Source organism: Achromobacter sp. LC458, from assembly GCF_001005835.2.
Taxonomy (GTDB): domain Bacteria; phylum Pseudomonadota; class Gammaproteobacteria; order Burkholderiales; family Burkholderiaceae_B; genus Achromobacter; species Achromobacter spanius_B.
The window spans coordinates 57,672-113,968 of sequence record NZ_LBHW02000007.1 but is presented as its reverse complement, the minus strand read 5'-3'; the positions used below and the strand labels follow the sequence as shown (position 1 = coordinate 113,968).

The 56,297-nt window shown below is 66.2% G+C and carries 52 protein-coding genes and 1 other annotated feature (2 of these 53 cut by a window edge); of the genes, 30 read left to right on the top strand and 22 right to left on the bottom strand.

The window, feature by feature from the left end; translation table 11 throughout:
* A protein-coding gene (locus YH64_RS08310; protein WP_046807604.1) for a DUF748 domain-containing protein crosses the window boundary here: on the top strand, positions 1-998 show its 3' portion. Its footprint begins 94 nt before the window's first position; 998 of the gene's 1,092 nt are visible here — the last part of the coding sequence; its start codon lies off the left edge, out of view; it ends in the stop codon at positions 996-998.
* A gap of 9 nt (positions 999-1,007) precedes the next feature.
* Here the strand turns inward: YH64_RS08310 and YH64_RS08305 are convergent, their stop codons facing one another.
* From YH64_RS08305 to YH64_RS08290, 4 genes are all read right to left on the bottom strand, one after another.
* Positions 1,008-2,471 (bottom strand): SulP family inorganic anion transporter, encoded by a 1,464-nt coding sequence (locus YH64_RS08305; RefSeq protein ID WP_104145527.1) that lies wholly within the window; start codon positions 2,469-2,471, stop codon positions 1,008-1,010.
* A gap of 92 nt (positions 2,472-2,563) precedes the next feature.
* Positions 2,564-2,616, bottom strand: a sequence feature (sul1 is cis-regulatory element that is thought to sense ions involved in sulfur or methionine metabolism; They are found in Alphaproteobacteria).
* 282 nt (positions 2,617-2,898) lie between these two features.
* Complete coding sequence (locus YH64_RS08300; protein WP_143215292.1) at positions 2,899-3,828, bottom strand: c-type cytochrome; 930 nt, start codon at positions 3,826-3,828, stop codon at positions 2,899-2,901.
* Between the two features lie 2 nt (positions 3,829-3,830).
* Positions 3,831-5,597 carry a GMC family oxidoreductase gene (locus YH64_RS08295; RefSeq protein ID WP_104145525.1) on the bottom strand — a complete coding sequence of 589 codons (1,767 nt, stop codon included), beginning with the start codon at positions 5,595-5,597 and terminating at the stop codon, positions 3,831-3,833.
* Positions 5,590-6,384 carry a gluconate 2-dehydrogenase subunit 3 family protein gene (locus YH64_RS08290; protein WP_046805650.1) on the bottom strand — a complete coding sequence of 265 codons (795 nt, stop codon included), beginning with the start codon at positions 6,382-6,384 and terminating at the stop codon, positions 5,590-5,592. Before YH64_RS08290 ends, YH64_RS08295 begins: the two co-directional genes overlap by 8 nt.
* Before the next feature lie 115 nt (positions 6,385-6,499).
* On the opposite strand from YH64_RS08290, the gene YH64_RS08285 reads away from it, so the two are divergent.
* Both YH64_RS08285 and YH64_RS08280 read left to right on the top strand, forming a co-directional pair.
* On the top strand, positions 6,500-6,925 hold the full coding sequence (locus YH64_RS08285) for a hypothetical protein (RefSeq protein ID WP_046805651.1): 426 nt from the start codon (positions 6,500-6,502) through the stop codon (positions 6,923-6,925).
* Positions 6,926-7,401: 476 nt separating this feature from the next.
* Positions 7,402-8,967, top strand: coding sequence for a TerC family protein (locus YH64_RS08280; protein WP_046805652.1), 1,566 nt, complete (start codon positions 7,402-7,404; stop codon positions 8,965-8,967).
* Positions 8,968-9,037: 70 nt separating this feature from the next.
* Here YH64_RS08280 and YH64_RS08275 read toward each other — a convergent pair whose 3' ends face one another.
* The 3 genes from YH64_RS08275 to YH64_RS08265 form a co-directional block, all read right to left on the bottom strand.
* Positions 9,038-9,448 (bottom strand): hypothetical protein, encoded by a 411-nt coding sequence (locus YH64_RS08275; protein WP_046805653.1) that lies wholly within the window; start codon positions 9,446-9,448, stop codon positions 9,038-9,040.
* A gap of 253 nt (positions 9,449-9,701) precedes the next feature.
* Positions 9,702-10,319, bottom strand: a complete 618-nt coding sequence (locus tag YH64_RS08270) for an FMN-dependent NADH-azoreductase (RefSeq protein WP_046805654.1) — start codon at positions 10,317-10,319, stop codon at positions 9,702-9,704.
* Complete coding sequence (locus YH64_RS08265; protein WP_046805655.1) at positions 10,316-10,762, bottom strand: GNAT family N-acetyltransferase; 447 nt, start codon at positions 10,760-10,762, stop codon at positions 10,316-10,318. Before YH64_RS08265 ends, YH64_RS08270 begins: the two co-directional genes overlap by 4 nt.
* A 109-nt stretch (positions 10,763-10,871) precedes the next feature.
* Between YH64_RS08265 and YH64_RS08260 the strand changes: the two genes are divergently transcribed.
* The gene (locus tag YH64_RS08260; protein ID WP_120157480.1) at positions 10,872-12,293 is read left to right on the top strand and encodes a PLP-dependent aminotransferase family protein; all 1,422 of its coding nucleotides are present in this window, start codon (positions 10,872-10,874) and stop codon (positions 12,291-12,293) included.
* A gap of 63 nt (positions 12,294-12,356) precedes the next feature.
* Here the strand turns inward: YH64_RS08260 and YH64_RS08255 are convergent, their stop codons facing one another.
* A complete protein-coding gene (locus tag YH64_RS08255; protein WP_046805656.1) occupies positions 12,357-12,836 on the bottom strand; it encodes a carboxymuconolactone decarboxylase family protein in 480 nt (159 codons plus the stop codon).
* Between the two features lie 208 nt (positions 12,837-13,044).
* On the opposite strand from YH64_RS08255, the gene chrA reads away from it, so the two are divergent.
* Positions 13,045-14,301 (top strand): chromate efflux transporter, encoded by a 1,257-nt coding sequence (gene chrA, locus YH64_RS08250; protein ID WP_046805657.1) that lies wholly within the window; start codon positions 13,045-13,047, stop codon positions 14,299-14,301.
* 2 nt (positions 14,302-14,303) lie between these two features.
* Here chrA and YH64_RS08245 read toward each other — a convergent pair whose 3' ends face one another.
* Entirely contained in the window at positions 14,304-15,098 is a 795-nt protein-coding gene (locus tag YH64_RS08245; protein ID WP_046805658.1) for an enoyl-CoA hydratase, read from the bottom strand.
* Positions 15,099-15,153: 55 nt separating this feature from the next.
* Positions 15,154-16,350, bottom strand: coding sequence for a multidrug effflux MFS transporter (locus tag YH64_RS08240; RefSeq protein WP_046805659.1), 1,197 nt, complete (start codon positions 16,348-16,350; stop codon positions 15,154-15,156).
* Between the two features lie 246 nt (positions 16,351-16,596).
* Between YH64_RS08240 and YH64_RS08235 the strand changes: the two genes are divergently transcribed.
* Complete coding sequence (locus YH64_RS08235; protein WP_046805660.1) at positions 16,597-16,953, top strand: SelT/SelW/SelH family protein; 357 nt, start codon at positions 16,597-16,599, stop codon at positions 16,951-16,953.
* A gap of 49 nt (positions 16,954-17,002) precedes the next feature.
* Here YH64_RS08235 and YH64_RS08230 read toward each other — a convergent pair whose 3' ends face one another.
* Complete coding sequence (locus YH64_RS08230) at positions 17,003-18,199, bottom strand: MFS transporter (protein WP_143215291.1); 1,197 nt, start codon at positions 18,197-18,199, stop codon at positions 17,003-17,005.
* Between the two features lie 121 nt (positions 18,200-18,320).
* On the opposite strand from YH64_RS08230, the gene YH64_RS08225 reads away from it, so the two are divergent.
* Positions 18,321-18,806 carry a MarR family winged helix-turn-helix transcriptional regulator gene (locus tag YH64_RS08225; protein ID WP_046805662.1) on the top strand — a complete coding sequence of 162 codons (486 nt, stop codon included), beginning with the start codon at positions 18,321-18,323 and terminating at the stop codon, positions 18,804-18,806.
* A 120-nt stretch (positions 18,807-18,926) separates the two neighbouring features.
* Here YH64_RS08225 and YH64_RS08220 read toward each other — a convergent pair whose 3' ends face one another.
* Positions 18,927-19,406 (bottom strand): nuclear transport factor 2 family protein, encoded by a 480-nt coding sequence (locus YH64_RS08220; RefSeq protein ID WP_046805663.1) that lies wholly within the window; start codon positions 19,404-19,406, stop codon positions 18,927-18,929.
* Positions 19,403-20,011, bottom strand: a complete 609-nt coding sequence (locus YH64_RS08215) for a TetR/AcrR family transcriptional regulator (RefSeq protein WP_046805729.1) — start codon at positions 20,009-20,011, stop codon at positions 19,403-19,405. The genes YH64_RS08220 and YH64_RS08215 overlap by 4 nt, the downstream gene beginning before the upstream one ends.
* A 440-nt stretch (positions 20,012-20,451) precedes the next feature.
* On the opposite strand from YH64_RS08215, the gene YH64_RS30100 reads away from it, so the two are divergent.
* Positions 20,452-20,604, top strand: coding sequence for a hypothetical protein (locus tag YH64_RS30100; RefSeq protein WP_162941212.1), 153 nt, complete (start codon positions 20,452-20,454; stop codon positions 20,602-20,604).
* A 280-nt stretch (positions 20,605-20,884) separates the two neighbouring features.
* Positions 20,885-21,547 carry a fused MFS/spermidine synthase gene (locus tag YH64_RS08210; RefSeq protein ID WP_255444215.1) on the top strand — a complete coding sequence of 221 codons (663 nt, stop codon included), beginning with the start codon at positions 20,885-20,887 and terminating at the stop codon, positions 21,545-21,547.
* 103 nt (positions 21,548-21,650) lie between these two features.
* Here the strand turns inward: YH64_RS08210 and YH64_RS08205 are convergent, their stop codons facing one another.
* The 3 genes from YH64_RS08205 to YH64_RS08195 all read right to left on the bottom strand — a co-directional run bounded on the left by YH64_RS08205 (position 21,651) and on the right by YH64_RS08195 (position 25,831).
* Complete coding sequence (locus YH64_RS08205; RefSeq protein ID WP_052946046.1) at positions 21,651-22,682, bottom strand: porin; 1,032 nt, start codon at positions 22,680-22,682, stop codon at positions 21,651-21,653.
* A gap of 394 nt (positions 22,683-23,076) precedes the next feature.
* Positions 23,077-24,627, bottom strand: coding sequence for a sensor domain-containing diguanylate cyclase (locus YH64_RS08200; RefSeq protein ID WP_046805665.1), 1,551 nt, complete (start codon positions 24,625-24,627; stop codon positions 23,077-23,079).
* Positions 24,628-24,751: 124 nt separating this feature from the next.
* Positions 24,752-25,831, bottom strand: coding sequence for a site-specific integrase (locus tag YH64_RS08195; protein WP_046805666.1), 1,080 nt, complete (start codon positions 25,829-25,831; stop codon positions 24,752-24,754).
* 281 nt (positions 25,832-26,112) lie between these two features.
* On the opposite strand from YH64_RS08195, the gene YH64_RS08190 reads away from it, so the two are divergent.
* Positions 26,113-27,168: a DNA-binding protein gene (locus tag YH64_RS08190; RefSeq protein WP_046805667.1), complete on the top strand. Its 1,056-nt coding sequence runs from the start codon at positions 26,113-26,115 to the stop codon at positions 27,166-27,168.
* 56 nt (positions 27,169-27,224) lie between these two features.
* Here YH64_RS08190 and YH64_RS08185 read toward each other — a convergent pair whose 3' ends face one another.
* Positions 27,225-27,422, bottom strand: a complete 198-nt coding sequence (locus YH64_RS08185; protein WP_046805668.1) for a hypothetical protein — start codon at positions 27,420-27,422, stop codon at positions 27,225-27,227.
* A 247-nt stretch (positions 27,423-27,669) separates the two neighbouring features.
* Between YH64_RS08185 and ydiK the strand changes: the two genes are divergently transcribed.
* The 5 genes from ydiK (at position 27,670) to YH64_RS08160 (ending at position 32,703) form a co-directional block, all read left to right on the top strand.
* Positions 27,670-28,815, top strand: coding sequence for an AI-2E family transporter YdiK (gene ydiK, locus YH64_RS08180; RefSeq protein WP_082134532.1), 1,146 nt, complete (start codon positions 27,670-27,672; stop codon positions 28,813-28,815).
* Between the two features lie 146 nt (positions 28,816-28,961).
* A complete protein-coding gene (locus YH64_RS08175; RefSeq protein WP_046805670.1) occupies positions 28,962-29,687 on the top strand; it encodes an RNA pseudouridine synthase in 726 nt (241 codons plus the stop codon).
* Between the two features lie 90 nt (positions 29,688-29,777).
* Positions 29,778-30,902, top strand: a complete 1,125-nt coding sequence (locus YH64_RS08170; RefSeq protein ID WP_370512729.1) for an LD-carboxypeptidase — start codon at positions 29,778-29,780, stop codon at positions 30,900-30,902.
* A gap of 136 nt (positions 30,903-31,038) precedes the next feature.
* The gene (locus YH64_RS08165; RefSeq protein ID WP_046805671.1) at positions 31,039-31,383 is read left to right on the top strand and encodes a helix-turn-helix transcriptional regulator; all 345 of its coding nucleotides are present in this window, start codon (positions 31,039-31,041) and stop codon (positions 31,381-31,383) included.
* Between the two features lie 12 nt (positions 31,384-31,395).
* Positions 31,396-32,703 carry a type II toxin-antitoxin system HipA family toxin gene (locus YH64_RS08160; protein ID WP_143215289.1) on the top strand — a complete coding sequence of 436 codons (1,308 nt, stop codon included), beginning with the start codon at positions 31,396-31,398 and terminating at the stop codon, positions 32,701-32,703.
* Positions 32,704-32,706: 3 nt separating this feature from the next.
* On the opposite strand, the gene YH64_RS08155 is transcribed toward YH64_RS08160, so the two are convergent.
* From YH64_RS08155 to YH64_RS08145, 3 genes are read right to left on the bottom strand one after another with little or no spacing between them, the layout of a single operon-like run.
* Entirely contained in the window at positions 32,707-33,171 is a 465-nt protein-coding gene (locus tag YH64_RS08155; protein WP_046805673.1) for an Rrf2 family transcriptional regulator, read from the bottom strand.
* A gap of 50 nt (positions 33,172-33,221) precedes the next feature.
* Positions 33,222-34,127 carry a cyclopropane-fatty-acyl-phospholipid synthase family protein gene (locus YH64_RS08150; RefSeq protein ID WP_082134533.1) on the bottom strand — a complete coding sequence of 302 codons (906 nt, stop codon included), beginning with the start codon at positions 34,125-34,127 and terminating at the stop codon, positions 33,222-33,224.
* Between the two features lie 59 nt (positions 34,128-34,186).
* Positions 34,187-35,536: an APC family permease gene (locus YH64_RS08145; RefSeq protein WP_046805674.1), complete on the bottom strand. Its 1,350-nt coding sequence runs from the start codon at positions 35,534-35,536 to the stop codon at positions 34,187-34,189.
* Positions 35,537-35,981: 445 nt separating this feature from the next.
* Between YH64_RS08145 and YH64_RS08140 the strand changes: the two genes are divergently transcribed.
* From YH64_RS08140 to YH64_RS08080, 13 genes are all read left to right on the top strand, one after another.
* Positions 35,982-36,986 (top strand): Ku protein, encoded by a 1,005-nt coding sequence (locus tag YH64_RS08140; RefSeq protein ID WP_046805675.1) that lies wholly within the window; start codon positions 35,982-35,984, stop codon positions 36,984-36,986.
* Position 36,987: 1 nt separating this feature from the next.
* Positions 36,988-39,609: a DNA ligase D gene (gene ligD, locus YH64_RS08135; RefSeq protein ID WP_046805676.1), complete on the top strand. Its 2,622-nt coding sequence runs from the start codon at positions 36,988-36,990 to the stop codon at positions 39,607-39,609.
* A complete protein-coding gene (locus YH64_RS08130; RefSeq protein ID WP_052946047.1) occupies positions 39,606-40,655 on the top strand; it encodes an acyl-CoA dehydrogenase in 1,050 nt (349 codons plus the stop codon). Before ligD ends, YH64_RS08130 begins: the two co-directional genes overlap by 4 nt.
* Positions 40,643-41,242 carry a bifunctional 2-polyprenyl-6-hydroxyphenol methylase/3-demethylubiquinol 3-O-methyltransferase UbiG gene (locus YH64_RS08125; protein ID WP_046805677.1) on the top strand — a complete coding sequence of 200 codons (600 nt, stop codon included), beginning with the start codon at positions 40,643-40,645 and terminating at the stop codon, positions 41,240-41,242. Before YH64_RS08130 ends, YH64_RS08125 begins: the two co-directional genes overlap by 13 nt.
* Entirely contained in the window at positions 41,239-41,916 is a 678-nt protein-coding gene (locus YH64_RS08120; protein WP_046805678.1) for a glycosyltransferase family 2 protein, read from the top strand. Before YH64_RS08125 ends, YH64_RS08120 begins: the two co-directional genes overlap by 4 nt.
* Positions 41,917-42,093: 177 nt before the next feature.
* Positions 42,094-43,218, top strand: coding sequence for an mRNA 3'-end processing factor (locus YH64_RS08115; protein WP_046805679.1), 1,125 nt, complete (start codon positions 42,094-42,096; stop codon positions 43,216-43,218).
* Between the two features lie 36 nt (positions 43,219-43,254).
* Positions 43,255-44,865, top strand: a complete 1,611-nt coding sequence (locus YH64_RS08110) for an ATP-dependent DNA ligase (RefSeq protein WP_046805680.1) — start codon at positions 43,255-43,257, stop codon at positions 44,863-44,865.
* Positions 44,862-47,327: a ligase-associated DNA damage response DEXH box helicase gene (locus YH64_RS08105; RefSeq protein ID WP_046805681.1), complete on the top strand. Its 2,466-nt coding sequence runs from the start codon at positions 44,862-44,864 to the stop codon at positions 47,325-47,327. The genes YH64_RS08110 and YH64_RS08105 overlap by 4 nt, the downstream gene beginning before the upstream one ends.
* Positions 47,308-48,018, top strand: coding sequence for a ligase-associated DNA damage response endonuclease PdeM (gene pdeM, locus YH64_RS08100; RefSeq protein WP_046805682.1), 711 nt, complete (start codon positions 47,308-47,310; stop codon positions 48,016-48,018). The genes YH64_RS08105 and pdeM overlap by 20 nt, the downstream gene beginning before the upstream one ends.
* Positions 48,019-48,345: 327 nt before the next feature.
* The gene (locus YH64_RS08095) at positions 48,346-49,188 is read left to right on the top strand and encodes a BON domain-containing protein (RefSeq protein ID WP_046805683.1); all 843 of its coding nucleotides are present in this window, start codon (positions 48,346-48,348) and stop codon (positions 49,186-49,188) included.
* Between the two features lie 12 nt (positions 49,189-49,200).
* The gene (locus YH64_RS08090) at positions 49,201-49,836 is read left to right on the top strand and encodes a UdgX family uracil-DNA binding protein (RefSeq protein WP_046805684.1); all 636 of its coding nucleotides are present in this window, start codon (positions 49,201-49,203) and stop codon (positions 49,834-49,836) included.
* A 162-nt stretch (positions 49,837-49,998) separates the two neighbouring features.
* Entirely contained in the window at positions 49,999-50,256 is a 258-nt protein-coding gene (locus YH64_RS08085) for a DUF1488 family protein (protein WP_046805685.1), read from the top strand.
* A gap of 27 nt (positions 50,257-50,283) precedes the next feature.
* Positions 50,284-51,126 (top strand): symmetrical bis(5'-nucleosyl)-tetraphosphatase, encoded by an 843-nt coding sequence (locus YH64_RS08080; protein ID WP_046805686.1) that lies wholly within the window; start codon positions 50,284-50,286, stop codon positions 51,124-51,126.
* A gap of 25 nt (positions 51,127-51,151) precedes the next feature.
* Here YH64_RS08080 and YH64_RS30475 read toward each other — a convergent pair whose 3' ends face one another.
* Positions 51,152-52,147 (bottom strand): c-type cytochrome, encoded by a 996-nt coding sequence (locus YH64_RS30475; RefSeq protein WP_046805687.1) that lies wholly within the window; start codon positions 52,145-52,147, stop codon positions 51,152-51,154.
* On the bottom strand, positions 52,144-52,566 hold the full coding sequence (locus tag YH64_RS08070) for a cytochrome c family protein (RefSeq protein WP_255444210.1): 423 nt from the start codon (positions 52,564-52,566) through the stop codon (positions 52,144-52,146). The genes YH64_RS30475 and YH64_RS08070 overlap by 4 nt, the downstream gene beginning before the upstream one ends.
* A 462-nt stretch (positions 52,567-53,028) precedes the next feature.
* Between YH64_RS08070 and YH64_RS08065 the strand changes: the two genes are divergently transcribed.
* Together YH64_RS08065 and YH64_RS08060 are read left to right on the top strand one after the other, a co-directional pair.
* Entirely contained in the window at positions 53,029-54,099 is a 1,071-nt protein-coding gene (locus tag YH64_RS08065) for a c-type cytochrome (RefSeq protein ID WP_255444209.1), read from the top strand.
* Positions 54,100-54,155: 56 nt separating this feature from the next.
* On the top strand, positions 54,156-56,297 hold the 5' portion of the coding sequence (locus YH64_RS08060) for a cbb3-type cytochrome c oxidase subunit I (RefSeq protein ID WP_143215298.1). 381 nt of this gene lie beyond the right edge of the window; 2,142 of the gene's 2,523 nt are visible here — the first part of the coding sequence; the start codon lies at positions 54,156-54,158; the stop codon falls past the right edge of the window.

Genomic DNA, 56,297 nt, shown 5'->3' with positions numbered 1-56,297 from the left:
CGTTTGCCGCGACGCGCATGGTCGAGCAGCGCATCTACAGCCTGTTGGGGCCGCGCAGCCAGGTGGGCGACATCAGCGTGGGCTTGCGGCAAGTGGTGTTGACCGACGTGGTGGTGCCGGGTGCGGCCGGCCAGAACAAGGCCAGCGCCACGCGCGTGACGCTGGAACCGGAATGGACGGCCTTTCTGCGCCACGAAGCCGTGTTCCACACCGTGCTGGTTGAAGGCTTTGACTTTGCGGTGGTGCGCAGCGGCGACGATATGCAGATTGCGCCGGCCTTGCAGACCGCATTGCATTCGGGCGAAAGCCGCACGCGCGGACCCATGCCGATCCGCATCGCGGACCTGGTGCTGCGCGACGGGCGCCTGGATTTCCTGGATGCGGTCGTGTCCAAACCGCCGCATCGCATCGCGTTCAAGAACGTTCAGGCGCGCTTGAACCCGATCGCCATCCCGGGCGACGGGTCGCATAGCGACCTGGAATTCAGCGGGGCGGTGCAAGACAACCGCAACGGCGAATCCACCGTGCGCGCGCAAGGTTGGGTGGCCTTGGGCAGCACGGATTCCAACATGAAGGTGGCGGTGCGCAATATGGACATTCGCCATGCCGCGCCCTACTTGTCCGAGAACGGGGCGGGCACGCTGGCCGCCGGCGCGATGGACCTGGACATGACCACCGCCATCGACAAGCGTGACCTGCGCGCGTCCGGCACGGTGGCGCTGCGCGACCTGAAATTCACGGGCGACGGGTCGGTATTTTCCCTGCCGCGCAAGGCCGTGCTGGCCGCCATGAAAGACAAGACGGGCGCGTTGCGGTTTGAATTCGCGCTACGCGGCAGCCTGGACAATCCGAAGTTCTCGGTCACGCGAGGGTTTGCCGCGCAAGTGGCGCGCGGGTTCGGCCGGGCGATCGGCGTGGGCGCGGAAGGCGCCGCCGAAGGCGTAACGGGCGCCGTCAGGGAACTGGGCGACGCCTTGTCGGATCTGCTTAGCCCTTAAGCCAGGCGATCAGTGCGCGCCCGGGGCCGGCGATGCGTATTTGCCGACCATCGTGGCGCTGGCCTCGTTCAGGCCGATCACCTCGACCGTCTTGCCCGCGCGCCGCAATTTGGCCACGGTTTTTTCCAGCGCATCCACGGCTGAGATGTCCCAGAAGTGCGCGCCGCCAAGGTCAATGACGACGGCCGGGGCGTCATCGTTGAAATCGATGGCATCGGCAAACCGGCCCGTCGACGCAAAAAACACCTGGCCCTGGTAGCGATAGACGCGGGCGGCGCGGTCGTCTGCCCGCTGTGACGTCACCGTCAGCAGGCCCTTGACCTTGCCGGCGAAGAACAGCCCGCTCAACACCACGCCGGTCAACACGCCGCGCGCCAGGTCGTGCGTCCATACCACCACCAGAACGGTGGCCAGCATGACCACGGACGATTGCCAGGGATGCGATGTCAGGTTGCGCAGCGAGCGCCAGTTGAACGTACCGATGGACACCATGATCATCACCGCCACCAGCGCCGGCATGGGAATGCGCGCCACCAGCGGGCCCAGCACCACAATCAAAAACAGCAGGAACGTTGCCGCCACAAAGGTGGACAAACGGGTGCGTCCGCCGGAACGCACGTTGATGACCGACTGCCCGATCATCGCGCAGCCGCCCATGCCGCCCAGAAAGCCCGTAACGATGTTGGCCATGCCCTGGCCCTTGCATTCGCGGCGCTTGTCGCTGGACGTGTCGGTCATGTCGTCCACGATCTGGGCGGTCATCATCGATTCCAGCAAGCCCACGGCGGCCATCGTCAGCGAATACGGCAGGATGATGCGCAGCGTGTCCAGCGTGAACGGCACGTCCGGCAGCGCGAACGAGGGCAGGGCGGAAGGCAGCTTGCCCATGTCGCCCACCGTGTTGACGTCCAGCCCCAGATAGATGGACACCGCCGTCATGGCGATGATGGCCACCAGCGGCGAAGGTATCACCTTGGTGAATCGCGGCAGCACATAGATGATTGCCAGGGACGCCGCCACCATCGCATACGCCACCCACGTCACGTGGGTCAGCTGCGGCAGCTGCGCCATGAAGATCAGGATGGCCAGCGCGTTGACGAAGCCGGTGACTACCGAACGCGACACGTACTGCATCAGCAGGTCCAGGCGCAACAGGCCCGCCAGAATCTGCAACACGCCCATCAGCACCGAGGCCGCGAACAGATACGCGATGCCATGGTCGCGCACCAGCGGCACGACCAGCACGGCGATGGCCGCGGTGGCGGCCGAAATCATGGCGGGGCGACCGCCGGCAAAGGCGATGACCAGCGCGATCGAGAACGACGCGTACAAGCCCACGCTGGGATCGACGCCGGCAATGATGGAAAAGCCGATGGCCTCGGGGATCAGTGCCAGGGCAACGAGCACGCCCGCAAGAATATCGGCGCGGGGATTGGACAGCCAATCGCGGCGCAGCGTGGAAAACGAAAACATGGTTCAGCTAGCCTGAAGTCAGCAAGCGGTGGGGCGTCATCGTGCCCAGGGCCGATGCGGCAAGTTCCGGGCACGCACCCAAAGTCGCTTGAAGTTGTCCGGGGGATAGGCGCCCGGCCGAGCCACCCGGCATGCCGGGTCCACCAGGATCGCGGTAACGCGATCGCCGCGTCCATTGCAGACACGGCGGGGGGGATTGTACATGGACGCGCTTGCAGGGCGTTGCGGCGGCCAAAGGGGCCGCCGCCTGCGGCAACGTGCGGCAGCCTGCCGCAACCCGCCGCAACCCGCCGCCACCCGCCGCAACCTGCCGCAACCTGCCGCAACCCGCCGCAACCCGCCGCAACCCGCCGCAACCCGCCGCAACCCGCCGCAACCCGCCGCAACCCGCCGCCACCCCGGCGCCGCGAAAGGCAAACTGCGGCGCTTACCGTTGCTGAGGCGCCGGCCCCGCGTAGTAGGCCGCCAACGCCTGTATCTCGGCGTCGGTCAGGCGTTGCGAAAAGGCGCGCATCACCCCGACGTCATCGTTTTGGCGCGAGCCGCTGCGAAACGCGTTCATCTGGTCGGTGAAGTACTCGCGCGATTGGCCGGCAAGCCTGGGTATCAGCGGCCCTTCGCCCATGCCGCGCAGGCCGTGGCAATTGGCGCAGGCGGGCAAGGCGCGTGCGCCGTCGCCTTGCACGTCCAGCTTGCGGGCGGCGTCACCGCCAAACTCGCCCACGTGCATGGGCGGCCCGGCCAGCGTGCCGTAGTACGCCGCCACCTGGCCGATTTCCTGCTCGGACAACGCGCGCGCCACGGTATTCATCAAGGGCTGTACTCGCGCGCCGCTGCGGAAATCGGCCAGTTGCTTGGCCAGGTATTCGCTGCTTAAGCCCGCCAGGTTGGGAAAGATACCGCCCGACGGCGTGATGCCGGCTTGGCCGTGACAGGCCACGCAGGCTTGCACACCGGCGGCGGGTTTGCCGTTGGCCGCCAATTGCTTGCCGGCCGCCGGGTCGGCATCGCGCAGAAAGGTTTCCCATGCGGGGCGCGATGCGCTGAAGTCCAGCGCGCTGCGTCCTGGCACGGGCGCCGGGGGCTTGGGCGGGGCGGCCGCGGCCGTGGGCGCGGGTGCAGTGCCGGGTGCAGTGCCGGAAGTGGCGCCCGGTGTGGCGCCCGGTGCGCCCGAGGCGGCCGGTGCGGTGGCGGGCGCCTGCGTGGCGGGTGGCGCCGATGCCGTCACGGCCCGGGCCCGGATCAGCCCGTCGCCGCCGGTGCCGATCATCTGGTGGGCCGTGGCAATCAGCGTGACCAGCGGTGGCGCCACGATCAGCAGCACGGCGATAGAGATGCCTTTGCGATGTTCAATCATGATCACACCAGCCGTCCCGGCGAACGCAGGTAGTCCGCCTTGATTTTTTCCACGATCCAGTAGGCGGTGGCGCCCACGGTGCCCGTCGGGTTGTAGCCCGAGTTCTGCGGAAACAACGCCGCGCCGGTCACGAACACATTGGGCACGTCCCAGCTTTGCCCGTAGCGGTTGACCACGCTGGTTTCCGGGTTGTCGCCCATGGCCGCGCCGCCGGTCAGGTGGGTGGACTGGTAGGCGGTGGCCGAGAACGGACGCTTGCGCGGACCGGGTTCGGTGCGCACGATGCCCTTCATGGCCTTCCCGATTTCATCCCCCTTGGCCGTCAGGAATGCCGACATGCGGATGTCGTTGTCCGGAAAATCGTACGTGACGCGCAACAGCGGCAGGCCCCAGGCGTCTTTATAAGTGGGGTCCAGGCTAAGGTAGCCGCCGCGCCAGGGTTGGGCCGAGCCGGTGATGGTGATGGAGGCGGAATGGTTGTAGTAGCGCTTGACGGCCTTCTTCCAGTCGGCGCCCCAGGCCGGCGTGCCCTTGGGCGTGGGGTGGTAGCCGATGGGCGCGCCGCTGACCACCTGGATCTGCAAGTAGCCGCCGCCCACGAACCCGTGCGGTCCGTGGTCGAAATTGTCGGCGCTGAAGTCGTCCATGGTGACGGCCACCGCGCCCGCGCCCATGAAGGGGTTGATGTTGGTGGCTTCGTCAAAAAACAGGTTCACGCCCGACGTGGTCTGGTGCGTGTAGTTGCGGCCGACCACGCCGGTGTCGGTGACCGGGTCGTACGGTTTGCCGATGCCGGACAGCAGCAACAGCCGCACGTTATTGATGCCAAAGGCGCACAGGACCACGATTTCGGCGGGCTGGAACACTTCTTCACCCGCCGCGTCTACATAGGTCACGCCGCGCGCGCGCTTTTTGTCGGGCGTGAGCTCTACGCGCAGCACGTGCGCGCCGGTGCGGATTTCGAAGTTCTCCATCTTCAACGCCACGGGCAGGATGCAGACCTGGGGCGAGGCCTTGGCGAAATGTTCACAGCCGAAGTTTGAGCAGAAGCCGCAATACACGCACGCGCTCATGTGCAGCCCTTCGGAATTGACGTAGGGGCGGGTACAGAGCGCCGAGGGTTGCACGTAGGGGTGATAGCCCAGCCCGCGCGCCGCTTCGCCGAACAAGGCCGGGGCGTAGGGCACTTTCATCGGCGGGTTGGGGTAGGGGCGCGAGCGCCACGGCTCGAACGGGTTACCGCCTTCCTGCTTCTGGCCCTTGATGTTGCCCGCCTGGCCCGACGCACCGATCAGGTAGTCGTAGCGGTCGAAGTACGGTTCCAGCTCGTCGTAGCTGACCGGCCAGTCCTGGCAGGTCAGTTCCTTGTCGAAGATGTTTGCGCCATACCGTTCGGTGTAGTGGCTGCGGATGCGAAAGTCGGTGGGGTCGAAGCGGTAGTACGCGCCCGACCAGTGGTTGCCCGCGCCGCCTAAGTGCGTGCCCGGGTAGGCGAATTGCCAGCGCCGCATCGGCAACGCCTTCTGGTCGGTGTTATTGCGGAACGTGAAGGTTTCTGTGGCCGCGTCCTGGTGCAGTTCGTGGCGGCGCGTGTACTTCAGTTCATCGTGGACGTTGGGGCCCTGGAAGTCCGGCGACGGCCAGCGTGCCTGCCCCCGTTCCAGCACCACCACTTTTTGTTTTGCGGCGGCCAGTTCCTTGCCGATGATCGACCCCGTCCAGCCGCCGCCGATGATGGCGACGTCCACGGGAGGTAATGTTTTAGCCATGCTGGTCTCCCGGTTTCATCGTGTGTCCGCGTGCGTTCGCGATGGATACGGGCTTGCCTGCCCAGATCACGCCGTGGCGTTCGATGTCGTTGGAAAACGAGGCATAGGCGCCGGGGAACCCCACCAGCTTCCACCCGACCATGTCGGCGTTGCCGCCGTAAAGCGGATCGGAAAAAAAGCCTTCAATGGTGGCATCCAGCACGGCCTGGAAAAACACGTCGGAAGGCAGGGGCGAGAAGTCCGCCTTGCCGCCCTGCAAATCATGAAGCCAGGCGTCCTGCCTGGCTTCGTCGAGTTCCGCGTAAGGTTTGCCGTCTTGTTTGCGCGCGGCGGCATCCAGCGCAGCCAGTCCGCGCCGGAACATTTCGGCGGGCGTGAAAGAAAGCTGGTAGCCCTGTTCAGGCGTGCCTTTTTCAAAGGGGCCCTGGCGGTAGAACTGGCTGCCCGCGCCCCAGGCACCGGCCAGTTGTCCGTCAATGAAGAAGGTGACGCCGGCTTCCTTGGCGCCGGGGCCCAGCTCATCGGCGGGGATCAGGCGCGCCGCGATGGCGTCCATCGTTTTCGCTTCCTGTGCGTTGAAAAATTGCAGGGTGCGAGGGGCGGACGGCGAGATGGCCGCCTGGCCATCGGGGTTGCCCGCTGCCGGGGCGGGCGCGGTCGGCGCGCCGACCGCCTTGGCGGCCCAGGCCGCACCGGGCACGCCCACGGCCAAGGCCTTGAGCAAGCCGCGTCGGCCGGCAACCGGCTGATCGTCCGCGGGTAAGTCCTTAGGGGATTGATCGTCCATGCATCACTCCAGTGTCAGGGCAGGCACGCTACTTGCCCATGAGTTCAAAGAGATCCGTACAAAATCGTTATCCGCTGGCGCGTAGTTTGTCACTGTTTTCAACTGGGAGACAACGATGAAAAGCCACAAACTGCTACTGCTGTGCGCCATGTTGGCGACGCTGCCCTGGCAGGCCACCACCGCCCAAACGTCGCAAACCACCCTGGTTGCGCAGGCGGCCCCGCCACCTTCCATGCCCATGCCCACCGCTGACGAAAAGACGGCGCCCGCCAATGCCATCGGCAAGCCGGTGCCGGGCGCGCAATCCGAGGACCAGAAAAAAATGCCGTCGACTGAAGAAACCACCAAGAAGCCCGATCGCGGCGCCAAGGATTCGAATGCCCCGCCCAAGGGCGAACCGGATTCGCGCCAAAAGGCGCCCGCATCCGGCACCCATAGTGGCAAACCGGTGCCCGGCGGCAAGGCGGGCGCGCCCGACAACGCGGGCATGCCGGGGGCCGGCGCCACGTCCGGCTCGGGCGGCGGCGCGGACACGCGCTGAGCAATCTGGCAGGGGGCGCGCACCGCTGCGCGGGCCCCGTCGCGTCTGCCGCTTGCGCGACAGGAGCGCGTGCCGCGGCCTGTGTAGACGCGGCTTGGGCAACGTGCTTCGTTGCGCGCGGGGCGGTTGCGGCCATCTGCGGGAATCCAACTTTCAGGTATCATTCAGCTTCCTGTAAGAACGAGAGTTCGGCGGTGTACGCGATAAAGGTTTGCTCAAGCAGCCTCGCGGACGCGGCCTTTTATGACTGAAGACCCGCCTCCTAGCAGGGCGCCTTGGCGCCCACCTTTTCTTCCTGCCACAAGACCGGCCGCCCGACTGCATCGGCGCGCTCAGCCGGCTTGCATCGCGCGCGCCACGCCGCAAATAGCGTGCCGCGCACCGCCGGGCCGCAACCAATTCCCCTTGATTGACCACGCTTTCCCTACTCAGGGCGGCGCCATCGCGCGCGCCCGCCCGACACTTGCGGATCAACAATGATTTTTGACTGGATGAACGACCCCACCGCCTGGCTTGGCCTGGCGACGCTGGTGGTACTTGAAATTGTTCTGGGCATCGACAACCTGGTCTTCATCGCCATCCTGGCCGACAAGCTGCCGCCCGAGCAGCGCAACCGCGCGCGCCTGATCGGGCTGAGCCTGGCGCTGGTGATGCGGCTGGGCTTGCTGGCCAGCATCGCGTGGGTCGTGACGCTGACCGAGCCGCTGTTCACCGTGCTGGGCAGCGAGATCTCCGGGCGCGACCTGATCCTGATCCTGGGCGGCCTGTTCCTGCTGTTCAAGGGCACGATGGAACTGCATGAACGCGTCGAGGGCAGCGCGGGCCATGAGTCCGGCCAGAAGCCGCAGCACGCCATCTTCTGGCAGGTGATTTTGCAGATCGTGGTGCTGGACGCCGTGTTCTCGCTGGACTCGGTGATTACCGCCGTGGGCATGGTGCAGGAACTGAGCATCATGATGATCGCCGTGGTGGTCGCGATGGCCGTGATGATGGTGGCCAGCCGCCCCTTGATGGCCTTTGTGGGCCGCCACCCGACCGTGGTCATCCTGTGCCTGGGCCTGTTGCTGATGATCGGTTTCAGCCTGGTCGCCGAAGGCCTGAACTTCCACGTGCCGAAGGGCTATCTATACGCGGCGATTGGCTTTTCCATCTTGATCGAGCTGTGCAATCAGTTGGCCCGGCGCAATCGCGTGAAGGGAACCCATGCGCTGGGCCGCCGCCAACGCACGGCGCAAGCGGTTCTGCGCCTGCTGCGCGCCGGCCGTAGCGGCCAGCCCGGCCAGCCCGGTCAGCAGGCCGACGACATGGCGGCGCTGGTGGATGGTGTGGGCGACGAGCCCGCGTTCGCGCCCGAGGAAAGCTCCATGATTGAACGGGTGCTGTCGGTAGGCGCGCACGACGTGCGTTCCATCATGGTGCCGCGCGGCGACATGACCTGGCTGGATGTGGCCGACACGCCCGAGGCGGTGGTGCGCAAATTCGCCACCGGCCATTCGCGTCTGCCGCTATGCGCGGGCGATGCGTCCAATGTGTTGGGCGTGCTGCATTTCAAGGACGTGATGCCGCTGCTGCGCAACCCGGGGCCCATCGACCTGGTGGACCTGGCGCGCGAGCCGCGCTACGTCATGGAAACCACGCCGGTGTTGAAGATTCTTGAAGAGCTGCGCGCCTCGCGCGACCACATGTTGATCGTGGTGGACGAGCACGGCGTGTGCGAAGGCCTGGTCACGCCGATGGACGTCTTGACGGCCGTGGGCGGCGAACTGCCGGAGCACAGCGAAGACCAGCCCGAAGCCTTGCAGCTGTCCGACGGCTCGTGGTTGCTGGAAGGCGGCTTGTCGGTGGGCGAGGCCGCGCGGCTGCTGAACACCCCGGGCCTGGTGGACGAATACCCCGATGCCACCTTGGCCGGATGCCTGCTGCGCGCGGCGGGCCGCTTGCCCGATGCCGGCGACACGATCCGCATGCATGAATGGACCTTCGAAATCACCCGCCGCGACGGCCTGCGCCTGCATCAAGTGCATGCGCGGCCGGACCTGTGAACACCTGTGCCCGCCGTGACGCCCGCAACGCGGACCGCGCGGGTCGGTACGCCGGCGGCCACCGCTGCCGCTAGCTGCACACGCGGCGCCACGGGGCGATGCCGCGTGGCGGGCAGTAGCCGGCGCACGGGGTAGCGATCGACGTGCCGCTTTGGCAGCGCTGTTCGGGCGCCTTGTCGCCGTAGGGCACGGTGCCCTGGCAGTCGCAGCTGGCCAGGCCCGCACCGGAAGGCAGCTTGCGTGGCACGTCGACGGGCGCGGCCGCCGCAACGTCGTCGGCGGCATTGTCATCGGCCTCGACCACGGCGCGCACCTTCGCCGCCGCCATGTTGCAGGCCTTGGCAATGGCCTTGACCGATTTTCCCTCGTCGGACAGAGACAATATTTTCTTGTCGCTGCATGCGGCCTGTGACGGCGGCGACAGTCCTACGAATAGAGCAAGCACGATCAATGCCCGAAACAAGGGCTGGCGCCAGGTCATACGCGTCTCCAGCAGGGAACTTCGGAGGGGCTGCTACGTCTGGCGCCCGATGATCCGATGGCCAAGGCGGGGGGCTTGGACATGGGGCGCCCTGGCGTGCGGCCTAGCGTAGTGCCGGCGTTTCCGCGCTGTCAATGCGACCCGATTAAATAGGCGGACGTGGCCAAAGGGCTTGGTAAACAAGCACTTATGAAGAATCACCACGTTGCGCCCGGTCGTCTGATGCGCCTGATCGGGCAATGGGATGAACGGACTAGGCGGCCATGGGATGCGCGGCGATGGCGGCTTGGGCCGATGCACGCGCGGCCTGCAATGCCGCGTCGCCGCGCGCCGTGCCCTGCACCGAGAAAAACGTCACGTTCTTCAAGCCTATCGTGCCCAGCACATGCGTCAGGTACGGCGTCAGAAAGTCCGGCTGGCGCGCCGCCTCGCCAGAGAATTCTCCCCCCGACGACACCGCCACATACACGGGCCGGTCCGGCAAGTTGCCGATCTTGCCCTCGGGCGTGATGCGAAACGTGCTGCGCACGCGCACCACGTGATCGATCCAGACTTTCAACGCCGCCGACACCGTGAAGTTGTGCATGGGCGTGGCGATGACGATGTGGCTGGCCTGGCGCAACGCGTCGATCAGTTCGCTGGACTGGCGCAACGCGCCCCGTGCCAGCACGTCGTCGGCGGGGTCCACGGGCGAGCTCAACGCGGCGGCGTAATCGTCATCGACGTTGGGCAGGCGGGTAGCGTCGATGTCGATGACGGCGGGCGCGGCATCGCCAGACGCCCTGAGCAGCCGTTCGATGATGTGTTGCGACAAACGGTGGCTTTCCGATGCCCGGCCGCGCGGGCTGCAATGAATGTGAAGAATGCTCATGCGGTGACGGCGTCCAGGTTCTTGGAAAAGTGCAGGGCGGTGCTTAGCAGGCCCTGGCGGAAGTAAAAGCGTTGGGCCAGGGAATTGGCAAGGCCCGTATCCAGCACCAGCTTGGCGCAACCGGCCTGGCGCGCAATGTCGTCCAGGGCGCTCAACAGGCGCGCGCCCCAGCGACCGCCGCGACGCGTGTCGTCCACGATCAGGTCGTCCACGTACACGAAACGTCCGTAGATCAGGTTTTCCTGGAAGCGGTAGCCGGCCAGCGCCACCGCCTGTCCGGCGTCGATACCGGCAAGCAGCCGATAGCCCTGGCCGCGCATGCGGTCGATGCGGGCGACAAAGTCTTCGGCGTGTGCAAGGTGCGGGCGCAACTGGCGCATCAAGGGCAGGCAGGCGCGCAGGTCGGCGTCGGTGTCAATGTGATTCAGGTCGGGGTCGGTCATGGCATGGGTAATCGGCATAGGAGTGTTGGGGGCCATCAAATGTCAGCCGTCATCGTAGAAACCCCATGCCATAATTTGAAGAGCCATAAATTGAACTTTGGACTATGCCATGATCAGCCGCCCCGATGCCTTGCCGCCGCTACGCGCCGGCGATTCCGACCCGCTGTATCGGCAGGTCTATGAGCGGTTTCGCAGCGGCATCGCCGAGGGCACGCTCAAGCCCGGCGACCGCATCCCGTCGGCTCGCGCGCTGGCCAAGGAAATGGGCGTGGCGCGCGGCACCATCGAAGTGGCGTATTCGCTGCTGAGCGCCGAGGGCTACATCCAGGCGCGCGGCCAAGCCGGCACCATCGTCGCGCCTGACTTGCAGCCCCTTGCCGCCGCACCCGCCGCCGTCGCCCCGGTGCAGGCCGCCGACGACGACCACGGCTGGCATCGGCCGGCGCGCATCCTGCCGTTTCAGATGGGCATCCCGGCGCTGGACGCGTTTCCGCGCAAGTTGTGGGCGCGATTGGGCGCGCGCGAACTGCGCAGCCTGCAAGCGCCCGACCTGTCTTATCCGCCCGCCGATGGACTGGCAAGCCTGCGCACGGCGCTTGCCGCCTATCTGCGCGTGGCGCGCGGTATTCATTGCCAGCCGGCCCAGGTGTACATCACGTCCGGCTACAACTTCACGATGCAACTCATCATCCAGGCGCTGCTGACGCCGGGCGATCGTGTGTGGGTGGAAGACCCGGGCTATCCGCCCACGCGGGCGCTGCTGGCGCAGGCGGGCCTGGAGGCGGTGCCGATACCGGTGGACGCGGATGGCCTGATGGTGGCGGAAGGCCTGGCGCGCGCAGACCTGGCCCAGGCCGCGGTGGTGACCCCCGCCCACCAAAGTCCGCTGTCGATGTCTTTGTCGTTGCCCCGGCGGCAAGCGTTGCTGGACTGGGCCGAACGCCGTCAGGCCTGGATTGTGGAAGACGATTACGACGGGGAATACCGCTACGTCAGCCGCCCGCTGCCCGCGCTGAAAAGCCTGGATGCGCAGGGGCGGGTGCTGTATGCGGGGTCGTTCAGCAAGGTGCTGTTTCCCGGGATGCGGCTGGCATATCTGGTGGTGCCCCCGGCGCAGGTGCCGCGCTTTGACCGCATCAGCCGCCTGCTGTCGGGCGGCGCGGCGGCGTTCAACCAAGCCATCTTGACGGCCTTCATCACCGAAGGGCATTTCGGCCGCCACATCCAGCGCATGCGGCGCCTATACAGCGAACGGCGCACGGCTACCGCGCGGGGCCTGAGCGCGGCGCTGGGCTCGCGCATGCGGATCGAACCTCAGCCGGGCGGCATGCATCTGGTGGCGCGCATGGACGCCGGGCAGCGCGATCAGCCGCTGGCCGCCCGCATGTTGGAACAGGGGCTGTACGCGCACCCGCTGTCCAGATGGTCGACGCTGCCGGATCCGCAACCCGGCCTGTTGCTGGGCTTCACCAATATCGTTTCGGAGAGTCAGGCGTACGACTATGGCCTGCAAATCCGCGCGTTGATGTAGTGGGTATAGGCGCCTATTGCAGGCCTTGAGGTCTTTGCAGGTATGCCGGGCGGCGCCCAGCGTTCAGTTGAGCCCAGCCTTGTCCAGCCCGAATGCGGCGTCGGCCGAGCCGGGCACGGTACGAAACGCCACGTTCAAACGGTTCCAGCCGTTGATGGCAACGATACGGAAGGTCAGGTCCGAGATTTCCGATTCGGATAATTGCTCGCGCACGTGGCTGTACACCGGGTCGGGCACGCCATGCGGGGGCAGGGTGGTCAGCGCCTCGGTCCATGCCAGCGCAGCTCGCTCGCGCGCCGAGAACAATGTCGATTCACGCCAGATGGCCACGTGGTGCAGACGCAGTTCGCGTTCGCCATGCAGCTTGGCCTGCTTGACGTGCATGTCCAGGCAAAAGCCGCAGCCATTGATTTGCGACGCGCGGATATCGACCAGATCGCCGAACTCCTCGATGACGGGCACTTTTTTCATTGCCGCGCTGAAGTCCATGTACTTCTTGGACAGCTCCGCGGACACCTGGAAGTAATTCAACCGCTGGCTCATAGGCCTACCTTTTAAGACGCTGTTAGGGAAAGGGAATCAGGAAGCCGTAGGATGCGGTAGATTGGTCCAGCCAGAAAGTGCCATAAATGATGTTTAGTTCTAGGCCATGCGGGCGGCAAGCCTGGCCCTTGAAACACGCGCGCGCCCCGGCTATAAGCTTGATCCAGGGGCGGAAACCCGGCGCCCCGACCGACTTAGAAGCCACCTCATGCCGCACCCCCCATCACACGACGAACACGTCGCAAATAAGCCCGCCACCCATGAACGCGAGGAGGCGGCGCGCGGGTCCTGTCTGGAGGTCTTTCTGGTGTTCCTGCGCCTGGGGCTGACTTCGTTCGGTGGGCCGGTGGCGCACCTGGCTTACTTTCGTACGGAGTTTGTCGACCGCCGCCATTGGCTGGACGATTACGCCTATTCCGACCTGGTCGCCTTGTGCCAATTCCTGCCGGGGCCGGCAAGCAGCCAGGTCGGCATGGCAATCGGCCTGCGCCGCGCGGGCTGGATGGGCATGCTGGCCGCATGGCTGGCGTTCACGCTGCCCACGGCCGTTGCGCTGATCGGCTTTGCGATGGGCCTGGCGCATGTTGGATGGCTGTCGGGGTCAGCCGTCATACACGGCCTGAAGATCGCGGCGGTGGCCATCGTGGCCCAGGCCGTGTGGGGCATGGGCCGCACACTGTGTCCCGATCGCGCGCGCGCCGGCCTGGCCGTGGCCGCCGCCTTGATTACCGTCGTATTGCCCAGCGCCTGGGGCCAGATCGGCGCCATCTTGCTGGGTGTCGTCGTGGGGGTGGCCGTGCTGCAATTGCCGCCCCGGCCCATTCTGGCCAACCCTGCCGACGCCGTGTCGTGCGGCGCCGCCTATGTGGCGCTGACCCTGTTCGTGGCATTGCTGGCGGGCTTGCCGATATGGGCGGCCATGTCGGATTCGCCAGCGGCCGCGCAGCTTGCCGGGTTTTATCGCGCGGGGGCTTTGGTGTTTGGCGGCGGGCACGTGGTGCTGCCGCTGCTGGAATCAACGGCGGTGTCCGGCGGCATGGTTTCCAGCGCCGACTTCCTGGCCGGGTACGGGGCAGCGCAAGCCATGCCCGGGCCGCTGTTCGGTTTCGCTGCTTTTCTGGGCGCATTGTCCACCGGCCCGCTGACGGGCTGGGTCGGCGGCCTGGTGCTGTTGGCCGCCATTTTTCTGCCGGGCGCCTTGCTGGTCGTGGGCGCCTTGCCTTTCTGGGAAAGCCTGCGGCGCCGGCCCGGCGTACGCAACATGCTGGCCGGCGTGAACGCCAGCGTCGTCGGCATATTGCTGGCCGCGCTGTATGACCCAGTGTGGACCAGCGCCATTGTGAACAAGGCCGATTTCGGCCTTGCCTTGCTGCTGTTTGCGTTGCTGGTCTATGCCCGATGGTCCGCCGTGTGGGTGGTGTTGCTGGCGGCGGCGGGCGGTTGGGCGCTGGCCTTTCTGGCCTAAGCCTAAGCCTGCCAGCGTGGCGCGCGCTTTTGCAGGAAGGCGTCGATGCCTTCGGACGCGTCCGCTTCCATCATGTTGCGCGCCATGACGTCGCCCGCGTAATCGTAGGCATCGCCCAAGGCCATCTGGCGCTGCTTGTAGAACATCTGCTTGCCGTAGCGGATGGCGCTGGGGCTCTTGGCCAGGATGTCGGCCGCCAGGGCGTTGACGCGCGCGTCCAGCTCGGCCTCGGGCACGGCGTCGTTGATCAAGCCCCATTCCTTGGCCTGCGCGGCATCGATGAAGCGGGCAGTGACCAGCATTTCAAAGGCGCGCTTGGCCGACACATTGCGGCTGAGCGCCACCGCCGGCGTTGAACAAAACAGACCCACGTTGATGCCGGACACGGCAAATCGCGCCGAGTCGGCCGCCACCGCCAGGTCGCAACTGGCGACCAATTGGCAACCGGCCGCCGTCGCAATGCCTTGCACCTTGGCGATGACGGGCACGGGCGAGGCCTGCAAACCCTGCATGACGCGGCTGCATTGGCGGAACAGCGCACGGTAGTAATCCAGGCTGGGCTGGCTGCGCATCTCGCGCAGATCGTGGCCGGCGCAGAAGGCCCGGCCCGCGGATTCCAGCACCACGCAACGCACGGTGGCGTCGCCCGCCAAGTCGTCGATCTGTTCCTGCAAGGCGGTCAGCAAGCCTTCGGACAAGGCGTTGAATTGCGCGGGGCGGTTCAGGCGCAGCGTCACCACGCCGTCGGTCGACGTGCGCAACAGCAGGGCGTCGTTGTTCTGGGAATCCGGGGCCATGTCGTTTCCAGGAAAGTCGATTCCTGGATACTAGCGCAAGCCCCCGCGCGTCGGTTCAGCCGCGCAGCCGCCGCGCGATAGCGGGAGACAGCAAGAGCAAGGGCAGGACGATGACCGCGCCGATCAGTGCCATCGCCGCTTGCGGCGCCACGCCGGTGTCCAGCAACACGGTGGCCACAATGGCGGACCCGCTCATCTGGAACAAGCCATACACGGCGGCGGCCGTGCCGGCGCGTTCGGCGAAGGGCTCCAGCGCCAGGCTCAAGCCCGACCCCAAGGCCAGCGAGAAGCCCACCGTCAGCACGGCAACCGGCAGCATGAACACCCAGGCTGCTTGCGGTATCCACCACCAGGCGGCGGCATGCATGGCCGATGCCAGCAGCAGCGCCACCATGCCGACCCGCACCATCGTATGGCGCCCAAAGCGCGCAATGAAGGTGGGCGCCAGGAAGAACGCCGCGATGTTGATGGCGGCATTGCCGCCGAACCAGGCCGAGAAGCCCAGCTCGGAATAGCCCAACTGCTGCACCAACACCACGGGCGCCGCCGATACGAACACCAGGATCATTGCCATGCCCGCCATGCCGAACATGGCAAAGTACAGGAAGCGTCCGCTGGACACGATCGGCAGGTACCGGCGCAGGCTGTAGAGCGCGCCGCGCGGGCCGCTGGGCGGCACGCGTGTTTCTTCAAAGCGGCGTGCCAACAGTACCATCAGGCCCAGCGCAAACAGCACCATGAACACAAACGTGCTGCGCCAGCCCGCATGCACCGCCAGCGCGCCGCCCAGCATCGGCGCCAACGCCGGCACGGAGCACAGTGCTCCGTTCAAATAGCTGTAGACGCGCGCGCCCACGGCAGGGCTGAAACGGTCACGCACCGCGGCAAAAGCCACCAGTGAAGCCGAACAGGCTCCCAGGCCCTGGATCACCCGCGCCACATAGAACACATCAAGGGATGTCGCGGCCGCATCCAGCGCCGATCCGGCCAGATACGCCAACGCGCCGCCCAGCGCGACGGGTCGCCTGCCATAGCGGTCGGCCAAGGGCCCGATCAGCATCTGGCCCAGGCCCACCGCGAAGATGAACAGCGTAATGCTGGCCTGCAACGCGCTGACGGGTTCACCAAACCCGGCGGCCATGGCGGGCAGCGAAGGCAGGTAGATATCGATGCCCATCGGCGTGAGCGTGACCAGGCCCATCAACAGGCCGATCAGCCAGCGTTGGCTGGAGGAAGATGCAGCAGACTTCATGGCAAGACTCTGGGCGCATTGCACACCCGGGAAAACCCGACATTATCCATGAATGCCGCATGCAGCAGGGGCGGATGTGGGATGCATGTGGGATGCATGCGCGACGCGTGTAGGGCGCATGTAGGGCGCATGTGGAGCGCATGTGGAGCGCATGTGGAGCGCATGTGGCGCGCGCGTGGGACGTGTTTGGAGACGCACGCAAGTGCATCTGGCGACTTTGCCAGGCCGGGCATAGAATATTTCGCCATGAGCACACCGGCCTTCCGACCCCGCATCGTCATCCTTTACTGCACCCAGTGCCAGTGGCTGCTGCGTGCCGCCTGGATGGCGCAAGAACTGTTGTCCACCTTTTCCACCGATCTGGGCGAAGTGGTATTGCAGCCCGGCACCGGCGGCATATTCCAGATCACCTACAACGGCGACCTGATCTGGGATAGAAAAGGCGATGGCGGTTTCCCAGACGCCAAGATCTTGAAGCAGCGCGTGCGCGACCGCCTGGATCCCACGCGCCCGCTGGGCCATATTGACGGCCCCACCGCGGGCAGGTTGGCAGGCCCTTTGGCCGACCCCTTGGCCGACCCCGCCATCACGCCGGACGACTAGTCCGCCGCACCACGCGCCGCCCGGGATGGGCGGCGCCGCGCTGATATCGTCATGGCTTGCCGTTCCCGTGAGGCGGGCGCAGCCGCGCGGCGATGGCCAACAAGATCAGGCAGATGCCGGCCATCAGCATCCAGGCCGGCCGCAGCCCTGAAAGATGCTGACGGATCACGCCCGCCACGAACGGGAACAGGGCGGCGATCAAGTAGCCCACACCCTGCACAAAAGAGGCCAGCCGACCCGCCTGCGCAGGCGTGGACGCATGGTCCATCGTGACGATCAGCGACAGCGGAAACAGCGCGCCGATGCCCAGCCCGGCCAGCACGGCGGCAGGCCAAGCCAGTAAGACCGGCGCGAAAATCAGCCCCAACAAACCCAGCGTCAGCAAACCGATGGCCGCAAACAGCGCCACCCGGCGGTCGCGTAGCCGGCCGATTGCCGCCGACACCAGCAAGCCGGCCACGATCTCGGCCACCGTCACGGCGCCCAGCAGTTGTCCGGCCGACACCGGCGTCCAGCCCAAGGCCGTGTAATAGGGCGGCAGCCAGGCCAGCACCAGCGTGTAGGCACCGGTGCCCAGGCCGAAGAACACCGCCAGCAACCACCGGTGCGAATGCCCGGAGGCCGGTTGGCCTGCTGCCTTCGTCGCGTTCGTCGCGTTCGTCGCCTTCGTCGCCAACGGAGCGACGGTACCAACTCGGTACACCAGCAGCCAGCACAGCAAAGCCGCCGCCGCGGGCACGGACCAGGCCGCCAATGCCTGAGGCCAGCCCACACGCTCGGCCAGGACGGGCGAAGCCACGCTGGCCACGGCCGCGCCGCCCATGATGGCGGTGGAATACAGGCCCATGATGGCGCTGACGCCGGACCGGAATTGCGCCTTGATGGTGTAGGGCAGCAGCGCCTGCGTGATCGCGATGCCCAGCCCGGCGATAACGCCCGTCAGCAACATCAAGTTGGCGTCATGGGCCCACAGGCGGCATGCGGTGGCCGCCATCACCAGCGCTACGCCGACGGCGATGGCGTGGTGTTCGCGCATCATGCGGCGCAGTGGCGCGACGCTCAAAGCGCCCAGGCCCATCACCAATACGGGCAGCGCCGTCAACAGGCCGGCCGCACTGTCGGATAGCGCAATAGCGGCTTGCAGCCGGTCCAGCAAAGGGGGAACGGACGCCAGGACGGGGCGCAGGTTCAAGCCCACCAGGATGATGGCGGCAACGCGCCAGGCGTTCAAATAAGTCGATGACACAACAGCTCCATGGCCAGCGGCACGCGCGGCGGGAGTTGCCGCAATGCCGTCCGGTAAAGTATCTTGGCGTCAAGATATTTGGATTTTATCTTGACGTCAAGATAAATGGAGAGAGAGAACCGTGGACAGAGCAAGCCGTGCCGTCGAGCAATGGAACCGTGAACGCCCCGAGCTGGACGTATCAACGATGCGTGTGCTGGGGCGTTTGGGCGAATGCGCGTTTGTGATCACGCGCGACCGCATCAACCCGCTATTTGCTGAATTTGGCCTACAGCCGGGTGAATTCGATGTGTTGGCCACCTTGCGCCGTAGTGGCAAGCCGTACGCGCTGACCCCGACGGCGCTTTACGAAGACGCCATGATTTCGTCGGGCAGCATGACCAACCGCATCGATCGCCTGGAGAAGGCGGGCCTGGTGGCCCGCACGCCCAGCCCCAACGACGGCCGCGCCACCTTGGTGATGCTGACGCGCGCCGGCATCAAGCTGATCGACGAGGCGCTGGTGGCCCACCTGAAAAATCAGGCCGACGTGCTGGCGCCGTTGACGCAGGCTGAACAGGAGCAGCTGAGCCGCCTGCTGGGAAAGTTGCTGAAGGCGTATGAGTGATTGCGATGAACGATTGCGATGAACGATTGCGATGAATGATTGCGATGGAGCAGGGCGCGGGCGGGTAGCGGATTGCGCCCGTGGGAAAGGCGCCCGGGTGCCCCGCCGGCAGTGATTTTGTCAGAGCCCCAATTCGGATAAGCCGGGGTGGTCATCCGGACGGCGGCCCAGCGGCCAGCGGAATTTTCGGTCGGCTTCTTTGATCGGCAAGTCGTTGATGCAGGCGTAACGATGCGTCATGAGCCCGTCTTCGCCGAACTGCCAGTTTTCATTGCCGTATGAGCGAAACCAGTTGCCGGAATCGTCATGCCACTCATAGGCGTAACGCACTGCGATGCGGTTGCCGGTGTACGCCCACAGCTCCTTGATCAAGCGGTAGTCCAGTTCTTTCGCCCATTTACGCGCCAGGAAGGCGCGGGCCTCGTCGCGGTTCTTGACGAATTCCGCGCGGTTGCGCCACTGCGTGTCCAGGCTATAGGCCAGCGCCACCTTGTCGGGGTCGCGGCTGTTCCAGCCGTCTTCGGCCAGCCGGACTTTTTGCACGGCGCTCTGGTGCGTGAAAGGCGGCAGCGGCGGGCGGACATTAGGTTGGGATGTCATGGGCGAACCTCTTGTGGGGGGAAAAGGGCGGCGGCGGCGCGTTGCGCAGTGGCGGTCACGGACACGTCGCCCGTGACCAGCGCCACGGCGATAGCGCCGTCGATCAGTACCAGCAGTTGTCGCGCGGCTTCGTCCGGGTCGGCCAGGCCGGCCTGTTGCGCCAGGCCGCGTACATGGTCCAGCAAACGGGCTTTGTGCAGCCGCGACACCTGGCGGATGGGATTGGCCGGATCGCTGATTTCGCCTGCCGCGTTGATGAAGGCGCATCCGCGAAAGCCGTCGGATTCAAACCATTCTTGCAGCGCGTCGAAGAGGGACAACAGCCGGTCGCGCGGCGCGTCGGCCCGCGTGGTGGCGTGAACGAACCACTGCATCCAGCGTTCATCGCGCGCGGCCAGCGCCGCGGCCACCAGCGCGTCCTTATTGGGATAGTGCTTGTACAGCGTCTTGCGCGCCACGCCCGAGGTCTTCACGATGAGATCCATACCGGTGGCATGGATGCCGCCTTGGTAAATCAAATGTTCGGTGGCGCGCAGCAGCCGTTCCTGCGTCTGCGTCATGGGTTCGGGGGCGGTGACAGCGGCGGCGGCGGTCGAAGAGGGCATGTCCAAACTGGAGTTCATTACGGAGAACGATCATTCTGCATAGGATTCAGGAATCGTAGAACGATCATTCTCAGGGGTCAAGCTTTATGGCTTAACCCATTATCTGCTTGCTTTTTCACTGATAAATGTGTTAAGATCTTTTAATTGCCAGCCAAAATAAACCAACGCTGAAAAAAACCAAGAACAACTAAAAACGACCGTTGCAGGCATTTTGGCCGGCAAACTTATTTTGCTTTTTGTTTTGCATTGCCCCCGTTTGAATGCCCCGGCTGACGCAGCAGTTTTTGCCTAAGCCATCCAGTAGTACCCCGCGCAAGACCACGCAATACTACGCAGTACCTTGCGCACCCCCCGCAATTACCGGGCATTCTTGGCACGCTTGAACCCGTGGTGCATTGCTTTGGCGGGAAAGCCACGCACCCACGCATAGGAGAACGCTCATGTCGCATCAACTGGTTGGTAAAAAGTGGCGCTTCGAGGTTCCGCCCCTGAACTGGACGGCCCCTGACGCGAACAAGGAATCGGAAATCGATTCCATCGACGCGGATTCCGAAACCTCTGAAGACAGCGATACGTCGCGGTCATCCAAGTAGTTCTTCTAGCTGCGCCCGCCTACGCGGGCGTAGTTCTTGCCTAGCAAACACCCAGACGGCGCGCCTTGTGTGCGCCGTTTGAACGTGTAGCGCGCGACTTTCTCTTCCCCCTTTTGCCCGACTTCCGTCAACGCCTTGCCGCGTCGGCGGCTTTTCGTTTGGGCGCAAGCGTCGCACGCAGCATCACCTCTTTGCCAGTGAGCCTGGAATGCCTGAAAACACTTCGAGCAATCATCAAGTCCGACCTTTCGTGTATGCCACGTCGACGTCACGGTCATTGATGTTTTCGCACTCTGAGATCCAAAGCCGCATGTGGACGAAAGACCCGGCGGCGCTCAATCTGGAATACACCCGGATCATGATGGCGTTCTTGCTGTTCAATCCGAACCCTCGTCGCATCGCAATGGTGGGGCTGGGCGGCGGATCGTTGGCCAAGTTCTGCTACCAGCATCTGCCGTCCGCGCGCATCGACGTCTACGAAATCAACCCGCATGTCATCGCCTTGCGCGATTCCTTCCATGTGCCGCGCGACGACGACCGCTTTGCGGTGCTGCAAGGCGACGGTGCGGAATTGATTCGGCAATATCAAAACGAGTACGACGCGGTGCTGGTCGATGGCTATGACATCAATGGCCTGCCGACGCAGCTGACGACCGACGCCTTCTATGAAGCCTGCTTCAACGCCCTGGCACCCGACGGCATGATGGTGTGCAACTTCCATGCCTCGAACTTTCAGTTCAGCACGTACCTGGGTCGCATCAAGAAGCAGTTCCTGGGCTCGGTCATCGAAGTCAGCGATACGTCTTGCGCGCACAGCATCGTCTTCGCGTGCCGGGGCGACACCCTTAAACGGCGCACGGGCCTGCCCAAGCGCAAGCCCGACGGCATGAGCGCCGACATGTGGCTATGCCTGTCGCCCACGTACTGGCCAATGCTGGTCTAGCGCCCGCGCCTGTCGGCCATGCTGTAGCTCGCTGCCCCAGCCACTTTCGCGGCTGGGGCAGCGCTGTTAACCAAGCCCGGCAGGCTGCCGGGCAGGGCAGCGCTTAGAAGTGGTGGCGGATGCCCACCACTGATTGCAGGGTATGGGACTGGTTGCGGTCCACGCGGTCCAGCAGCGCGTAGAAGTTCGTGCGCTTGGACAGATCATGTTCGTAGCCCAGGCCCCAGCCCTTGATCTGCGAGCTGGTGGCGCGCTGGTAGGCGGCCAACACCTTGCTGCTGCCGCTGACCGGAACGCTGACGCCGCCCACGAAGGTATTGACGCGGCGTACGCCCGCCGACGGCCCCACGTTCGGATTGCGCAGATTGCCGTAGCCGGCATGCAACTTCATCCAATCGAAGTCGTACGCGGCGGCCAGCTGTACGTTGCGCGAGGTCAGCTTGCCCGGCACGCTGGCGTCCGGATTCAAATGCTCATAGGTCAGCGCGGTGGACAAAGGCCCGTCGCGATAACGCAGGCCGGCGGTCCAGACGCGGTCGTGGTTGGCGGTGGAGAATTGATCGTTGTCGTGCGCCTCGAAGCTGTAGCCCACGCCTGCCTGCCATCCCGCCCAGACGGGCGTGCGATAGATAAAGGCGTTATTGACGCGGCCGCCGGTGCCGAAGTCGCCGTCGTTGTAGCCCGACGTGACGGATGCCGACGCGCCGCCCCACGAGGTGCCGAAGGGCGAGGCGATGCCGCCCCAGCTGTCGCTGAGGACCTGCTGACGGCCCGCGCGCAATTCCCCAAAATCACCCCGCAGGCCCAGATACGCCCAGCGTCCGAACAGCCGGCCTTGCGCCTGCGTGCCGTCCGAAGCGTGAAACCCGCTTTCAAGCCGGAAGAAGGCGCTGTAGCCGTTGCCCAGGTCTTCGACGCCGCGCAGGCCCCAGCGTGACCCGGATTGCGTGCCGTCGCGCATGCCCACATGCGAGCGCGACGCGCTTTCGGCGTTGTCATGCCGGCGTTCGAAGGCCAGGCCTAGGTCGATGACGCCATACAGCGTGACGCTGGTGGTGGAAGCGTGGGCCATGCCGCCCGTCAAGGCGGCCAATGCGACGGCCAGCGCACCGCGCTTGATGCTTGCTGCTTTCATGAGTACCCCTGGTTTTATGTTGTGTTGCGTTGGACAAAAGGCTCCCCGGCGGCCGGCCAAAAGGCGGGTCGCTAAGGACGTGGAAAGCGCGTGGAAAGAACGCCGCGTGAACACGACGGCAAGCGCAGAAAAACCCGGAACGCGTTCGCCGTCAGCGGCTAGTCATTAACATCGCAATGACCATGGCGCATTATGGTGAGCGTCGCCGCGCAATCAAATAAGACGACTACGAATATGAGTGTCAGGGGGCAGCATGAATGTCGTCTTTGCCCTTAAGCAGGACGAAATCAGCGCAAGAAAACAACGACCGTGGCAGACACGGTCGTCAAATCAGGATGCGTTGCGCATCCTGGGTCCGGTGCGAGGCCCCGCGGGGCGGGGCAAGCCCGGCGCCTTACGCGCCGTGCACAACCACCCGGTTCCGTCCTTCCGCTTTGGCGGCATACAGCGCGGCGTCGGCCGCCTGGAAAACCTGCGCGACATCGCCGACAGAGGTGCGCCATTGCGCCACGCCGGCCGACACGGTAACGCCGCCCACGCCGGACACAGGCTGGCCGGCCGTGTGCTTGCGCAGGCGCTCGGCCACGTTGGCCGCTTCTTTCACGCCCACATTCGGCAGCAGCATCAAGAATTCTTCCCCGCCGCTGCGGCAAAGCACATCTGACGGGCGCGAGCATTGCCGCATCAGGTCGGCCATGCCGCGTATCACCTCGTCGCCCTTGGGGTGGCCGTAGGTATCGTTCACGCGCTTGAAGTGGTCGATGTCCAGCGCCACCACCGTGAAGGGCGTGCCGGCGGTTTGCAGATGGTCCACCGCCTCCTGCATGCCGCGCCGGTTGCGTAGCGCGGTCAGCGGGTCGGTCATATTGGCCTGGTTCAGCTTGCCGATTTTGTCCTGCAGGCTTGAAATGCTGGCCATCACCGCGCGCTTGAGCCGTTCCGCCTCGAAGTACCAGGCCCTGACCGACTGCACGCGCTGCATGGCGATGGCCACGTCGTGGTGTTCCACATTGGTGGCCAGTTGCGACAAGGGCAGGGAGATCAGCCGGGCACACCACCAGATGGCCAGCAGGAACGCCACGGCCAGGGGCGCCGCGTAGCCGATCAATGCCCAGATCAGTTCGTATATCGGCTCCAGCGTCACCTCGGCGGGGCGTTGCGCGATGATGCCCCATCCGCTTAGCGGTTCCGGCGCGTAGCCCGCCAGCATGTCCACGCCCTTGGTGTTGACGACGCGTTGCGAGCCCGCTTTGCCTTGGGTGACGGCCGCGACGACCGGATTGCGCATCACGTTTTCGCCGACACGGGTTGAGTCGACGTGATAGATCAGGTGGCCGTCGCTATCCACCACGAACAGGTATGAGCCGTCCAGGTAATGATGCTTGCCCAGCAGCTGTTGCAGCGCGCTGTCGTTGCGCAGGTAGATGGTGCCCGCAATGTAGCCCAGGTATTTGCCGTCATTGGAATAGATGGGGTGCGACAGGTTGACCAGCATGTTGCCGGCGACTGACACATACGGCTTGCTGATCAGCGGCTGTCGTGCGCGCAGCGCGGCGCGAGTCCCCGGGCTGTCCAGCCGGGTGCCCAGAAAGTTCCGGAACGTCTGGGTGGTGGCCAGCAGGGTGCCGTCCGCGCTGATGACGCCGACCGAGTTGAAGTCGTTGGCCTGTTCCTGCAAGCGCGCGACTTCGGCGGCCAGCACATCGGGCGAGTCAACCTGCGTTGCCAGGTGCCGCGCGCTGTAGGCCAGCTGCTGTTGAGCCGACTTCAGAAAATTCGTGGTGCTTTCGGCCAGCTTGGCCGCGTAGACCCGGTTGGACTCCAGCGTGTTCGTGATGAGCTGGTCGCGCTGCACCAGGTAGCTGGCGTACAGGGCATTGGCAGTGGCCGCGATGGCGCTAAGGACGGTAAGCGCAAGCACAAGCCCGCGTAGATTGATTCGCATGGAGTTTTGGTTAGGCGGGAATCAGGGAAGGACAAGGACGACAGGGCAACGACGGCGCGGCGGTGACGCGCGATGCGGGTGGCTGGTAGCGCAACCCGAGGTTTACGGCAAAAGCGGCGGGCATCTATAGGGCGTTGACGTCCGGTTCGTCCAACAGGCGGGCGGCCGGCGAGTGGGCCGCGGCGCCCGCCCGGAAGTAGCCCATGACCGTGGCAACGCTGGCATGGCCGGTCATTGCCATGGTGTCGCCCAGCGGCACGTTCTGCCGGCCCGCTTCGGTGACAAAGCCAGACCGCAGGCTATGCGCCGAAAACTCGCCATCCAGGCCAGCCAGCTTGCAGCGTTCCAGCACGATGTCGCGCACGGCGGCGGCGGCCAGCGGTTCGCCCACGACGTCGCCGCGCCGTACCCGCCGGAAAATCGGGCCCTGGCGGATGCCGCTGGCGGCAAGCCAGGCGTCCAACGCCTTGGCGGCGGACCCGGTAATGGGCTTTTGGTCGTCCGCACGGCGGGCGCCTGCCTGATTGGTCTTGGATTGGGTCAGGCTATATAGATAGCCGTCCGCCGTGCGCACCACGTTCTCAACGGTGGCCCGCACCACCTCGGATCGGCGGCGGCCGCCGCTGGCCCAGGCGAACAGCAACAGGGCGCGGTCGCGCATGCCCCGCAGCGACGCATCACAGGTGGCCAACATGGCTTGCAAGGGTTCGCGCGTCAGGGCGGCTTTCTTGGCGGGCGCCATGCCCCGGCGGGCATAGGCGCGACGCGTCTTGGCCAGCAATTCGCGTACGGAAGGCGCGCGGCACGGGTTGGGATACCCGTGCAGCTCGTGCGCCTTCGACAGTACCGACAGGCGTTGCAGCAGCGTGTTCAAGCTGGGAGGCCCTGGTCGGCCTTTGGCTTTCAAGCGCACCAGTTCCTGGTCCAACGCCAAGGGCAGCTCCCATTTCAAGCCTTGATCCGTCGCGCGCTGCGCGTGGTCCACCACAAACTGAATGACGGCCGCCTCGGGCAAGGGCAGGGCGAAGCGCTGGCCGTAGCGCAGTTCGAACCAGGCGGTCCAGTAGCGGATCGCCGCCCGGTAGCTGGCCGCCGTGTTGGCGGAACTGCCTTCGCGCATCAGGCCGCGAACGGCGGCGTCCGCCTGGGTATCCAGGGCGTGCGGGTCAAGCAGGGGCAGCGAAGCCAGCAATTTCAACGACATCGGAACGGGCAGGGGCGGCAAACGGGAAAGACTTCAGCACTATACGGAAGCGGGCGGGTTTCGGGCGCGGCGCGGCCCCTGGCGCGAGCGAAGAGGCAGTTTTTGAGGCTTTTTTGCACCGCTCCCTGCACAGAAGCCTGTCTCCCCGTCATATGTATTTATACATATGTATGCTGTATGATATCTAACAGTACGGCCGGATAGGTCACGATAAGGTTCCATTATCGTGAGTAATTCAGCCGAGACGCCGCGCGAAATGCGGCGATGACAAGGAAAAGGCGATGGCCACAGGAATCACCCAAAACGACGTCTGGACCGCTGCGGATGCGCTGCTGTTGGAAGGGGCGCGCCCCACCATCGAGCGCGTACGGCAGAAAATCGGCCGTGGCTCGCCCAACACCGTCAGTCCGCACCTGGAAACCTGGTTTCGCGCCTTGGGCGCCCGCATCAAGGACCCCGGCGCGTTTGCCGCGCCACCCGCCGTGCCCGACCCCATTGCGCAAGCCGCCACCCATTTCTGGGAAGCCGCTTTGGCCGAAGCCCGCGCGCAACAGGCAGATGCCTACCGCGAACGCTGGCAGGAATTGGCGGACGAGGGGGGGCGGCTGGCCGAACAAGCCGAACAATTGCAGCAGCGCGACGCGCAATTGGCGAATCGTGAAAAAGACCTGGAAGAGGGGCTACGGGTGGCAACGGCCCAGCTGGCGGCCACCGAAGAGCGGCTACAGGCCGCCGAACGAGCGGTGCGCCAGCGCGACGAACAACTCAAGCAGGCGCGCGGGCAGCTGCAAGACGCACAAAGCGCGGTGCAGACGCTGCTGACCGAAGCCGAAAAGATGCGAGGCGTGCATGCGCAGGCGTTGGACGCGCTGCAAACGCGCCATGCGGCGCACGAAAAGCGCTGGCTGAACGAATTGGACGCCGAACGCGTCGCCGCAAAGAAGCTGCAATCGCGGCTGGACGAGGCCCAGTTGGCCGCGCAAAAACAGGGGGAGCAACACACGGCGGCATTGCGTCAGGCGCAGGAGGCCAGGGGCATGGCCGAAAAGGCGGCGCAAGACGCGCGGGCGGAAACCCTGGCTGGGCAGGCGCGGTACGCCTCCGCGCAGGCGACCAGCGAGGCCGCCCAAGCCGCATTGCAGGGCGCGCTGACCTCCGCCCAGGATGCGCTCGCAACGGCCCGGCAGAACGAGCAAGCGCTCTTGGCGCGTTTGGCGGCGTCCGACGCGCAAGCGGGAACGCTGCTCGCGCAATTGCAGCAAAAGGACCAGCAACTGGCCGAGCTGACCCGCCATCTGATGGCCGACGCCGCCCAGCTCAAGCGCCCGACCGCGTAGCCTTGGCGACGGACTTGCGAAGACGCTCGTGACGTCTCGCTTTCAGCTACCCGCCACTACCGCCCGGGGTAGGTGCCCTGGAACGGCGTATTGTCCGGTTCGCCGAAGTTCTCCGAATGGTAGTTGGCGTGATCCCGCTGCATGGCCGGCGCGCCTTGCTGGGTCGAACTATAGGAACTGGGCGCGGTGCAGCCGGTCAGCGTCACGGCCAGCAGCGCGGCGGGGATGGCGGCAAAAAGGGTCAAGGGCCTCATGGCATACCTCCAAAGAGATGCCGCCACGGGTGCGGCCGCCAGACAATCCGGGGCCGTCGCCACCCAACGTCGGCGGCAAACGGCTGCCTAGCAAGCTGCATTCCCACCCGTGCGATTGCCTCTGTAAGTCAACCTGAATTTGGGATAAATTCCGATAGACGTATCCACGATGCCTCACGGGCATCCGCCCATTCGTAGCGATGCGTCGTCATGCGGGGCGCTTCAGTCGTCCTGCCGGGAGCATCGGGTGAATCCACGTCCAACGGTTGATCTAGCCCGCATTCTGCTTCTGATTGTCATTCTTTCCGCCCTGATGATCGGCAGCCTCTATGTGCTTAGCCCGTTCCTGCCGGGGCTGATCTGGGCGACCACCATCGTGGTGGCGACGTGGCCGGTGCTGCGGGCGGTGCAAGCGCGCTGCGGCGGACGCCGCTGGGCGGCCACAATCGTCATGCTGCTGATTTTGCTGTTCGTCATCGTGCTCCCGCTGTATCAGGCGATTGCGACGCTGGCAGAGCATAGCGGCGCGATCATGGCGGCCGTCAAGAGCCTGCCCGACTACACCTTGCTGGCGCCGCCCAGCTGGATCCGCAGTGTGCCGGTGGCCGGCCCCAAGCTGGCGCAGGAATGGCAGACCTTGTCCGATGCCGGCGCGGGCGGCCTGCTGGCGCGGCTGGAACCCTATCTGACCATGGCGGCGCGCTGGCTATTGAGCCATGCGGCCATCGTCGGCGTGTTCGTCATGCACATGCTGGTCACCATCGTCATCGCCGGCATTCTTTATAGCCAGGGCGACGCGGCGGCCGAATTCGTCAAGCGATTCTCGAACCGCCTGGCGGGCGAACGCGGCGTTGCGGCGGTACGGCTGGCCGGCGCCGCCGTGCGCGCCGTGGCGCTGGGTATCGTGGTGACGGCCGTGGTGCAATCCGTGCTGGGCGGGGTAGGGCTGTGGATTGCCGGGGTGCCGGCCGCCGGCATCCTGACGGCGCTGATGGTGATGCTGTGCCTGGCGCAACTGGGCCCGTTCCTGCCCATGTTGGGCGGGGTGATCTGGCTGTTCCAGAACGACATGAAGCTGGCCGCCACGTTGCTGCTGATCTGGGCGCTGCTGGTAGCCATGCTGGACAACCTGCTGCGGCCCATACTGATCAAGCGCGGCGTGAACCTGTCTTTGCTGCTGATCTTGTCGGGCGTGCTGGGCGGCATGGTCGCGTTTGGCATCGTCGGCCTGTTCATCGGTCCGGTGATCCTGGCGGTGACCTCGACCTTGCTCAATGCCTGGATCGACGAAGTCCCGCCGCCCGCCACGCCCATCGACATTCCCGCTACGACGGCTGCCGCTGCGCCCGGCGACGTGCTGGCTCGTGCGGGGTCGGCCGGCGAAAAGGCGTAACATCTGCCTGACACGGCGGGCGCTCAGCCCGCTTTTTTGCAACGCCCCGCGCAATACCCCATGACGATGCACCCGCTTTTGTCCTACACAAGCAGTATTCACCTTCTTCAAACCCCGGCCACGCCCGCCGTCCGGGGGCCGCAACAATGACCGAAAGCGTACGCCTGGCCAAGCGACTGGCCGCGGATCTGTCTTGCTCGCGCGGCGACGCCGAACGGTATATCGAAGGCGGATGGGTGGCCGTGGATGGCAAGACGGTTGAAGAACCCGGCGCGCGCGTGGCCCCCGGCCAGACCGTTGCTCTGTTGCCCGGCGCCAAGCTGGAAGACATCAAGCCCGTGACGGTGCTGGTGTACAAACCGGCCGGCACCTATGCCGACAACGAGCCCGGGTCCGCGCTGGACCTGATCATTCCCAAGAACCTGATGCCCGGCGACCGCTCGGGCCGGCGCTATCTGAAACGCATGTTCAACGGCCTGAAGCTCGTCACGCCGCTGGAGCGCGCGGCCAGCGGTCTGGTCGTTTACACGCAGGAATACGCGGTGTCGCGCAAGCTGATGGAAGAGGGCAAGCTGGTCGAGCAGGAATACGTGGCGCAAGTCACGGGCAAACTCAGCGACAGCGACCTGGCCCGCCTGCAACGCGGCATGGCTTTTGAAGGCCGCGCCGCCACGCCCATGAAGGTCAGCTGGCAAAACGAAACCCATCTGCGCTTTGCACTGAAGACGCCGCCGCTGGGCTTTATCGAATACGTGTGCGATACCGCCGGCTTGCAGTTGCAGCAGCTACGCCGCATCCGCATCGGCCGGCTGCCGCTGGCGGGCATGGCGGCCGGCCAGTGGCGTTATCGGCTGGACTACGAGCGGTTTTAAGCCGCAGCAAGCACCACTGAACGCACTGAACGCCCAGCAAGTCACTGCCAGCCTCAGCACAAGCGAACCGCAACCATGACCCTGCCTGGCATGCCCCCGTTCCCTGCCGATTCCGGACGACGCGGATTTTTGAAACAGGGCGGGGCCCTGTGCCTGTCGGCGTTGGCGCTGGCCGGTTGCGCCGGCCGCGCGCCCAGCGGCCGCCACACGCCGACCAATCCGGCCTTGCAACGGCCCACGCCGCCACCGCCCCCGAATGGCAAGGGCGCGACGCCGGTGCCCGCGTTGCGGCCCGGCGCGCGGGTGGCGATTGTGGCGCCGGCCTCGGCCGCCACCAATGCCAGTGACGATGCGGCCGAATGGGTGGAAGCCCGGGGTTTTGTCGCCCAGGTCATGCCCGCCAGCCGCACCCGCCTGGACCCTCCCTACGAATATCTGGCCGGCAGCGATGCCGACCGCCTGGCCGACCTGCACGCGGCCTTTGCCGACCCCGGCGTGGGCGCCGTTTGGTGCCTGCAAGGCGGCTTTGGCTCCTGGCGCCTGCTGAATCATCTGGATTACGGGCTGCTGCGTCGACACGCCAAGCCCTTCATCGGCTATAGCGACATCACCGCGCTGCACCTGGCCATCCAGCGCCATGCCGGCTTTGTGACGTTTCACGGGCCGATGCTGGCGCAGGACCTTTTGGCCGGCAAACGCGAGCCCACGGAATCCAATTTGTGGGCGATGGTCAGCGGGCAGATGGGACCAGGCTCGTGGATCGCGCCCCCGCAAGACGCGCTGCCTACCGAGCTGGTGCCGGGCGTGGCAAGCGGCAGGCTGGTGGGCGGCAACCTGGCGCTGATCGCCGCGCTTACCGGCACCCGCAACGACATCGACACGCGCGACGCCATCCTGTTCATCGAAGACGTCAACGAAGCCATTCCGCGCGTGGACCGCCTGCTGGCGCAATTGGCGGCGGCGGGCAAGTTTGAGGGCGTGAAGGGCTTGCTGGTCGGCAATTTCACGCGGCTAGGCGTGCGCATGGACGACGATCAAGCGCAAGGCCTGCTGTACCCGCTGATCCTTGAACAGTTTCGGGCGCGCAACATACCAATCCTGGGCGCATGGCCCAGCGGCCATGGCGACCCCAATCTGACCCTTCCCCTAGGTGCACAGGTGACGTTGGACACGGCGCGGGGGGCATTGCGGCTGGACCAGGCGGTGGTGGTGTAAGGGCTGGGTTTCGGCCTCACGAATTGCATCGTTAATAGCGCAGAAGTCTACTTTTTGCGCTATTAATGATTCATAAACGCCGATTGAATGCCTTATTAATCGTGCATTTCCCCGCGCACGGTTCTATTATTGCGTCATGAAAAAGAAGCTAGCCCCCAGTTTTGACGCCGCCGAGGCGCTGGCACGCCTGGGCGCCAACATCCGAACCGCCCGCCTGCGCCGAGCGGAGTCCGAAAGCGCGTTGGCCGATCGGCTTGGTGTGTCGCGCGCCACCGTCGCGCGGCTGGAACGCGGCGATGGCGGCGTGTCGCTGGCCCTGGCCATTGAAGCGCTGCTGCAATACGGCTACAGCGAGCAGGTATTCGCCTTGGGCGACCCCGAGCAGGATGGCGTGGGCAAGCGCCTGGACGCGCTGCGGCGGCCAAGCCGGGGCAGCGGCGGTGCGCTGCACGCGCATCGCGCCGATCCGTCCAAGCTTTAGGACGCACCCGGGATGGCACGCGCCCGCAAACTCAAATCGGTAGAAAGCGAGCTCTTTGTCTACGTCGACATACGCGGCGAAGCGGTGCTGGCTGGCGTACTGACGCTGGACGACTCATCAGAATCGCTTTTCTTTGCCGAATTCACCTACGTGCAGTCGTATGTGAACGACGCCCGCGCCTTCGCGCTGGACCCCTTGAACCTGCCGCTGATCGACGCCAAGACCACGTTTCGCACCGAGAGCCGCTATGAAACGCTGGGCGCCATTTTCGACGCCGCGCCCGACGCCTGGGGCCGCAATGTGATGCGGGTGGACAAGGCCGGCGCCCGCGTCACGGAAGACGAGGTGCTGCTGCGGGGCCGGGGCATGGGCGTCGGGGCGTTATTCTTCAGCGCGCGCCTGTTGACGCCCAACATGCGCAAAACCTACCGCTTGCCCGAAGTCAGCCAATTGGAATCCCTGGCCGACCTGCTGACCGACATCGACCAGGGCGTCAAGCCCAAGGGCCTGTACCGCGACATCCTGGGCAGTTCGTGGGATATCGGCGGGGCCCGGCCCAAGACCATCGTGCGCGACGAAGCCGGCGAAATGTGGATCGCGAAGTTTCCGCGCCGGGGCGATTCCTATGACCGCCAGCGTATCGAATTCGCCAACCTTCAAATGGCTCGCGCCATCGGCCTGACCGTGCCGGACATCCGGCTGACCGAAACGCATCTGGGCGCCGTGCTGCTGACGCACCGCTTTGACCGCGAGCTGCTGCCGCCGGCGCCAGGCGCTGCGCCGGTCGTGGCCCGCCGCCATTTTCTTAGCGGCGCATCCTTGATCAGTCCGCCCGTGCGCATCGGCAAACGCGATCTGGATGGCCCGGAGGGCAGGGCAACGTATTCCTATGCGCGGCTGGCGGACGTGACGCGCCGCATTTCGTCCAACCCCGTGCAGGACCTGAAAGAGCTATACGCGCGCATGGTGCTGAACGTGGCCGTGCACAACACCGACGACCATCTGAAAAACGTCGGTTTCCTGAAGGACAAGAACGCGCACACCTATCGGCTATCGCCGCTTTTTGACGTGGTGACGCAGGAAGGCTCGGCGCGCCACTACCTGCATATCGGCGAGCACGGGCGCGACAGCACCTTTGACAACTGCCTGACGCAGTACCGCCGCTTTGGCCTGCGGTCCGAGGCCGCCGCGCAGTCCATCGTGGACGCGGTGCGCAGCGTAGTGGCCGAGCGCCACCGCTATTACGAAGCCGCCGGCATGGCGCCGACGGAGATCGCGCTGGTCGAATCCACCTTGGCGGCGTGGCGCGCCGGGCGGTAAGTGTCAGCCCGCCGTTGGCCCATGCCAATCCACCTGCCGCCCATCCTTAAGCATGCCCTCGTGAAATTCCCGGCTTAGCGCCGCCAGCGTGACGCCACCAAAACGCGCCATCAGCAAGGCTTCGGCTTCTTCAAATGCGCCGTCCAGTGCCTTGTTCACGGCGGCTTCCACCAGGCAGCCCGGCGATTCGCTGCGGTTGCCCATGGCGAAAATCTCCGGCGCGCCCAACGCTTCATAGATGTCACGCAGGGTCACGGCGTTGAAGTCGCATGACAGCGTCCAGCCGCCGCCGTGGCCTTTTTCAGAGCTGACCAACCGCTGGTCGCGCAGCCCCGCCATGATGCGGCGGATGACGACCGGGTTGGTCTGCATCACCCGGCCCAGGTCTTCGGACGTCATCGGGCCGGGCGCCTCGGCCATATGAAGCAGGACGTGAAGCACGCCGGATAGTTTGCTGTCTCTTCTCATGCAACGGATGCTATTGCATGAGAAGCTGCGGGGTCAAACCCGCGCTGCCATCATGCCCGCCTGGCCGTCCATGCGCCCTTGCCGTCGGCCGTCCCGCTCATCGTTTTGCCGTTGACCTGGCCGCTGTAGCGCACCCCGTTGACGGTGAACGAGATGGCGTTGCCGTCCATACGCGCGTCCGAAATGTCGTTTGAACCCAGCTTGCCGGACAGCATCTGGTAGCGCTGGGTCAGGCGCAGCGTCTGCCCGTCGACCTCCCATTTACCCTCCACCTTGGCCGGCACGATCCACAGCAGCGCCGTGCAGTAGGTCGAGCATTCTTTGGTGACCGTCTCGGACGCGTCCGGCTCCCAGTCGCCCATGCGGAACGTGTTGGACACCACCCGCGTGCCCGGCTTTAGCTGCAACAGCGTCGGGCGCAGCTTTTCATTGATGGTGGACAGCAGGAACATGGTGATGACATCGGCTTTGGACAGGTCCGTCTGGAACAGGTCGGCCGCGACAAACGTGGCCCGGTCGGCCACGCCGGCGCGTTGCGCATTGCGGCGCGACAGTTCCACCAGGTCGGGGTTGTACTCAATACCTTGCGCGGTCAGCCCGCGCTGCGCGGCCGTGATGACGGTGCGGCCATCGCCCGAACCCAGGTCCATCAAGCGGTCCTGCGGCGTCACCTTGGCCATGTCCAGCATCTTGTCCACCAGCGACTGCGGCGTGGGCACCCAGATGACGTCCTTGCCGTCCTGGCCCACGTTGGGCACGTAGTCATCCTTGGACGCGCCTTGCGGCGCGTTCTGGCCTGCGGGCTTGGCGGCGGTCTGCGCCAGTGCCGACGCCGCGAAGGCAATGGACAGCGCCATGGCGGTGGCGGTGGCAATCAGGCGCAATCGTGACCGGGCCGGGGCATCGGCGGCGGGCGAGCGGCGAACGGAAACGGCTGAGCGGGGTGAGGCTTGCATGATGGCTCCTTGTGGATCGGATGGCGAAAGGTCAGCGGTCAGAGGGCGTAAGTCATCAATCAACCCGGCAAGCGGGCCGGCTTGAGCAGATGCAGCAGCGGCACACCCGCCGCCAGCACCGCCAGGCCGATCAGCGCGCCTGCGCCGGCGTACACGGCGCTGGACACCACCAGGCCGGCGCAGGTCAGGCCCAGCAGCAAAGGGGGAAGGGGGTATAGCGGCACGCGAAACGGCCGGGCGCGCTGCGGATCGCGCTGGCGCAACCGCCACACGGACGCCGCCACCAGCAGCATGAACAGCCAGAACACGGGCGCCGTATAAGCCACCAGCGTCTGCACGCTGTTCTGGCTGAACGCGCCCAAGCCCACCAGCGCCAGCGTGATCGCGCCCTGTACCAGCAGCGCGGCCACCGGCGTTTCATTGCGCGCGCTCCAGCCGGATAGCGCGTGCAGCTTGGGCACGTCGCGGCCCAGCGCGTAATACACCCGTGCCCCGGTAATGATGGTGCCGTTGATGGTGCTCAAGGCCGTGGCGCAGATCGTCAGGCTGAGCAGCGCGGCGGCGTAGGGGCCGGCGGCCAGTTGCATGACGTCGGCGGCCAGCGCGGGGGTATCACGCAAGCCCTGCAAGCCGAAGATCTCCAGCAATGCCAGGTTTGTCAGCACGTAGGCGCCCGTCACCACGGCGGTGCCGATCAGCAGTACCCGGCTCATGTTGCGCCCCGGATCGCGCAGTTCGCCGCTGAGATAAGCGGCTTCGTTCCAGCCGCCGTAAGTCAGCAACACAAACACCATGCCCATGCCCATCAGCCCGGCCGGGTTGCCCACCAACGCCGTTGGGGCGGCCAAGGGCGCCGTGTCGCCGCCCGATGCCGACAAACTGGCCACCAGCACCGCGCTTAGCGCCAGCAGCGTCAACACCGTAAATACCCATTGCAGCCGTTTGGAATAGCGGGTGCCCACCACGTTCAGCGCGGTCAGCGCCACCACGGACATTGCCGCGTGCAAGGCGGGCCCGTGCGCGCCTAGCGGCATCAAGCGTTGGGCGTAGTCGCCATAGATGTAGGCCACGACCGCGATGGCGCCGGTCTGGATCACCGTGCACCGCGCCCAGGCGAACATCAGCCCCACGCGCGCGCCCCAGGCCCGGGTCAGGTACAGGTATTCGCCGCCCGCGCCGGGGTAGGCGGACCCCAGTTCCGCATAGCACAGCGCGCCCACCAGCATCACCAGCCCGCCCGCGCACCACAGCGCGATATACATCGCTTCAGAGGTGGCGTGCTGGGCCACCAGGGGCGGAAAGCCGAAGATGCCGATGCCCACGACCACGCCAATCAGCACGACGGTGGCGTCCATGACGGACAAGCCGGCGGGCGTCACGCCGTCGATGGTCTTGGCGGCGCCGGTCATTGCCTGACCTCCCGCGCGTCGCTGAATGTGGGCGGACGCGGCGTCACAACACGCGGGCAGGGCAGGGTCATGGAAACCTCTAGGAAAAGGGGCGGAAGCGGGCGCGTTGAACCCGCCTGACAATTGCCTGAACAAGAACAAATTGCGACTGGACGGTGGCAGAAAAAGTTTCTGCGGGTTTTCCCTTGCGGAGGGGCTAGGGCGGCGATAGTTGCATTCCGGTGCGTAGAAATCACCTGATAATCCAGGCATAACCCATTGATTCAACGGTAATAAATGATGTTGTTGAAGTGAAATAGTTAAAGTAATTTCTAGGGCTGTACATGGCTTGTACATGGCCTGTACATGGTTGCTTGGCCCGACAATCGTTCTGCTTTTTCTTTTGTTTACGCGCGGGCGCAGGCACGCCACTTGCTGAGATGGGCGTAAAAAAGAGGAGCTGATCATGGCAACTAGAACCATCTGGAAAGGGGCAATTTCGTTTGGCCTCGTCCATATCCCGGTTGGCCTGCACACGGCCACCACGGACTCCGGCGTGGATTTTGATTGGCTGGACAAGCGCTCGATGGACCCGGTGGGCTACAAGCGCATCAATAAGCGGACCGGCAAGGAAATCGACAGGGACAACATCGTCAAGGGCGTGGAATACGAAGACGGCCAGTACGTCATCCTGTCGCCTGACGAAATCAACGACGCCTATCCGCGCACCACGCAGACCATCGAGATACAGCAATTCGTGGATGCCGGCGACGTGCCGTTCGTCTACCTGGAGCGCCCCTATTACATCGCCCCCATCAACAAAGGGCAGAAGGTGTACGCCTTACTGCGCGACACGCTGACCAAGACCGGCAAGATCGGCATCGCCAAGGTGGTGATCCAGACCAAGCAGCATCTGGCCGCGCTGATCCCGTCTGGCGACGCGCTGGTGCTGAACCTGATGCGGTGGGGCGACGAGGTCAAATCCATGGACGACCTGGACCTGCCCAAGGCGGGCTCCAAGGCCATGTCGCCAAGCGCCAGCGAATTGAAAATGGCGCAGATGCTGGTCGAGGATATGGCGGGCAAATGGGACCCGGAGCAATACAAGGACGAGTTCAAGGCCGCCGTCATGGAGCTGGTGGACAAAAAGGTGAAGGCCGGCAAGACCGAAACGGTGATCGAGCCGCAAGAGGAAGCGCCCGCGTACGCGGATAACGTCATCGACCTGACGGAGCTGCTGCAACGCAGCCTGAAGGGTGGGGCAAAGAAGTCCGGCGACACGACCAGGGACGGCAGCAAGGAAAAGCCCGCCGCGAAGAAATCGGCGTCGGGCAAGACACCATCGAAGACCTCCGCGAAGACCGCCACCAAAGCCTCCGCCAAGACCGCGACCAAGTCGGCCACCAAGTCGGCCTCAAAGAAGACCACCAAGAGCGCGAAGACCTCGACCCGGTCGCGCAAGGCGGCGTGATATGGCCGACAGCCTGAAAACCTATCGTCAAAAGCGCAATTTCCAGGTGACCTCCGAGCCGATGGAGGGCGGGCAGGCCAATGAGGAGGCGCGCGCGTTTGTGATCCAGAAGCACTGGGCCAGCCGGCTGCATTACGACTTTCGGCTGGAGCTGGATGGCGCCATGAAAAGCTGGGCGGTGCCCAAGGGGCCGTGCTTTGATCCGTCGGTCAAGCGCATGGCGGTGCAGGTCGAAGACCACCCCATTGCCTATAACCAGTTTGAAGGCCAGATACCTGAAGGGCAGTACGGCGCCGGCAAAGTCATCATCTGGGACGAGGGCGTGTGGGCCCCCGTGGGCGACGCCCGCAAAGGGTATCGCGAGGGCCACCTGAAGTTCGACCTGCAAGGCAAAAAGATGCAGGGGCGCTGGGCGCTGGTGCGCATGAAGGGCAAGGAAAGCGACAAACAGCCGCCGTGGCTGCTGATCAAAGACCGCGACGCCTATGCCCGCCCGGAACGCGAATTCAGCGTGGTCGACGAAATGCCGGACAGCGTGGTGCCGCTGCGTGACAACGCGGCCACCACCCAGCCCGCCGCTCGGCGCGCCACGCCCGACGCGCAGCAGCCCGGCTCCGACACGGATTCCGCCGCCGACGCCCGGCTGCCCGGCCGCCCGTCCGACCTGCCGGACACGTTCAAGCCCCAATTGGCCACGCTGGTCGAGGGGATGCCGCCCAACCCCGAAGAATGGCTGTACGAATTGAAGTTCGACGGCTACCGGCTGCTGGTGCGCATCGAGGGCGATTCGGTCAGGCTATACACCCGCAACGGCCACGACTGGAGCGCCAAGCTGCCGCACATCGTCCAGGCCTTTGCCAAGCTTCCCGCCAAATGGGCCTGGGTGGATGGCGAAGTGGTGGTGCTGAACGAGCAGGGTGTGCCCAGCTTCCAGGCGCTGCAAAACGCGTTCGACAACGACCGCACTGGCGACATCGTCTTTTACGCCTTCGACTTGCCCTATATCGGCTTGCGAGACCTGCGCGACGAACCGCTGACCGTGCGTCGCGACCTGCTCGCGCGGCTGATGGAAACCGCTGACGACGACCACCTGCGCTTTAGCGCGGCCTTCAAGGAAGCGCCGTCGAACCTGGTGGCCTCGGCCTGCAAAATGGGGCTGGAAGGCATCATGGCCAAGCGGCCGTCAGCGCCCTATGTGTCGCGGCGCACGGACAGCTGGCTGAAGATCAAGTGCGCGCAGCGGCAGGAGTTCGTCATCGTTGGGTACACCGCGCCGCAGGGCTCCCGGGAAGGGCTGGGTGCGCTGTTGCTGGCGGTGCATGAAGACGATGGGTCGCTGCGCTATGCGGGCAAGGTCGGCACCGGTTTTGATACCCAGGGCCTGCTTGCCTTGCACAAACAGCTTGCCGCCCTCCAGACCGACAAAAAAACGGTCAGTGGCGCGCAGGCCAGCGGCGTGCAGTGGGTCAAGCCTGAGCTGGTGGCCGAGGTCTCGTTCAGCGAATGGACCAGCGGCGGGCATATCCGCCATTCCGTCTTCCGAGGGCTGCGGCAGGATAAACCCGCCCGCCAGATTACCCGCGAGCGGCCGTCGCCCCCGCCCAAGGAGGAGCCGGCGTCCGCGTCGGGCAAAAAGACCGCGCGCCAGGCAAAGACAGAGGCAAAGGCAAAAGCACAGACAAACACAAAGACAACTGCCGCTCCCGCGCCGGCCCGGACCACGGCGGCGGCCCCCACGCGCGCCAAGCCCGCGCGGCTGACCAACCCGGACCGCGTGATCGACCCGTCCACCAAACTTACCAAGCTGGACCTGGCGCGCTATTACGGGCTGGTTGCCCCGCTGATGCTGGAACATCTGAAGGGCCGCCCCGTGTCTTTCCTGCGCGCGCCCGCCGGCATCGACGGGCAGCTGTTCTTTCAAAAGCACCTGGAAGCCGCGATGCCGGGCGTCAAGTCCTTGCCCAACCGGCTGGACCCGGATCATCCGCCGTTGCTGGAGGTGCCCACGCCCGAAGCCATCATGTCGGCCGTGCAAATGAACGTGGTGGAATTCCATACCTGGAACGCCGTGAAGACGGCCATCGACAAGCCCGACCGTGTCCTGTTCGACCTGGACCCGGGCGAAGGGGTCAAGTGGGCGACGATGCAGCAGGCCGCCCGGCTGGTGCACACCATGCTGGACGAACTGGGCCTGCAAAGCTGGCTGAAAACCAGCGGCGGCAAGGGCCTGCACGTCGTCGTGCCGCTGCGCCGCCAATACGACTGGGACACCATCAAGTCATTCGCGCAAGCCATCGTGGTGCATCTGGCTCGTACGCTGCCGCAGATATTCGTGTCCAAGAGCGGGCCGAAGAATCGCGTGGGCAAGATCTTTGTCGACTACCTGCGCAACGGCTTTGGCGCCACCACCGTGTCGGCCTGGTCCGCGCGCGCCCGGCCCGGCTTGGGCGTGTCGGTGCCCGTGGCATGGGACGAACTGGACAAGCTTTCCAGCGGCGCGCACTGGACCATCAGCAACATTCACGAACGGCTGGATGCCGCCAATGCGCCGTGGGACGACTATGCGCCCCAATCCGTGGGGCAGGCCATGGACGCGCTGGGTTTCAAGCGCGGGGCCTCATGACGAGCGCCGCAAGATTGCCGTCGCAAATCACCCGACTGCTTGGCGAACTGACCGCTCCGGTCGACCCCGGGCGGGCATTGCGCCTGCTGGTACAGGCGGGATATGACCAACTGCCGCTGCCGGGTGCCGGCGCAACGCTGGCCCGCTGGCAGGCCTTGGCCGCGGTGGCCGCCGTCGACCTGAGCCTGGTCAAACTGGTTGAAGGTCACACTGACGCGTTGGCGATTCTGGCCGAATTGAACGCAGCGGACCTCGCCGCGCCGGGCAGTATCTGGGGCGTGTGGTGCGCCGAACCGCCGGACTTCCGTGTCAGCCTGCATGGTGGGGCTGAGGGCGGGAAGCCACACACACTCGACCCCTACACCACCGCGTGCCTGCGCGGCGTGAAAGCCTGGTGTTCCGGCGCGGCCACGGTCAGCCACGCCCTGGTCAGCGCGTGGGACGAGGCCGGCCGGCCCTGCCTGGCCGCCGTGTCGATGGATCAGCCTGGCGTTACCGTCACCGAAGAAGGCTGGCAAGCCGTGGGCATGCGCGCATCGGCCAGCGTGAACGTGGTGTTCAACAACGCCGTCTGTGTGCCGGTGGGCGCGCCCGGCGCGTACGTGGACAGACCCGGCTTCCAGCACGGTGGCGCGGGTGTGGCGGCGTGCTGGTATGGCGCGCTGACGCGGATTGCCGCGGCCGTCCAGGCGGCAACGCCGGCGCAGTCCGCCGACCCGCACCGCTTGGCGCATCTGGGCGCGATCGACGTCGCGCTGGACCAGGCGCGTGCCGTCCTGCGCGAGACCGCCGCCGCCATCGATGCGAACCCCCATGACGCCTGCTCGCTGGCCTGTGGCCGCGCGCGGCTGGCGGTGGAAGCCGCCGCCACCGAGGTCATCACCCGGGCAGGGCGGGCCTTGGGCGCCGGGCCGTTGTGCCGCGATGCCGGCTTTGCCCAGGTGATGGCGGACCTGCCGGTGTTCATCCGGCAAAGCCACGCCGAACGCGACCAGGCCGCGCTGGGCCAAATCGTGCGCACGGAGCAGACACCATGGCAACTGTAGGCGTGGACCATTTCGAGGCCCTGTACCGGCAGCATCCCGACCCTTGGCGTATCGCCAGCGCCTGGTACGAACGGCGCAAGCGTGCACTGCTGCTGGCCTCGCTGGGCCGCGAGCAATACGCGCATGCCTTCGAGCCGGGCTGTGGCAACGGCGACCTGACCCTGCCGCTGGCTGGCCGGTGCGGGCAGGTATGCGCCGTGGATTTTGCCGGAACCGCCATCGACCGATGCCGTGCACGCATCCAGGAGCAGGGCATGGCCCACGTCGAGGCGCTGGCGCTGGATCTGCCCCGCCAATGGCCGCCCGTGCCTGAAGGCGGCTTCGATCTCATCATCGTGTCCGAACTGGGGTACTACCTTGACGACTCCGCCCTGGCGGCGTTCTTGCAAGGCATCGACGGTTGCCTCGCCCCCGGCGGGGAACTGGTCGCCTGTCATTTGCGGCTTGACTTCGACGACCGCCAGCAGGGCACCGACGCCTTGCACCAGGCGCTGGGCTCGCTGCCCGGCATGAACCCGCTGTTCGAACACCGGGAAGACGTTTTCCTGATGAACGGCTGGCAACGACAGCAAAAGGATGACGCATGATCGGTATCTGTATTCCGGCGCATAACGAAGAGCAGCACATCGACGCCTGTGTGCAGGCGGTGCTGCGCGCGGCGCGGCACCCTGAACTGCGTGCCGAGGCGGTGCGCATCGTTGTGGTGCTGGACCACTGCGTAGACGGCACGGCCGAACGGCTGCGCCACCATCCCGTGCATTGCCTGGCAATTGACGCGCGTAACGTTGGCGTGGCGCGTGCCCGGGGCGCCCGCCACCTGCTGCGCGCGGGCGCGCGGTGGCTGGCGTTTACCGACGCGGATACCCGCGTGTCGCCACGCTGGCTGGTGGATCAGTTGTCATTGAATGCAGAGGTGGTTTGCGGCACGGTCGGCGTGTCCGGCTGGAGCGAACACGGCGTGCATGCCCAGCACGCGCGACAAGCGTTTGAAAGGGCTTATCAGGATAAGGATGGCCACCGCCACGTGCACGGCGCCAACCTGGGCGTGGCCGCGCGGGCGTACCGACGCATTGGGGGCTTTGATGCGCTGCCATGCAGCGAGGACCAGGCCTTGGTAGACCGATTGCAGCAGGGTGGGGCGCGCATCGCCTGGTCGAACCTGCCTCGCGTCGTGACCAGTGCACGCCCGCATTCGCGTGTGGAAGGCGGCTTTGCCAGCGCGCTGCGCGGCGGCTGGAGCGCGGGCGACAGCACCGGCTAGCGCCCCGCACCCGCATCGCCGCTCACGTCACCATGGCGCCATCGACATCGCCACGGACAGAACAACAACCAGTACCAGGAACAGCAGGATGTGCTTCGTGCGCATAAGACCTCTTGAAGTATCGTGACAAAGACAGACAACCCCGTTATCAGCACAACTCATGCCCGGAGGCGTTCGATGCAAGACGTCGTGCAACTACGGCCTGAAGGCCTGTACTGTCCGGCTGGCCGGTTTTATATCGACCCCTGGCGGCCGGTGGACACCGCCGTGTTGACCCACGGCCACGGCGACCACGCCCGCGCGGGCATGGGCTGCTATCACACCAGCGCGCAGGGTTTGCCGATTCTGCAATGGCGGTTGGGGCAGCAGGATTACCGCGTGCATGAATACGGCGAAACCTTCACGCTGGGCAACGCCCGCGTGTCCTTGCATTCGGCGGGGCACGTGCTGGGCTCGGCCCAGGTGCGCATCGAAGTCGACGGCCAGGTGTGGGTGGTGTCGGGCGACTACAAGCGCCAGCCCGACCCCACGTGCGCGCCGTTCGAAGTCGTGCCCTGCGACACGTTCATCACCGAAGCCACCTTCGGCCTGCCCATCTACCGGTGGCCCGATACGTCCGACGTGGCGCGCGACATCGTCCAATGGCGCGACCATTGCGCGGCCCGTGGCGAGGCCGCCATCCTGTATTGCTACGCGCTGGGCAAGGCGCAGCGGGTGTTGGCGGAACTGGCCCCATGGATCGACCGGCCCGTCTACCTGCACGGCGCCATCGCGGCCGGGGTGGACGTGTACCGCCAAGCCGGCATCGCCATGGCAGACACGCGCCTGGTAATTGACGCAAGCGGTACGCGCGCCGCACCCGCGCAGGCGGGGGTCGCGGCAGCCGGCGCTGCGGCAGCCGATGCTGCGGCAGCCGACGCTGCGGCAGCCGATGCTGCGGCAGCCGTCGCTGACGCAATCACCGACGCGGCCGATGTCGCCAGATCCGGCTTTGCCGGTGAACTGATCCTGGCGCCGCCGTCCGCCGCTGGCAGCAGCTGGCTGCGGCGCTTTCGCAAGGCGCAGCATGGGTTTGCGTCCGGCTGGATGCGGCTGCGTGGCAACCGTCGGCGGCGCAACATGGACCGGGGCTTTGTCGTGTCGGACCACGCCGACTGGCCGGCCTTGCTGCGTACCATCCGCGAGACCGGCGCGCGCCGCGTCATTGCCACCCATGGCGACACGGACGCACTGGTCCGCATCCTGAACGAAACCGGTACGGCGGCCGAAACCCTGGCCACCCAGTACGGCGAAGATGACTAACACGGCGAAGCCCACCCCCAGGAGGCCAACCCCGGCATGAAGCGATTTGCAGCGCTGTATCAGGAACTGGACCGTAGTACCGCCACCTTGGACAAGCGGGCGGCGCTGGTCACGTATTTTCGCGACGCACCGCCGCGCGACGCCGTATGGGCGCTGTACCTGCTGGCGGGCGGCAAGATCACCAGCGCGCGACGCAAGATCGCGGGGTCGGCCGAATTGCGCGCGTGGATCTCGGCCGCCTCGGATACCCCGGCGTGGCTGGTGGACGCCAGCTATGACCAGGTCGGTGACCTGGCCGAAACGCTGGCCTTGTTGATGCCCGACCCGGACCCCGCCCATGCCGACCCCGAGCGCGGCCTGGCCGACTGGATCGAAGAAGTGCTGCTGCCCATCGCCAACCGCGACGAGTCCGAACGCCGCGACATCATCGTGGCCGCCTGGCGCGGCATGGGGTTGTCGGAAAGGCTGGTGTTCAACAAGATGCTGACGGGCGCGCTACGGGTCGGCGTGTCGCAACGCATGGTGCAGCAGGCGCTGGCCGAAATGTCGGGGGTGCCCATCGCCCGGATCGCGCAGCGCATGCTGGGCACATGGACGCCCAGCCCGGCGTTCCTGCGCGATCTGCTCAGCGCCGAGGCGCTGCCCGGCGACCGCCAGCAGCCGTACCCGTTCTTCCTGGCCTCGCCACTGGAAGCGAACCCGGCCACGCTCGGCCCCATCGACGACTGGTTGATCGAATGGAAGTGGGACGGCATCCGCGCCCAGCTCATTCGCCGCCATGGCGAAGTGGCGCTGTGGTCGCGCGGAGAAGAGCGGCTGGACGGAAGGTTCCCCGAAGTGGAGACCGCCGCGCACGCCTTGCGGGTGGACTGCGTGCTGGACGGCGAACTGCTGGCCTGGCAGGAAGACGCCGCCGGCCCGATGCCGTTTTCCGCGTTGCAAACCCGCATCCAGCGGCTTAAGCCCGGCCCCAAGTGGCTGGCGGAAGCGCCCGTGCGCATGCTGGCTTATGACCTGCTGGAGCTGGACGGCGCCGACCTGCGCGAGCGGCCCCAGTCGGAACGCCGCACCATGCTGGAAACGCTGCTGCGGCAACACCCCGACCCGCGCCTGTCCTTATCGCCGGCGGTGTCGCCCGCCAGTTGGGAGGCGGCCGCCGCCTTGCGCAGGGAATCGCGCGAACGCGATGTGGAAGGCTTCATGCTGAAACGGGCGTCGGCCCCGTACCAAAGCGGGCGCCGGCGCGGCGACTGGTGGAAGTGGAAGATCGACCCGCTGACCATCGACGCTGTCCTGCTGTATGCCCAATCGGGCCATGGCCGCCGCAGCACGCTGTACACCGACTACACCTTCGGCCTGTGGCAGGGCGATGCGCTGGTGCCCATCGCCAAGGCCTACTCGGGCCTGGACGACAAGGAAATCCTGGAGCTGGACCGCTGGCTGCGCGCGCACACGCGCGAACGCTTTGGCCCCGTGCGCTCGGTGGACCCGGTGCAGGTATTTGAACTGGGGTTTGAAGGCGTCAACTTGTCCAAGCGCCATAAATCGGGCGTGGCGGTGCGCTTTCCGCGCATCCTTCGATGGCGGCGCGATAAGCCCGCGGATCAGGCCGACCAGCTCGACACGCTGAAGGCGCTGGCGCGATGACGGCTCCCCCGCGCGGCTGGGACGCGCCGCTGTCGGCCTGGTTCAAAGCGCGCGGCTGGCGCCCGGCGGCTTTTCAGAAAGAGACCTGGAAGCGTTACCTGGCAGGGGAATCCGGCCTGCTGCACACCCCCACCGGCAGCGGCAAGACGCTGGCGGCGTTTGGCGGGCCGATGCTGCAAGCGCTGGCCGATCGGGCCGGTGCCACACCCACGGCCGGCGCGGGGCCGCGCGTGCTGTGGGTGACGCCGCTGCGGGCGCTGGCCACCGACACGGCGCGCGCCCTGGCCGACACGGTGGCGGACCTGGACCTGGGCTGGACGGTCGCCTTGCGTACCGGCGACGCCAGCGCCCGCGACAAACGGCTGGCGCGCCAGGGCAAGGCCGATGTGCTGGTCATCACCCCCGAATCCCTGGCGCTGCTGTTGTCGTACGCGGACGCGTCGGCGCGCTTTCGGGCGCTGCGGTGCATCGTGGTGGATGAATGGCACGAGCTGCTGGGCAACAAGCGCGGCGTGTTGTTGCAACTGTGTTTGGCGCGCCTGCGGCGCCTGTCGCCCGACGTGCGCATGTGGGGCCTGTCCGCCACGCTGGGCAATCTGGACGAAGCCCGCGACGTGTTGTTGCCGCATCAGCCGAACAGCGCGGTGGTGTCCGGCGCACGGCCGCGCAAGGTGACGCTGTCCACCTTGCTGCCCGAGCGCAGCGGCGCGTTGCCGTGGGCCGGGCATCTGGGCCTGTCGCAACTGGCGCGCGTGTACAAGCGCCTGTTCGACGTGCGCGCCAGCCTGCTGTTCACCAACACCCGCGCGCAGGCCGAGCTATGGCATCGTGCGCTGGAATCGATCTGGCCCGAAGACCCGGCCACGCTGGCGCTGCACCACGGCTCGCTGGACCCCAAGTTGCGCACCCGCGCGGAACAGGGCCTGCGCGACGGCAGCATCCGCTGCGTGGTGGCCACGTCCAGCCTGGACCTGGGCGTGGATTTTCCGGCGGTGGATCAGGTCTTGCAGGTGGGCAGCCCCAAAGGCGTGGCCCGGCTGCTGCAACGGGCCGGCCGCGCCAAGCACCGGCCCGGCGAATCCGGCCATGTGGTGTGCGTGCCGGCGCAGGCGCTGGAACTGGTCGAATACGCCGCCGCCCGCCAGGCCATCGCGCGCGGCGATATCGAGTCGCGACCCCCGCCGCTTGGCAGCCTTGACGTGCTGGCCCAGCACGCCGTCACGCTGGCATTGGGCGGCGGTTTCCAGGCGGACGCACTGTACGAAGAGGTGCGCGGCACGCACGCCTATGCCGCCCTGGACGCGCCCACTTGGCAGGCTGTGCTGGACTTCATCGTGCAGGGCGGCCGCGCCTTGTCGAACTACCCGGAATTTCGCCGCGTGGAAAAGGACGACGACGGCTGCTACCGCGTGCACGACCGCCGCATCGCGCTGCGCCATCGGCTGTCCATCGGCACCATCACGGCCGACGGCGCGGTGTCGGTGAAGTACCTGCGCGGCGGCAGCCTGGGGTCGGTGGAAGAGGGCTTTCTGGCCCGGCTGCGCCCCGGTGACCGCTTCCAGTTCGCCGGCCGCACGCTGGAGCTTGCGCGGCTGGAAGGCATGACGGCCTACGTGCGGCGTGCCAAGGGCGGCGACGGGCCGGTGGCCACGTGGCAGGGCGGGCGCATGCCGCTGTCCACCCAGTTGGCGCGCGAAGTGCAAAGCCTGTATGCCGATCCCGGCGATCACCCCGAGATGCGCGCCGTTGAGCCGCTGCTGCGCATCCAGCGCCAGGCCAGCGCGCTGCCGGCGCCGGGCCGCCTGCTGGCCGAACAGATTGCCACGCGGCGCGGCATGCATCTGTTCCTGTTCCCGTTCGCGGGCCGCGCCGTGCACGAAGGCATGGCTGCCATGATGGCGCTGCGCTGGGGCCGGCGCCATCCCAATACCTTTTCCTATACGGTCAATGACTACGGGCTGATGCTGACGCTGGCCGAGCCCGCGCTGCTGGACGACGCCTTGCTGCGCCAATTGCTCAGCCCCGAACACATGGCCGCTGATTTGCGCGACGGCGTGAACCTGGGCGAACTGGCGCGGCGGCAGTTCCGCGAGATTGCGCGCGTGGCCGGATTGCTGACGCCGTCGCTGCCGGGCAGGGCCGCCCGTTCGTTGCGCCAGGTGCAGGCGTCCAGCGGCCTGCTGTACGACGTGCTGCGCCGCTACGATCCCGACCATCTTTTGCTGGCGCAGGCCGAACGCGAAGTGTTCGACAACCAGCTGGAAGCGCCCCGGCTGATGGCGGCGTTGCAAGATTGCCAGACGCGTACGCTGGACCTGTGCACGCCGCGCGCGCTGACGCCGCTGTCGTTTCCGCTGTGGACCGAAAGCCTGCGCGGGCAACTCAGTACCGAAACCTGGCAGGCCCGGGTCAAGCGCGCGGCCGCCCAACTAGAGAAACGCTATGCCCGAATTGCAGGATGACCCCTCGGCGCACGCCTTGCCCACGACGCTGGCCGGCGAGCCGGTGCTGCTGCTGGGCGAGCGCGCGTTGTATTGGCCGGCGCGCGCGCGGCTGGTCATCGCCGACCTGCATCTGGGCAAGGGCCACGTGTTTCGGCAGGCCGGTATCGCCGTGCCGCGCGGCGCCACGCAGGCCGACCTGGACCGGCTGACGCGCCTGGTCCACGACACGGGCGCGCGGCAGTTGTGGATTGTGGGGGATGTGCTGCATGGGCCGATGTCGCAAGCCGATTGGCGCGTTGACTGGGCGCAATGGCGGCGCGCCCACGCGGGGCTGGACGTGGCGGTGCTGATCGGCAATCACGACCGCGCCCTGGAGGGCGATGCGCTGGGCATGCGACAACTGGGCGACGAGCAGGCCGACGGCCCGTTTCTGTTCCGGCACCTGCCCAGGCCCGACCCGCAAGGCCGCCATGTCATCGCGGGCCACGTGCATCCCAAAACCCGATTGCCCGGCGTGCCCCGCCATTGGCCCGCGTTCTGGCTGCAAGCGGGTGTCACCGTGCTGCCGGCGTTCTCGGATTTCACAGGGGGCCACGCCGTGTCCGTGCAAGCGGGGCAGACGGGGCGGACGGGGCAAGGCGGACAGCAATTGGCCGCCTGCGTCCACGGCAGCGTGGTGCCGATAGGCTGGACGCCACCACGCGCGTAGTCCAGTGGTGTAGTCCAGTCGTGTAGTTCAGTCGCGTGGCCCACTCGCATGGCCCACTCGCGTGGCCCACTCGCGGAGCCCCGTCGCGTCGTGCCGTCGCGTAGCCCCCCGGCCGACCCGGCACTTATTACCGCCGTTGTAAGAAGTGCAGGGCAGGGTAGCCCCGCCAAAAACCAACCGGCCCGGCAACCGGAAGGGACCCGGCGCACCCCGCAACGCATGTTGCCTCGCTGCGCGGCACACCACTTGCTGCGTACCCGGCAGGCGCCCGCACGGGCCACACCCCGGTTCGTGCGAGGCAGGACCCACCTTCACAGGAGACTCACAATGAACCGTGACCCCAGGTACACGCCCCGGTATGACGATGACTTCGAACGCGATCCGGGCGCCGACGCCGGGCGGGGTGATCCGTACCGGCAGGCCCACCAGCGCGGGCGCTCGCAGGGCGACCCATATCGTGATCCCAATCGTGACCCCTATCGCAATCCTGGCTCGCAAGGCCAAGGGCGGGGCAACCGGGGCGCGGGCGACCAAGAACCCTGGCACGACCCCGCGCCCTCGTACGGCTACCAGGGCGATGGCAATCGGCCCGCGCCTGGTGCACGCGAGTCGCGCGGCGGCCTGCGCAGCCGCAGCGCCGATCCCGGCCAAAGCAGCTACGGCGGGTTTCGCAACGAAGACCCGTCCTACCAGCGTGAACAGGTGTATGGCTCGCGCAACCCGTCCTACTCCGGCCCCACGTCCTATGGCGATGAAGAAGGCGGCTACTACGGCGACCGCCCGCGTTGGGGCGACGAGACCGGCGTGTCCTTCGAAACGGCTGAACGCGGCGGCTACAACCGGGGGCCCACTGCGTGGCGCGACCGGGGCTCGTTTCGCACCGACCCCAAGGGCTACACCCGGTCTGACGAGCGCGTGCGCGAAAACGTCTGCGAATACCTGGCGCACAGCGGTCTGGACGTCAGCGACGTGTCGGTCAGCGTGACCGATGGCCGCGTCACGTTGGAAGGCACCGCGCCGGACCGCCGCACCAAGCACCGCATTGAAGACTGCACCGACGCGTGCGCGGGCGTGCAAGACGTCGACAACCGCATCCGCATCGCGGGCAAGGGCGGCGCCGGGGAATCAACCGCCACCGGCGACACCGCCATTGGCGGCGGCCGGGAATAACGGCGCCACGCCATGAACGCCGAGCCCACCCCCACCCACGGCGCTGACGGGGACATCGACCCCGATCAGCAGCCCCGCGCGCTGGACGACTGCCGGCGCTGCGGGCTGTGGCGCAACGCCACGCAGGCGGTGGGGGGCGAAGGCGGACGCCGCGCAAGCATCATGCTGGTCGGCGAACAACCCGGCGACAAAGAAGACCTGGCCGGGCTACCTTTCGTTGGCCCAGCCGGCGCCTTGCTGGACAAGGCCTTGGCCGAAGCCGGGGTAGAGCGTCAGGCCGTCTATGTGACCAACGCCGTGAAGCACTTCAAATGGCACCTGCGCGGCAAGCGCCGCATGCACAAGTCGCCCGCGCAGGTCGAGATTCGCGCCTGTTCGTACTGGCTGGATCAAGAGCTGGACGACATCCGGCCCAGCGTCATCGTGGCGCTGGGCGCAACGGCCCTGGGCGCCGTCATGCAGGACGCCAAGCGCACGTTGAAGGACGCGATGGGTCACGTGATGACGCGCGGCAACAGCCGGGTGCTGGCCACCTACCATCCGTCATTTGCGCTGCGCAGCCCCAGCCACGACAGCCGGGACGCCGCCTACCAGGCGATCGTCAAGGCGCTGGCGCGCGCCAAGCGGCTGGCCGACGAAGGCGGGTAGCGCAGCGGCCGGCACAAGCCATACGCGCCAAGCAATCAGCGCCAAGCCACCATCGCCACACTACCGGCGCCAAACTACCAGCGACAAACTACCAGGGACAAGCAACCCGCCACAAGCAACAACCAATCTGCCCAGCCCTAACGATCAAGGAGGATCGATCCCATGAAATTCACCAAAGCCACCGGTGCGCACACGCAAGGCGACGCTGTCCTGTTCAACATGGAAACGGCCGGCGTCACGCGGCAATTCGAGATCTCGGGCGACGTCTTGCGGCGCCGTTTCGGCGCGGCGGACGACACCGCCACCGAACTGCTGCACGCGTTCGAAAACGCCGCCCAGGCGCTGCAAGACGCCGCCCAACGCGCAAAGGGGGTGCCCGCCGACGGCCCCATCCAGTTGGGCGAGGGCGATTTCGCCTGACGGACTCGCGCCGACGGCGGGGCAAACATGGACATCCAGGCACCACCGAACGCGCCGTCGATCTGGGTGATCGGCGACGTGCACGGCTGCGTGGATTCGCTGGACGCCTTGCTGGCACGCCCCGAGATCGCCGATGACCCGCATTGCCGCCTGTGGTTCGTGGGCGACTTGATCAACCGGGGTCCGGATTCCGCCGCCACATTGCGGCGCGTCATGGCGCTGGGCGAACGGGCCACAGTGGTACTGGGCAATCATGACCTGCGCGCGCTGGGGATTGCAGCCGGCTGCATCCGCCCCGGGCGGCACGACACATTGGATGAGCTGTTCGCCTCCCCCGACGCGCACGAGCTGCTGCACTGGCTGCGTCAGCGGCCCCTGATGCACGTGGAAGCCGGCCATGTGCTGGTGCACGCCGGCATCTACCCCAGCTGGGACGTGCGCACCGCCCAGGCGCTGGCGGATGAAGCGCAGGCGCCGCTACGCGGAGATCGCTGGCGGGCCGTCATGCACGCATTGCACGGCGGCTCGCCGCGCGCCTGGTCGCCAAAACTGCATGGCGACTCGCGGCTGCGGTTCATCGTAAGCGCGTTCACGCGCATGCGGCTGTGCTCGCGCGATGGGGCCATGGCGCTGGGCGCCAAAGCCACCCCGGGCCATTGGCCGCAAGGCACCTTGCCGTGGTTCGACGTGCCCGGGCGGGCCTGCGTCGACACCCCCATCCTGTTCGGCCATTGGGCCACGCTAGGGTTATTGGTACGCCGTGACGTCACCTGCCTGGACACCGGCTGCGTGACGGGAGGCGTGCTGACGGCGCTGCGCGTGGCCGACCGAAAGTTGTTGCAAGTGGGGGCGGAAGCGTTGCAAGTCTGAGCCGCCGCGTGCCCGCTATTCAACGCTATTCAACATTGGACAGGGTCTGTAAAAACGCCGCGATGTCGCGCGCGTCCTGTTCGCGCAGGCCCAGGGCGGGCATGGCAGTGCCCGGCTTGATACGTTGCGGGTCCATCAACCACTGCTGCATGGAGTCAGGCGAATTCGGCACAACGCCGGCGATGCGCGAACGGTCCGCCATGCCATCCAGCGACGGGCCAACATAGTGGCGCGCACCCGGCACCCCGGGGATGGCGTGGCAGGTCACGCACAGATACTGCTGCAACGCATCGCGCCCGGCCTTGGCGTCGCCCAGGCGACTGTCGCCTGCGCGCATGCCGCCTACGCGCACGTCGCATGCGCGCATGTTGCCTACGCCCAATTCGCCTGCGCCCAATTCGCCTGCGCCCATTTCGCCCACGCGCCTGTCGCCTGCGCGCACGCCGCTTGGCCGCGCCTCTGTAGGCGCGATTGACGCGGAGGACGCCGCGCCCGAAGCCGGGTCACCGGACGGCGCGGCGTCGCGATATTGCTGCGGCGATAGCGTCGGCAACACCCGCAGGTATCCCACCACATCCCAAATCTGCTCGTCCGTCATGCGGTACTGCCAGGCGGGCATGCCGGTCATCTTGATGCCCTGGCGAATGATCCAGAAGACCTCGGCCGCCGGACGCTCCCGAGCGCTGGTCACCAGCGGCGGGGGCGGGGGATTCAGCCCCAGCGCATAGGGTTCGGGCGCCTGGCCCGGCCCACCGTGGCACTGCGCGCAATGCGCGCGGTACAGCGCATCGCCGCGCCGTATGCGCTGCGGGCTGTCCAGGTCCGGGACCTTGATATCCGCCGACCGCAACTTCACCGACCGCGTGGACGCCACGTCCAGCAGGGCGTAGACGGGCATGGTGTGCGGGCCGGTGGCGCTGACGTCATACCAGCCGAAGTAGACAACCGCGCTGCCGGCCGCCGCGCCCGCAACGGCCAACGCGGCAACACACCAGGCAGCGATACGTGGCCAGCGTCTCATTGCGCCTCCTGTCCCTTGGGCAAGCTCAGCAGGAACGCCGCAATGTCTTGGGCCTCGGCCTGGCTCAAGCCGACGTTCGGCATGGCGGTGCGCGGATTGATGGCGGGTGGGTCCATCAACCAGCGGACCAAATTGGCGGGCGTGTTGGGCAGCAGCCCCGTCAAATAGGCCTGCCGCCCCAGATTGTCCAGGGGCGGCCCCACGGCGGATGCCGGACCGCGTACCGTCGGCACGGCGTGGCAGGCCAGGCAACCGTGCTTGGACACCAGCTGCCGCCCGCGCGCCGCGTTGGCATTGCTGGGCAGGGCGTCAGCGGACAGGTTCTGCGCCAATGGCGGACGCTCGTCCCCGCACGCCGCCAGCAACGACAGCGCGGCAGCGCCAAGCAGGATGAGGGGAGGGCGAGCGATAAGGCGCAAGAGGGTCTGACGTCCAGCGGCTGAGATACCTGCCAAGCGCCAGCAAGTGTCGTTCCTCGTGGTCGGCATCGCTTGCGCGGAAGGTCCGATGTGATGGCGGGACCTCCGCACACTACGTTCACCGTTTCATAACGAGAAACCCAATGATCAGCATTCCCAACAGGGTCCCGCCCAACGCCAACGCCGCGCGTTCACCGCGTTCGGCACCGTGGAAATACAACGCGCAGCACGCTGCGGCGGTGATCACTATCAGGAGCCCCAGGACGAAAGGGCGCCAATGACTCCGTAACGCAAAGCACGCCCCGCGCATGGCAAATCTGAGTTTGCTCATGGGCTCTTGCGAAATTTGAAGACCGGGTGTCGATTGTGCCAAATGCGCCGCCACTGGAATAGTGTTTTCCACTGATCGCGCTAATTGTTTTCCCTTAGTGTCCGCAGTGTCGACTCTATACAAGACGCGATATGCAAGCCCGCCGGGTATGCCACATGCTGACGCGCGGCATGGCCGCCATCCTTTCCTACGTGCTTGCCACCGCGCAGGCGGATTCCGCCGGGACGCGCTTGCCTGCTGCAATTTCGCGCGGGCCGGCGGGCGACGGCGCGCATGTCATTGCCGACATCAGCCAAGTCCTGTTCATCGGCGCCACGGCGATTTTTGTGGTGGTGTTCGCGTTGGTGGCCGTGGCGCTGTTTGGCTCGGCCGCCGCGCGTCGGCGTCTGTCCAGCCCCGCACTGATCGTTGGCGCGGGCATTGCGTTTCCCGTGGTCGCGCTGACCGCGTTGCTGGTCTACGCGTTGAGCACAGGGCCTTCCATGGCCGGCGACGGCGCCAAGCCTGCGGTGCGCATCGCCGTCAAGGGCGAACTATGGTGGTGGCGGGTGCGCTACCACGACGCGTCGGGCGCCGTCTTGTTCGACACCGCCAACGACATTCGCATACCCGTTGGCGCATGGGTTGAGTTCGAGCTGAGTTCCGACAACGTCATCCACAGCTTCTGGGTGCCCGAACTGGCGGGCAAGCTGGACATGATTCCCGGCCGCGTGAACCGCCTGCGGGTACGCGCGCAGGCGGCAGGCACGTTTACCGGGCAATGCGCCGAATATTGCGGCGCGCAACACGCCAACATGAAGTTCAACGTGGTGGCGTTGGAACCCGACGCGTACCAAGCATGGCAAGACGCACAGGTGCGGCCGGCTGAGGTGCGGCCGGCTCAGGTGCGGCCGGCTGAGGCGCCGCCAGCCCGGGCGTCCGCGCCCACGCTGCATCAGGGCGCGCAAGTCTTCCAGCAAGCGTGCGCGCAATGCCACACCGTGCGCGGCACGGCGGCCCGGGGCACGCTGGGCCCAGACCTGACCCACGTAGGCAGCCGCCTGTCGCTGGCAGCCGGTGTGCTGCCTAACAACGTAGGCGCACTGGCCGGGTGGATCGCCGACAGCCAACACATCAAACCGGGCAACCCCATGCCGTCCTTCAACCAACTGCCAGGCGAAGATCTGCGCGCCGTGGCCCGCTACCTGGAAAGCCTGAAGTGAGCGATAACGCCCAGCCCCCCGCGACCGCCACCCCACAAGCGCCGCCCGTAGGCGCCTTGTTGACGCCCAAGCTGCCCAATCCTTCGCCGCGCCCGCAGGAAGAAGAGGGCGCGCTGTTGCGGGCGTGGTGGCGGCCCAGTGGGTGGCGCCTGGTTACCGTGGTCGATAACGCGTCGATCGGCTTGCTTTATATCGCCACGGCCTTTCTCTTCTTCCTGTTGGCCGGCGTACTGGCGCTATTGATGCGCACGCAATTGGCCGCACCCGATAGCCACCTGATCGGGCACGCGCTGTACAACCAGCTGTTCACCATGCACGGCACCGTGATGATGTTTCTGTTCGCCGTGCCCGCCGTGGAAGCCATCGCCGTATTGTTGTTGCCCAACATGCTGGGCGCGCGCGACCTGCCGTTTCCCAGGTTATCGGCCTATGCCTATTGGGCCTACGCGGTGGGCGGGCTGGTGTTTTTTTGCAGCATCTTCTTTGGCCTGGCGCCCGACGGCGGCTGGTTCATGTACCCCCCGCTGACCGGCTCGCAATATTCGCCCGCCATGAACGCGGACTTGTGGCTGCTGGGCATCGGCTTCATCGAAATATCGGCCATCGCGGGGGCCATCGAGCTGGCCGTGGGCATTCTGCGCACGCGCGCGCCGGGCATGAGCCTGGACAAGATGCCGATCTTTGCGTGGGTGATGCTGGTGTTCTGCGGCATGGTCATCATCGCGTTTCCCGCGGTCATCGTGGCCACGGCGCTGCTGGAACTGGAACGCGCCTTCGACATGCCGTTCTTCATCACGCAACGCGGCGGCGACCCCTTGCTGTGGCAGCACTTGTTCTGGTTCTTTGGCCACCCCGAGGTCTACATCATCTTCCTGCCCGCCGCCGGCATGGTGTCGATGATGGTGCCCGCCATGACGGGCGTGCCGCTGGTGGGCTACCGCTGGGTGGTCATGGCGGTGGTGGGCACCGGGTTTCTCAGCTTCGGCCTGTGGGTGCACCACATGTTCGCCACCGGCATCCCGGCGCTGTCGCTAAGCTTTGCGTCAGCGGCAAGCATGGCCGTGTCGGTGCCCACGGCCATCCAGGTATTCGCCTGGATCGCGACGATAGCGGCGGCGCTGCGCTTGCGGCCTTTGAAGACGCCGATGCTGTTTATCCTGGGGTTCTTCTTCATCTTTGTGCTGGGCGGACTGACCGGCGTGATGGTGGCCGTGATTCCGTTCGACCTGCAAGCGCACGACTCGTATTTCGTCGTCGCGCATTTGCACTATGTGCTGTTCGGCGGGATGGTGTTCCCGCTGTTCGCGGCGTTCTATTTCTGGACGCCGCTGGTCAGCAGGCGCGCCTTGTCCGAACGCCTGGGGCGCTGGGCATTCTGGTTGATGTTCGTGGGCTTTAACGTCACGTTTTTTCCCATGCATTTCACGGGCCTGGCCGGCATGCCGCGCCGCGTCTATACCTACGCCGAGAGCCAAGGCTGGGGCCTGCTGAACATGGTGTCCACCGTGGGCGCCTACCTGATCGCGGCCGGCGTGCTGGTGTTCATCTGGGACCTGGCGCGCAACTTCCGCCCGGCCATCGGCCGTAACGCCGGCAACGTCTGGAACGCGGGCACGCTGGAATGGCTACCCAGCGAAATCTATGGCGTGCGCAGCATTCCACGCGTGACCTCGCGCGAACCTCTATGGGACCAGCCTGGCCTGGCGCGCGATGTGGCCGCTGGCCGCTATTTCTTGCCTTCCGCACCCTCGGGAACGCGCTCAACGCTGGTGACCAGCGCCGTGGACGCGCAGCCCGATTACGTGTTGCCGCTGCCCGGCCCGGGATGGTTGCCGCTGTTGGCCGCCCTGGGCACGGCAGGATTCTTCTTGCTGCTTACCTTCAAGATGCACGCGTTGGCAGCGGCCTGCGGCGTGCTGGCAGTGGCATCGTTGTGGCGTTGGTTGTGGGACGCCGACACCGGGCCGGACTACGCGCCCGTAGACATCGGGGCGGGCGAGCGTGTGCCGATGATGTGCTCGGGCGCGGCATCCCATTACGGCTGGGCCATGACGCTGCTGGTGATCGTCTGCGCCAGCATTTTCGGATCGTTGTGCTTTGCGTATCTATTCCTGTGGACCACCGCGCCCGGCGCCTGGCCGGACGTCGCGGAACTGGCCGGCGTGGGGCGCCCCGTGCTGTCCGCCTGCCTGCTGCTG

Bases quoted from the DNA above. Each gene is read 5' to 3' on its own strand.
- YH64_RS08210 (WP_255444215.1), top strand. From the start codon at position 20,885: ATGTTTTCGCACTCTGAGATCCAAAGCCGCATGTGGACGAAAGACCCG.
- YH64_RS08130 (WP_052946047.1), top strand. From the start codon at position 39,606: ATGACGAGCGCCGCAAGATTGCCGTCGCAAATCACCCGACTGCTTGGC.
- YH64_RS08090 (WP_046805684.1), top strand. From the start codon at position 49,201: ATGAACGCCGAGCCCACCCCCACCCACGGCGCTGACGGGGACATCGAC.
- YH64_RS08095 (WP_046805683.1), top strand. From the start codon at position 48,346: ATGAACCGTGACCCCAGGTACACGCCCCGGTATGACGATGACTTCGAA.
- YH64_RS08205 (WP_052946046.1), bottom strand. From the start codon at position 22,682: ATGAAAGCAGCAAGCATCAAGCGCGGTGCGCTGGCCGTCGCATTGGCC.
- YH64_RS08110 (WP_046805680.1), top strand. From the start codon at position 43,255: ATGAAGCGATTTGCAGCGCTGTATCAGGAACTGGACCGTAGTACCGCC.
- YH64_RS08220 (WP_046805663.1), bottom strand. From the start codon at position 19,406: ATGACATCCCAACCTAATGTCCGCCCGCCGCTGCCGCCTTTCACGCAC.
- YH64_RS08120 (WP_046805678.1), top strand. From the start codon at position 41,239: ATGATCGGTATCTGTATTCCGGCGCATAACGAAGAGCAGCACATCGAC.
- YH64_RS08270 (WP_046805654.1), bottom strand. From the start codon at position 10,319: ATGAGCATTCTTCACATTCATTGCAGCCCGCGCGGCCGGGCATCGGAA.
- chrA (WP_046805657.1), top strand. From the start codon at position 13,045: ATGCCGCACCCCCCATCACACGACGAACACGTCGCAAATAAGCCCGCC.
- YH64_RS08105 (WP_046805681.1), top strand. From the start codon at position 44,862: ATGACGGCTCCCCCGCGCGGCTGGGACGCGCCGCTGTCGGCCTGGTTC.
- YH64_RS08160 (WP_143215289.1), top strand. From the start codon at position 31,396: ATGGCACGCGCCCGCAAACTCAAATCGGTAGAAAGCGAGCTCTTTGTC.
- YH64_RS08195 (WP_046805666.1), bottom strand. From the start codon at position 25,831: ATGTCGTTGAAATTGCTGGCTTCGCTGCCCCTGCTTGACCCGCACGCC.
- YH64_RS08190 (WP_046805667.1), top strand. From the start codon at position 26,113: ATGGCCACAGGAATCACCCAAAACGACGTCTGGACCGCTGCGGATGCG.
- YH64_RS08280 (WP_046805652.1), top strand. From the start codon at position 7,402: ATGATTTTTGACTGGATGAACGACCCCACCGCCTGGCTTGGCCTGGCG.
- YH64_RS08115 (WP_046805679.1), top strand. From the start codon at position 42,094: ATGCAAGACGTCGTGCAACTACGGCCTGAAGGCCTGTACTGTCCGGCT.
- YH64_RS08150 (WP_082134533.1), bottom strand. From the start codon at position 34,127: ATGCAAGCCTCACCCCGCTCAGCCGTTTCCGTTCGCCGCTCGCCCGCC.
- YH64_RS08260 (WP_120157480.1), top strand. From the start codon at position 10,872: ATGATCAGCCGCCCCGATGCCTTGCCGCCGCTACGCGCCGGCGATTCC.
- YH64_RS08275 (WP_046805653.1), bottom strand. From the start codon at position 9,448: ATGACCTGGCGCCAGCCCTTGTTTCGGGCATTGATCGTGCTTGCTCTA.
- YH64_RS30100 (WP_162941212.1), top strand. From the start codon at position 20,452: ATGTCGCATCAACTGGTTGGTAAAAAGTGGCGCTTCGAGGTTCCGCCC.
- YH64_RS08285 (WP_046805651.1), top strand. From the start codon at position 6,500: ATGAAAAGCCACAAACTGCTACTGCTGTGCGCCATGTTGGCGACGCTG.
- YH64_RS08065 (WP_255444209.1), top strand. From the start codon at position 53,029: ATGCAAGCCCGCCGGGTATGCCACATGCTGACGCGCGGCATGGCCGCC.
- YH64_RS08305 (WP_104145527.1), bottom strand. From the start codon at position 2,471: ATGTTTTCGTTTTCCACGCTGCGCCGCGATTGGCTGTCCAATCCCCGC.
- YH64_RS08085 (WP_046805685.1), top strand. From the start codon at position 49,999: ATGAAATTCACCAAAGCCACCGGTGCGCACACGCAAGGCGACGCTGTC.
- pdeM (WP_046805682.1), top strand. From the start codon at position 47,308: ATGCCCGAATTGCAGGATGACCCCTCGGCGCACGCCTTGCCCACGACG.
- YH64_RS08155 (WP_046805673.1), bottom strand. From the start codon at position 33,171: ATGAGAAGAGACAGCAAACTATCCGGCGTGCTTCACGTCCTGCTTCAT.
- YH64_RS08185 (WP_046805668.1), bottom strand. From the start codon at position 27,422: ATGAGGCCCTTGACCCTTTTTGCCGCCATCCCCGCCGCGCTGCTGGCC.
- YH64_RS08165 (WP_046805671.1), top strand. From the start codon at position 31,039: ATGAAAAAGAAGCTAGCCCCCAGTTTTGACGCCGCCGAGGCGCTGGCA.
- YH64_RS08215 (WP_046805729.1), bottom strand. From the start codon at position 20,011: ATGCCCTCTTCGACCGCCGCCGCCGCTGTCACCGCCCCCGAACCCATG.
- YH64_RS08240 (WP_046805659.1), bottom strand. From the start codon at position 16,350: ATGAAGTCTGCTGCATCTTCCTCCAGCCAACGCTGGCTGATCGGCCTG.
- YH64_RS08140 (WP_046805675.1), top strand. From the start codon at position 35,982: ATGGCAACTAGAACCATCTGGAAAGGGGCAATTTCGTTTGGCCTCGTC.
- YH64_RS08145 (WP_046805674.1), bottom strand. From the start codon at position 35,536: ATGACCGGCGCCGCCAAGACCATCGACGGCGTGACGCCCGCCGGCTTG.
- YH64_RS08170 (WP_370512729.1), top strand. From the start codon at position 29,778: ATGCCCCCGTTCCCTGCCGATTCCGGACGACGCGGATTTTTGAAACAG.
- YH64_RS08235 (WP_046805660.1), top strand. From the start codon at position 16,597: ATGAGCACACCGGCCTTCCGACCCCGCATCGTCATCCTTTACTGCACC.
- YH64_RS08125 (WP_046805677.1), top strand. From the start codon at position 40,643: ATGGCAACTGTAGGCGTGGACCATTTCGAGGCCCTGTACCGGCAGCAT.
- ligD (WP_046805676.1), top strand. From the start codon at position 36,988: ATGGCCGACAGCCTGAAAACCTATCGTCAAAAGCGCAATTTCCAGGTG.
- YH64_RS08300 (WP_143215292.1), bottom strand. From the start codon at position 3,828: ATGATTGAACATCGCAAAGGCATCTCTATCGCCGTGCTGCTGATCGTG.
- YH64_RS08295 (WP_104145525.1), bottom strand. From the start codon at position 5,597: ATGGCTAAAACATTACCTCCCGTGGACGTCGCCATCATCGGCGGCGGC.
- YH64_RS08255 (WP_046805656.1), bottom strand. From the start codon at position 12,836: ATGAGCCAGCGGTTGAATTACTTCCAGGTGTCCGCGGAGCTGTCCAAG.
- YH64_RS30475 (WP_046805687.1), bottom strand. From the start codon at position 52,147: ATGAGACGCTGGCCACGTATCGCTGCCTGGTGTGTTGCCGCGTTGGCC.
- YH64_RS08080 (WP_046805686.1), top strand. From the start codon at position 50,284: ATGGACATCCAGGCACCACCGAACGCGCCGTCGATCTGGGTGATCGGC.
- YH64_RS08265 (WP_046805655.1), bottom strand. From the start codon at position 10,762: ATGACCGACCCCGACCTGAATCACATTGACACCGACGCCGACCTGCGC.
- YH64_RS08290 (WP_046805650.1), bottom strand. From the start codon at position 6,384: ATGGACGATCAATCCCCTAAGGACTTACCCGCGGACGATCAGCCGGTT.
- YH64_RS08245 (WP_046805658.1), bottom strand. From the start codon at position 15,098: ATGGCCCCGGATTCCCAGAACAACGACGCCCTGCTGTTGCGCACGTCG.
- YH64_RS08200 (WP_046805665.1), bottom strand. From the start codon at position 24,627: ATGCGAATCAATCTACGCGGGCTTGTGCTTGCGCTTACCGTCCTTAGC.
- YH64_RS08175 (WP_046805670.1), top strand. From the start codon at position 28,962: ATGACCGAAAGCGTACGCCTGGCCAAGCGACTGGCCGCGGATCTGTCT.